This window comes from Nonomuraea composti (assembly GCF_012034275.1).
Lineage (GTDB): Bacteria > Actinomycetota > Actinomycetes > Streptosporangiales > Streptosporangiaceae > Nonomuraea > Nonomuraea composti.
In genome coordinates this window covers 1-47898 of the sequence record NZ_JAATEP010000072.1, presented here as the reverse complement: position 1 = coordinate 47898, position 47898 = coordinate 1, and the positions used below count along the sequence as shown (strand labels likewise).

48 protein-coding genes and 4 pseudogenes are annotated in these 47898 nt (G+C 69.1%); 22 read left to right on the top strand and 30 right to left on the bottom strand.

Going from position 1 to position 47898, the window contains the following annotated elements; all coding sequences use genetic code 11:
- The 6 genes and pseudogenes from HCN51_RS51480 to HCN51_RS51455 all read right to left on the bottom strand — a co-directional run.
- A pseudogene (locus HCN51_RS51480) lies at positions 1-1138 on the bottom strand (hypothetical protein); the annotation flags it as partial.
- A gap of 166 nt (positions 1139-1304) precedes the next feature.
- On the bottom strand, positions 1305-2048 hold the full coding sequence (locus HCN51_RS51475; RefSeq protein WP_168020441.1) for an enoyl-CoA hydratase-related protein: 744 nt from the start codon (positions 2046-2048) through the stop codon (positions 1305-1307).
- A gap of 99 nt (positions 2049-2147) precedes the next feature.
- Positions 2148-3581, bottom strand: a complete 1434-nt coding sequence (locus tag HCN51_RS51470; protein ID WP_168020439.1) for an FAD-dependent monooxygenase — start codon at positions 3579-3581, stop codon at positions 2148-2150.
- Positions 3578-4195: a TetR/AcrR family transcriptional regulator gene (locus tag HCN51_RS51465; RefSeq protein ID WP_168020437.1), complete on the bottom strand. Its 618-nt coding sequence runs from the start codon at positions 4193-4195 to the stop codon at positions 3578-3580. Before HCN51_RS51465 ends, HCN51_RS51470 begins: the two co-directional genes overlap by 4 nt.
- An 81-nt stretch (positions 4196-4276) precedes the next feature.
- The gene (locus tag HCN51_RS51460; protein WP_168020435.1) at positions 4277-5245 is read right to left on the bottom strand and encodes a quinone oxidoreductase family protein; all 969 of its coding nucleotides are present in this window, start codon (positions 5243-5245) and stop codon (positions 4277-4279) included.
- Positions 5242-6714, bottom strand: coding sequence for an FAD-dependent monooxygenase (locus HCN51_RS51455; protein ID WP_168020433.1), 1473 nt, complete (start codon positions 6712-6714; stop codon positions 5242-5244). The genes HCN51_RS51460 and HCN51_RS51455 overlap by 4 nt, the downstream gene beginning before the upstream one ends.
- Positions 6715-6929: 215 nt before the next feature.
- Here HCN51_RS51455 and HCN51_RS51450 point away from each other — a divergent pair, with 215 nt between their 5' ends.
- The 4 genes from HCN51_RS51450 to HCN51_RS51435 all read left to right on the top strand — a co-directional run bounded on the left by HCN51_RS51450 (position 6930) and on the right by HCN51_RS51435 (position 8796).
- Positions 6930-7475, top strand: coding sequence for a TetR/AcrR family transcriptional regulator (locus HCN51_RS51450; protein WP_168020431.1), 546 nt, complete (start codon positions 6930-6932; stop codon positions 7473-7475).
- 145 nt (positions 7476-7620) lie between these two features.
- Positions 7621-7848, top strand: a complete 228-nt coding sequence (locus tag HCN51_RS51445; protein ID WP_168020429.1) for an RNA polymerase sigma factor — start codon at positions 7621-7623, stop codon at positions 7846-7848.
- The gene (locus tag HCN51_RS62800; RefSeq protein WP_168020427.1) at positions 7811-8155 is read left to right on the top strand and encodes a sigma factor-like helix-turn-helix DNA-binding protein; all 345 of its coding nucleotides are present in this window, start codon (positions 7811-7813) and stop codon (positions 8153-8155) included. Before HCN51_RS51445 ends, HCN51_RS62800 begins: the two co-directional genes overlap by 38 nt.
- Positions 8152-8796, top strand: a complete 645-nt coding sequence (locus tag HCN51_RS51435) for a hypothetical protein (RefSeq protein ID WP_168020425.1) — start codon at positions 8152-8154, stop codon at positions 8794-8796. The genes HCN51_RS62800 and HCN51_RS51435 overlap by 4 nt, the downstream gene beginning before the upstream one ends.
- 243 nt (positions 8797-9039) lie before the next feature.
- Here HCN51_RS51435 and HCN51_RS51430 read toward each other — a convergent pair whose 3' ends face one another.
- The 6 genes and pseudogenes from HCN51_RS51430 to HCN51_RS63240 all read right to left on the bottom strand — a co-directional run.
- Positions 9040-9447 carry a RidA family protein gene (locus HCN51_RS51430; RefSeq protein WP_168020423.1) on the bottom strand — a complete coding sequence of 136 codons (408 nt, stop codon included), beginning with the start codon at positions 9445-9447 and terminating at the stop codon, positions 9040-9042.
- Positions 9448-9794: 347 nt separating this feature from the next.
- The gene (locus HCN51_RS51425; RefSeq protein ID WP_168020421.1) at positions 9795-10439 is read right to left on the bottom strand and encodes a hypothetical protein; all 645 of its coding nucleotides are present in this window, start codon (positions 10437-10439) and stop codon (positions 9795-9797) included.
- A 340-nt stretch (positions 10440-10779) separates the two neighbouring features.
- On the bottom strand, positions 10780-11733 hold the full coding sequence (locus tag HCN51_RS51420) for an NADP-dependent oxidoreductase (RefSeq protein ID WP_168020419.1): 954 nt from the start codon (positions 11731-11733) through the stop codon (positions 10780-10782).
- A gap of 636 nt (positions 11734-12369) precedes the next feature.
- A complete protein-coding gene (locus HCN51_RS51415) occupies positions 12370-13074 on the bottom strand; it encodes an alpha/beta fold hydrolase (RefSeq protein ID WP_168020417.1) in 705 nt (234 codons plus the stop codon).
- Positions 13071-13562, bottom strand: a complete 492-nt coding sequence (locus HCN51_RS60795; RefSeq protein WP_240974117.1) for a hypothetical protein — start codon at positions 13560-13562, stop codon at positions 13071-13073. Before HCN51_RS60795 ends, HCN51_RS51415 begins: the two co-directional genes overlap by 4 nt.
- Before the next feature lie 8 nt (positions 13563-13570).
- Positions 13571-13987, bottom strand: a pseudogene (locus tag HCN51_RS63240) (LLM class flavin-dependent oxidoreductase); the annotation flags it as partial.
- 337 nt (positions 13988-14324) lie between these two features.
- On the opposite strand from HCN51_RS63240, the gene HCN51_RS51405 reads away from it, so the two are divergent.
- A complete protein-coding gene (locus tag HCN51_RS51405; protein ID WP_168020415.1) occupies positions 14325-14663 on the top strand; it encodes a hypothetical protein in 339 nt (112 codons plus the stop codon).
- Positions 14664-14985: 322 nt separating this feature from the next.
- Here HCN51_RS51405 and HCN51_RS51400 read toward each other — a convergent pair whose 3' ends face one another.
- The 4 genes from HCN51_RS51400 to HCN51_RS51385 all read right to left on the bottom strand — a co-directional run bounded on the left by HCN51_RS51400 (position 14986) and on the right by HCN51_RS51385 (position 19177).
- Positions 14986-16239 (bottom strand): M24 family metallopeptidase, encoded by a 1254-nt coding sequence (locus HCN51_RS51400; protein WP_168020413.1) that lies wholly within the window; start codon positions 16237-16239, stop codon positions 14986-14988.
- A 9-nt stretch (positions 16240-16248) separates the two neighbouring features.
- A complete protein-coding gene (locus tag HCN51_RS51395) occupies positions 16249-17298 on the bottom strand; it encodes an MBL fold metallo-hydrolase (RefSeq protein WP_206068892.1) in 1050 nt (349 codons plus the stop codon).
- An 806-nt stretch (positions 17299-18104) separates the two neighbouring features.
- Positions 18105-18347 carry a RidA family protein gene (locus tag HCN51_RS58640; protein ID WP_206068891.1) on the bottom strand — a complete coding sequence of 81 codons (243 nt, stop codon included), beginning with the start codon at positions 18345-18347 and terminating at the stop codon, positions 18105-18107.
- A 77-nt stretch (positions 18348-18424) separates the two neighbouring features.
- Positions 18425-19177: an ArsR/SmtB family transcription factor gene (locus HCN51_RS51385; RefSeq protein WP_168020404.1), complete on the bottom strand. Its 753-nt coding sequence runs from the start codon at positions 19175-19177 to the stop codon at positions 18425-18427.
- Between the two features lie 67 nt (positions 19178-19244).
- On the opposite strand from HCN51_RS51385, the gene HCN51_RS51380 reads away from it, so the two are divergent.
- Together HCN51_RS51380 and HCN51_RS51375 are read left to right on the top strand one after the other, a co-directional pair.
- Positions 19245-19907 (top strand): flavin reductase family protein, encoded by a 663-nt coding sequence (locus HCN51_RS51380; protein WP_168020403.1) that lies wholly within the window; start codon positions 19245-19247, stop codon positions 19905-19907.
- Positions 19908-20024: 117 nt separating this feature from the next.
- Positions 20025-20156: pseudogene (locus HCN51_RS51375) on the top strand (transposase); the annotation flags it as partial.
- 428 nt (positions 20157-20584) lie between these two features.
- Here the strand turns inward: HCN51_RS51375 and HCN51_RS63235 are convergent.
- Positions 20585-20863: a cation diffusion facilitator family transporter gene (locus tag HCN51_RS63235; RefSeq protein WP_428981583.1), complete on the bottom strand. Its 279-nt coding sequence runs from the start codon at positions 20861-20863 to the stop codon at positions 20585-20587.
- Between the two features lie 260 nt (positions 20864-21123).
- On the opposite strand from HCN51_RS63235, the gene HCN51_RS51360 reads away from it, so the two are divergent.
- On the top strand, positions 21124-21663 hold the full coding sequence (locus HCN51_RS51360; RefSeq protein ID WP_168020401.1) for a hypothetical protein: 540 nt from the start codon (positions 21124-21126) through the stop codon (positions 21661-21663).
- 164 nt (positions 21664-21827) lie between these two features.
- On the opposite strand, the gene HCN51_RS51355 is transcribed toward HCN51_RS51360, so the two are convergent.
- On the bottom strand, positions 21828-22511 hold the full coding sequence (locus tag HCN51_RS51355; protein WP_168020399.1) for a response regulator: 684 nt from the start codon (positions 22509-22511) through the stop codon (positions 21828-21830).
- Positions 22508-23689, bottom strand: a complete 1182-nt coding sequence (locus HCN51_RS60785) for a histidine kinase (protein WP_206068889.1) — start codon at positions 23687-23689, stop codon at positions 22508-22510. The genes HCN51_RS51355 and HCN51_RS60785 overlap by 4 nt, the downstream gene beginning before the upstream one ends.
- A gap of 165 nt (positions 23690-23854) precedes the next feature.
- Between HCN51_RS60785 and HCN51_RS51345 the strand changes: the two genes are divergently transcribed.
- Complete coding sequence (locus HCN51_RS51345; RefSeq protein ID WP_206068888.1) at positions 23855-24877, top strand: SDR family oxidoreductase; 1023 nt, start codon at positions 23855-23857, stop codon at positions 24875-24877.
- A 297-nt stretch (positions 24878-25174) separates the two neighbouring features.
- Here HCN51_RS51345 and HCN51_RS51340 read toward each other — a convergent pair whose 3' ends face one another.
- Positions 25175-25849, bottom strand: a complete 675-nt coding sequence (locus HCN51_RS51340; RefSeq protein WP_240974116.1) for a helix-turn-helix domain-containing protein — start codon at positions 25847-25849, stop codon at positions 25175-25177.
- Between the two features lie 309 nt (positions 25850-26158).
- On the opposite strand from HCN51_RS51340, the gene HCN51_RS51335 reads away from it, so the two are divergent.
- Positions 26159-27316 carry a serine hydrolase domain-containing protein gene (locus tag HCN51_RS51335; protein WP_346434108.1) on the top strand — a complete coding sequence of 386 codons (1158 nt, stop codon included), beginning with the start codon at positions 26159-26161 and terminating at the stop codon, positions 27314-27316.
- A gap of 573 nt (positions 27317-27889) precedes the next feature.
- Here the strand turns inward: HCN51_RS51335 and HCN51_RS51330 are convergent.
- Entirely contained in the window at positions 27890-28438 is a 549-nt protein-coding gene (locus HCN51_RS51330; protein ID WP_168020393.1) for a nuclear transport factor 2 family protein, read from the bottom strand.
- On the opposite strand from HCN51_RS51330, the gene HCN51_RS51325 reads away from it, so the two are divergent.
- The gene (locus HCN51_RS51325) at positions 28426-29661 is read left to right on the top strand and encodes a helix-turn-helix domain-containing protein (RefSeq protein WP_168020391.1); all 1236 of its coding nucleotides are present in this window, start codon (positions 28426-28428) and stop codon (positions 29659-29661) included. The genes HCN51_RS51330 and HCN51_RS51325 overlap by 13 nt on opposite strands.
- Positions 29662-30288: 627 nt before the next feature.
- Here HCN51_RS51325 and HCN51_RS62795 read toward each other — a convergent pair.
- Both HCN51_RS62795 and HCN51_RS51315 read right to left on the bottom strand, forming a co-directional pair.
- Complete coding sequence (locus HCN51_RS62795; RefSeq protein ID WP_346434107.1) at positions 30289-30798, bottom strand: site-2 protease family protein; 510 nt, start codon at positions 30796-30798, stop codon at positions 30289-30291.
- A gap of 268 nt (positions 30799-31066) precedes the next feature.
- Positions 31067-31963 carry a LysR family transcriptional regulator gene (locus tag HCN51_RS51315; RefSeq protein ID WP_168020389.1) on the bottom strand — a complete coding sequence of 299 codons (897 nt, stop codon included), beginning with the start codon at positions 31961-31963 and terminating at the stop codon, positions 31067-31069.
- A gap of 76 nt (positions 31964-32039) precedes the next feature.
- On the opposite strand from HCN51_RS51315, the gene HCN51_RS51310 reads away from it, so the two are divergent.
- The 4 genes from HCN51_RS51310 to HCN51_RS51295 all read left to right on the top strand — a co-directional run bounded on the left by HCN51_RS51310 (position 32040) and on the right by HCN51_RS51295 (position 35344).
- Positions 32040-32684: a DUF6152 family protein gene (locus HCN51_RS51310; RefSeq protein ID WP_168020387.1), complete on the top strand. Its 645-nt coding sequence runs from the start codon at positions 32040-32042 to the stop codon at positions 32682-32684.
- Entirely contained in the window at positions 32662-33141 is a 480-nt protein-coding gene (locus HCN51_RS51305; protein ID WP_168020385.1) for a hypothetical protein, read from the top strand. Before HCN51_RS51310 ends, HCN51_RS51305 begins: the two co-directional genes overlap by 23 nt.
- Before the next feature lie 76 nt (positions 33142-33217).
- Complete coding sequence (locus HCN51_RS51300) at positions 33218-33367, top strand: hypothetical protein (RefSeq protein ID WP_168020383.1); 150 nt, start codon at positions 33218-33220, stop codon at positions 33365-33367.
- Between the two features lie 873 nt (positions 33368-34240).
- Positions 34241-35344: a serine hydrolase gene (locus HCN51_RS51295; RefSeq protein WP_168020381.1), complete on the top strand. Its 1104-nt coding sequence runs from the start codon at positions 34241-34243 to the stop codon at positions 35342-35344.
- A gap of 427 nt (positions 35345-35771) precedes the next feature.
- On the opposite strand, the gene HCN51_RS51290 is transcribed toward HCN51_RS51295, so the two are convergent.
- From HCN51_RS51290 to HCN51_RS51270, 5 genes are all read right to left on the bottom strand, one after another.
- Entirely contained in the window at positions 35772-36437 is a 666-nt protein-coding gene (locus tag HCN51_RS51290; protein ID WP_168020379.1) for a response regulator transcription factor, read from the bottom strand.
- Positions 36434-37738: a sensor histidine kinase gene (locus HCN51_RS51285; RefSeq protein ID WP_168020377.1), complete on the bottom strand. Its 1305-nt coding sequence runs from the start codon at positions 37736-37738 to the stop codon at positions 36434-36436. Before HCN51_RS51285 ends, HCN51_RS51290 begins: the two co-directional genes overlap by 4 nt.
- A gap of 37 nt (positions 37739-37775) precedes the next feature.
- Entirely contained in the window at positions 37776-38561 is a 786-nt protein-coding gene (locus HCN51_RS51280; RefSeq protein ID WP_168020362.1) for an ABC transporter permease, read from the bottom strand.
- 30 nt (positions 38562-38591) lie between these two features.
- Complete coding sequence (locus HCN51_RS51275; protein WP_168020360.1) at positions 38592-39524, bottom strand: ABC transporter ATP-binding protein; 933 nt, start codon at positions 39522-39524, stop codon at positions 38592-38594.
- A gap of 251 nt (positions 39525-39775) precedes the next feature.
- Positions 39776-40015 (bottom strand): hypothetical protein, encoded by a 240-nt coding sequence (locus HCN51_RS51270; RefSeq protein WP_168020358.1) that lies wholly within the window; start codon positions 40013-40015, stop codon positions 39776-39778.
- 256 nt (positions 40016-40271) lie between these two features.
- On the opposite strand from HCN51_RS51270, the gene HCN51_RS51265 reads away from it, so the two are divergent.
- From HCN51_RS51265 to HCN51_RS63230, 3 genes are all read left to right on the top strand, one after another.
- Positions 40272-40430: a hypothetical protein gene (locus HCN51_RS51265; protein ID WP_206068887.1), complete on the top strand. Its 159-nt coding sequence runs from the start codon at positions 40272-40274 to the stop codon at positions 40428-40430.
- A 4-nt stretch (positions 40431-40434) separates the two neighbouring features.
- Positions 40435-40632, top strand: a complete 198-nt coding sequence (locus tag HCN51_RS51260) for a hypothetical protein (RefSeq protein ID WP_168020355.1) — start codon at positions 40435-40437, stop codon at positions 40630-40632.
- Positions 40633-40743: 111 nt separating this feature from the next.
- Positions 40744-41130: an alpha/beta fold hydrolase gene (locus tag HCN51_RS63230; protein WP_168020445.1), complete on the top strand. Its 387-nt coding sequence runs from the start codon at positions 40744-40746 to the stop codon at positions 41128-41130.
- Here the strand turns inward: HCN51_RS63230 and HCN51_RS51250 are convergent.
- Positions 41042-42142, bottom strand: coding sequence for an integrase core domain-containing protein (locus tag HCN51_RS51250; protein WP_168020353.1), 1101 nt, complete (start codon positions 42140-42142; stop codon positions 41042-41044). The genes HCN51_RS63230 and HCN51_RS51250 overlap by 89 nt on opposite strands.
- A 197-nt stretch (positions 42143-42339) precedes the next feature.
- Between HCN51_RS51250 and HCN51_RS51245 the strand changes: the two genes are divergently transcribed.
- On the top strand, positions 42340-42489 hold the full coding sequence (locus tag HCN51_RS51245) for a hypothetical protein (RefSeq protein WP_168020351.1): 150 nt from the start codon (positions 42340-42342) through the stop codon (positions 42487-42489).
- A 617-nt stretch (positions 42490-43106) separates the two neighbouring features.
- On the opposite strand, the gene HCN51_RS51240 is transcribed toward HCN51_RS51245, so the two are convergent.
- Entirely contained in the window at positions 43107-44528 is a 1422-nt protein-coding gene (locus HCN51_RS51240; RefSeq protein WP_206068886.1) for an FtsW/RodA/SpoVE family cell cycle protein, read from the bottom strand.
- 747 nt (positions 44529-45275) lie between these two features.
- Between HCN51_RS51240 and HCN51_RS51235 the strand changes: the two genes are divergently transcribed.
- From HCN51_RS51235 to HCN51_RS51225, 3 genes and pseudogenes are all read left to right on the top strand, one after another.
- The gene (locus HCN51_RS51235; protein WP_168020349.1) at positions 45276-45752 is read left to right on the top strand and encodes a DUF1579 family protein; all 477 of its coding nucleotides are present in this window, start codon (positions 45276-45278) and stop codon (positions 45750-45752) included.
- Positions 45753-45773: 21 nt separating this feature from the next.
- On the top strand, positions 45774-46862 hold the full coding sequence (locus HCN51_RS51230; RefSeq protein WP_168020347.1) for an NAD(P)-dependent alcohol dehydrogenase: 1089 nt from the start codon (positions 45774-45776) through the stop codon (positions 46860-46862).
- 419 nt (positions 46863-47281) lie between these two features.
- Positions 47282-47898: pseudogene (locus tag HCN51_RS51225) on the top strand (cytochrome P450); the annotation flags it as partial.

The window sequence follows — 47898 nt, the reverse complement described above, 5'->3', positions numbered from 1 at the left end:
TCAGGATCGTCTTGCCCGCGAACCGGGACGTCGGCAGGCGGTAGAACAGGCGTTTGGTGTCGTACGGCTGGCAGTATTCCCAGCCGCAGTAGCCCAAGCCGGCGTCCGGTTTGCCGTTGAACTTCCACTGCGGGCTGGAGGCCCAGTACTTCGAGGCCATCGTCCACGCGGTCGCCTTCGGCGTGTACCACTGCGGGTCGATGAACACCGGATACACCGTTCCCGGGCCGCGCAGCACGCCCAGGTCGGGCTTCAAGGTCAGCTCGCCGCCGCCCGCGGGCACGTCCACCTCGACGGCCGCCAGTTTGCCGCTCTCGCCCGCTCCGAGCCCCCCGGCCGCCAGGCCGCCCGCGCCCGCGCCGGGCTGCCCGTCCGTACGCGGCGTCTTGGCGGGTCCGGCGCTGGAGTCCCACATGAGTGGCTGCGCCGCCTCGAACACCGTCCCGCCGGAGCCGTTGTCGGTCACCGACAGCCCGCCCGTCGCGGTCTCCTTGACGGTCATGCCGTCGGCGGCCATCCCCAGGCGCAGGCCGGCCAGCCGGGCGTCGGCCGCGGCCGCGGCGGACTTGACCACCAGGATCTGGCTGTAGCCGTCCTCCTGGGCCGTCATCCGCAGGTCCACGCCAGGCAGGACGTCGGGGTATGTCGCGGTGTCGCCCTCCAGACGCGGCTGGGGAAGCGGGTCCGGCCACGACAGCGCCAGGCGGCGGCCCGCCTGGCTCAGCTCCACCAGGGGCTTGTCGCCACCGCCGGAGAAACCGAGGCCCACCGTTGCGGCCTTGGGTGCCACCATGCCGTCGCCGGTCGCGGCCAAGGTCGTGTCGATCGGCTGCCAGGTGCCGGAGAGCCTGGTCCGGATCGGGCGCAGGTACTCGCGGGCCTCCAGTTGCCCGTCCGGGGTGACGAAGACGTCGCTGCTCTCCCCGCGCAGCGCGGCCACCTCCACGGGCACGCCCAGGTGCGCGGCCTTGACGGCGGCCTCGTCCTCGCTCGCCTCGACCGGCTCGGGCGCGGCCACGCTGGACGCGGAGGTGGAGGGAAGGGCCGATACGGGCCCGGCGGGCAAAGCGATGAGCGCGGCGACGACGGTGAGCGATAAGGCTCCGGCAGCCAGACGTGCGCGACGCGTGGTGTCCACTGACATTTCCTCGTCTCATGAAAATCAGCCACAGCGGCACGCGCGTGGCCAACAGGATCGCGGGAGGAGTGCGAGCAGGAAGGGAATCTGCCGATCGACAGCGCGCCGACGACATTTCGGAAGGAGAGGCGTCCGCCCTGCCGGAGTCCGGGGAAAGAAGGAGCGATCACCGTTGGCCGCGCAAAACGTGGAAGGCGACGCGACGGCCGGATTTCGGCCGCCACCTTATCGGGGGCACGGACGGTGCCTCCCGCGACCCGCAGGCGCACAGCCACTTGTCCTGCAGCGCCTCCACGACGGGCGCGTACAGGCGCGCCTTGATCTCGCCCAGTGCGGGGCCCGCCTGGTGATTGTGATCGCGGGCCAGGTCGACGGCGAGCTGGCGGATCGTGTCCACGTCCACGATGCGGTCCACGATCTCCGCGGCCAGAGCATCGTAACCGTCGAAGCGGCGAGCGGTGACGACGGCCTCGTGCGCGACCTGGGCGGTCAACCGTGCCCGGAGCAGCGCGGACATCCCAGCGGTCAGAGGCAGGCCGGCTCGCGCCTGGGGCAGCCACCATGAGCCCCGGTCACGACGCATCACCCGGAAGTCGTGGGCCAGCGAGATCATGGCGCCGGCCGCGAACGTGTGCCCCCGCAGGGCCGCGACGGTGACCATGGGGAAGGTCAGCAGGCGCGCCAGCAAGCTCTGAATGCCTACGACGAACTCCCGCTCATCGGGCACCGCTGCACCCGGGTACGGAAAGAATTTGTTCTCCGTGAACGTCACAAGAGATCGCGGCCCGTCACATCTCTCTATTTTGTCGAGCAAGTCGTGGACCGCATCGATCCAGTCAGGGTGCGTGCAGTCCTCGTTGTCCCCGATATCGAGAATGAAGACGTCGTCCTGTCGATCGAGCACGGGCATGACCGCTCCTCACCAAGCCGCTACTAAAGCGCCATGGTGGGTCTCGAAAACGCCGTCCCGCATCTGTCGTGTGACTGGTTGCCCGCTCACAGCTTTTCCTCAGGAGGCGGGGCCGCACCAATCGGCCAGCGGCCGGGTCAGGTCTCCGGCGCCGGCCCAGGCGAGATGGCCGTCGGGCCGGATGAGCAGGTCGCGCGTCCCCGGGGCGGCGGGAACGACGTGGGCCACCCGGTCGCTCCAGCCGGGCGGCGGGACACGCGGGGTGGCGAGCACGAACTTCCCGCCGCGCAACGCCTCGTACAACCTGCCGGGCGCCTCGCCGCCGAGCGCGAAGTCGGGCACGCGCCGTCCCACCCACGGGTGGGCGCCCTCCGGGGCGGTGTAGCGGTGGGCGAGCCCGGAGAGCATGTTGAGCGCCACGGCGCGGCGGATCGGCCTGACCCGCATGGCCGCGCCGCTGACCTGGTTGCGGGCCGCGCGCAGCAGGGGCGAGCGCAGCAACGCCAGCCGGGTGAAGATCCCGCTGGTGCGCAGAACGGTCCTGCCCACCGGGTGGCGCTCACTCTCGTAGGTGTCCAGCAGCCCGGGCCGCGCCCAGCCGCGGACCGCCGCCACGAGCTTCCAGCTCAGGTTGGCCGCGTCCTGAAGACCGGTGTTCATGCCCTGGCCGCCGGCGGGCGCGTGCACATGAGCGGCGTCACCCACGATGAACACCCGCCCGGTGCGATAGTGCACCGCCTGCCGCTCCTCGCTGTGGAAGCGCGACATCCAGCGCGGGCTGTGCATGCCGAAGTCGGTACCGTACGCCTTGCGGGTCAGCCATTTCAGCTCCTCCAGGTCGACCGGCGCCTCGTCGGGCAGGTCACCGTTGAGGTGGTTGCGGCCGATGACGCGGTACCAGCCGTCGCCGAACGGGCCGATGAACACGAACCCTTCGCGCACGCCGTTGACCGACAGCACGTCCCTGGGCTCCTCGGTCAGCCGGACGTCGGCGAGCATCACCGACCGGGCCACGGCGTGGCCGGGGAAGGCGAGGCCGGCCGCGTCGCGGACGACGCTGTGCCGGCCGTCGGCGCCCACCACGTAAAGAGCGCGCAGGGTGCGCTCCTGCCCGTCGGACGTGCGCGCCTGCACGCTCACATCGTCACCGCCCTGCCGCAGGCCGATGACCTCGTACCCGGTCAGCAGCTCGACGCCGGTGTCCAGCGCCCGCTTCAGCAGCAGCCGCTCGATCTCGTACTGCGGCGTGATGAGCATGTACGGATACCGGGTCGGCAGCTCGGCCATCCCCACCATGACCTGGTCCCAGACCAGCAGTCCTGGAACCGTGCTCCCGCCGGCGAGGGCCTGCTCGGCCAGGCCGCGCATGTCCAGCACCTCCATCGTCCGCGCGTGCACCGCGAACGCCCGCGACAGCGGCGACTCACCGGTGCGCCGCTCGACCAGCGTCACCCGGATTCCGGCCCCGGCCAGGTCTCCGGCGAGCAGCAGCCCGGTCGGCCCGGCTCCGACGACGATGACCTCCGCGTTCATGTGGTCTCCTCCGTGAAGACGATCGTCTTGAGGAACAGGGACACGCACGCATCGACATCGAAGGTCTCCACGGGCTGCTCCGTCCCGGGCGCGACCAGGAGGACCTGCGTCAACGCGTGGATCACCAGCGGTGACACCAGCATGCGCGCCGCGTTGCGCAGGTCCATGTCCTCGATCACGCCGGCGTCCCGCGCGGCCGCCAGCAGCCCTTCCGCCACCCCGAGCGCCCGATCGGGGACCGAGGAGCGGAAGGTCTCACCGACGTGCGGCAACCTCGGTGTCTCGGCGATGACGATGCGCGCCAGCTCCATGTACTCCCGGTCCATGAGCCCGGCCAGCAGTTTGTCGGCGAAATTGCGCAGCTCACGTTCCAGGTCGGTTCTGCAGGTGATGACCGTGGTGGCGACGGGCAGTTCCTCAGTGGTGGTGATGAGGTGCTCCAGCACGTCCGCCAGCACGGCCTCCTTGCTCGGATAGCGCGTGTACAGGGTCTCCTTCGACACGCCCGCTTCCTTGGCCAGCGCGGCCGTACTCACGTTGGCGAATCCGTGGCGCAGGAACAACGTCTTCGCCGCCGCCCGAATCTGCACGATCTTCACATCGTCGTGATCCATCCGACACCTCACTACGAACCGAACGGTACGGTTCGTACCGTAGTTGTGCGTGACGGTGCTTTCAAGCCGCACGCGCCCCGGTCAGGGCAGCAGGACGGTTGTTCCCACCACGTCGCGACCGGCGATGGCCCGATGCGCCTGCTCGGCTTCTTCCAGGGGGAGCATCTGCCCGATCGTGACCTCGAGCCCGCCGCCGGCCAGGAGCTGCACCAGCTTCCCGACGACCTCCGCCAGACGGGCGGGATTCTGCATCTGTCCTGGCAGCCCGTAGCCGATCACCGACTGGTTCTTGACCATCAAGGACATGCCGGTGAGGGCGGCCGGAGAACCGCCGGCCGCGCCGAAGGTCACGATCCGCCCGAACGGTGCCAGGCACTCCAGGCTCCGTGTGGAGATGTCGCCGCCCACGGAGTCGAGCACCACGTCCACGCCTTTGCCGTCGGTGGCGTCGAGCACGTGCTGCGGCCACTTCTCATCGGTGTAGTCGACAGCGACGGCGCCGAGGCCGCGGATGTGCTTGAGCTTGCCGGGCCGGCTGGCGGTGCCGATGACCGTGCTCGCACCGTGCAGGCGGGCGAACTGCACCGCCAGGTTGCCCACGCCTCCCGCCGCCGCGTGGATGAGGACGGACTCCCCCGGCTGCAGGCGGGCGGCGTCGTGCAGCGTCTGGTAGGCCGTCACGCCTTGCACCGGCAGGGCCGTCGCCTCGCGCAGATCGACCGCGTCCGGCAGCGGGACGACCGCCGAGGCCGCGGCCAGGGCATACTCGGCATAGCCGTGCTCCACCCAGGCCATCACGCGGGTGCCCGGAGCCGGCGCGCTCACCCCTGCGCCGGTCGAGGCCACCCGTCCCGCCGCGACGAGCCCCAGGCCCGCGGGAAGGGGCAGGTCGGGCCCGAATCCGCCCTGGCGCTTCATGACGTCGCCGTAGGTCACGCCGGCGGCCTCCACCTTCAGCAGGACGTGACCGGCGCCCGGCTGGGGGACGTCGATCTCGCCCAGGCGCAGCACTTCCGGGCCGCCGACCGCGTGCATCCGAATGGCTTTCATGTGTTCCTCCGTGATCCGTAGGTGGTGGTGAGATAGGCGGAAAGGTCGTGGACATCGCCGCCCAGCAGGGCCAGGTATCCGTCAGGGCGGACCAGGACGAGCCCGTCGCCCTGGATCCCGCAGCGCTCGCGCGTCCGTACGTCCGAGACGGACCGGACGTCGACCAGGTCGGCGAGATCGCCGAGCACGGCCGGCAGCGTGGGCGGTTCCGAACCGAAGACCAGCAGGGTGTGCTTCCAGGGGTGTTGCAGGCCGATCTCGGGGAACCGGTCGCCGACGGCGAGCCGGTCGTCGTTGCTGCCGCCCGAGCCGTCGCGATAGGACACATCGAGCTGGGTCAGCGCTCGCGACAGGACCTTCTGCACGACGGGAAGCGGGGTGAGGTGCGGGGCCAGGTGGCGCCGGGCCGCCGTGGTGACCGGGTTGCTCAGCAGCGTCATGCGGGTCGCCCGGCGCGTTCCCTTCACCAGCCGTTCCGCGACCGGCGAGCGCTCCGCGGCGTAGGTGTCCAGGAGGCCGGCGGGCGCTCTGCCCTGGATCACCGCGGCGAGCTTCCAGCCGAGGTTGAAGGCGTCCTGGATGCCGGTGTTCATGCCCTGGCCGCCGACGACGGAGTGCACGTGCGCGGCGTCACCGGCCAGGAAGACGCGCTCGACCGAATGGCGCGCCACCTTGCGCTGGTTGATGCGGAAGCGGCCGGACTCCAGGATCTCCACCAGGCGGGTGCCCGGCGGGGAGCAGACGGCCACGGCGGAGCGCACCTCCTCGAAGGTCACCTCACCCTGCGGTGCCCGGCCTGGCGGGTAGGCGATCGTGATGCGGTGCAGGCCGCCGGGCATCGGGAAGTAGGCCACGAACCGGCCCCTGTCGAGGAAGGCGTGGAAGACGTCATAGGGCACCGGCCAGTCGACCCGGCCGTCGGCGACGGCGAAATTCTCCTCGAACGCCTCGCCGACGAAAGGCACGCCGAGCTGGTGGCGTACCGTGCTGTGCGCGCCGTCGCAGCCGATCAGCCACGGGACGCGGGCCTGCTCCACCGAGCCGTCGCCGTGCAGCAACTCCACCTCGACGACGCCGGGCCGCTGAAGCAGGGCCGTCAGCTTGACCTCGCGCTCCACCTTGACGCCGTAGTCCAGCAGCTTCAGGTAGAGGACCTCCTCCACCTTCGGCTGCGGCGCCATCAGCAGGTACGGGTAGGGCGTGTCCAGCCGGCTCAGGCTCAGGTCGAGGAACTGCCTGCCCTCGCTGAAGACGTGGAAGTCGGGCACCGGGAGCCCCGCGGCGATCGTCGCCTCCGCCAGCTCCAGCCGCTCGAACAGCTCCAGCGTCCTCGGCTGGACTCCCAGCGCCCTGGTCTCGGTGGTCGGCGCGGGGAGGGAGTCGATGACGCGTACGTCGATGTTGCGCCTGGCCAGCTCGACCGCCATGGTCAGCCCGGTCGGCCCGGCGCCGACGATCAGCACGTCCACCCTGGTCTCCCCACATCGCCCCGGTACGCGTGTTTCATGGCCTACTCCCCTCGAACCGAACCGAACGGGACGGTTCGGATAGTACGCCGCGCCCGCCCCCTGCGCCCAGCCCTTACGCCGCTCCCGAGCCACGACCAGTCAAACGACAGATACACCGCTCCCCCGGCACGCCGTTAGCATCCGATCAGGGCACGGCTGAGGACGGATGGCCCCACATGAACGACAAGAAGCAGCCGCCCCCGAGGCCCCGCGGCAGACGGGCGGCGGTGTCCAAGCCCGCTCTCGACGAGATCCTGGAAGCGGCGCGGCAGAGCTTCGCCGAGCGCGGCTTCGCCGCCACCTCGATACGCGAGATCGCGCGCCGGGCCGGCGTGGATCCCGCGTTGCTTCTCTACTACTTCGGCGACAAGACCGATCTGTTCCGCGCCGTGGTCCGGCCGGCGTGGGAGGTGCTGCGCGGGCATACCTTCACCGATGATGGCGCGCTCGCCGCCCTGTGGCTCGCGGAGCTGTGGGAGGATCCCGCCAGGGCCCAGGCCATGCGCATCCTGTTGATGGGTGTGTGCTCGGAGGAGGAGTTGCTGGAAGCGGTTCCCGGCATCTTCGGTGACGCCTCTGCTCCGCTGCGGACCGCCGTAGTGCAGGCCTGCGTTTTCGGTTTCGCCGTGGTGCACCATGTGCTGCGGCTCGAAGCTCTGGCGTCCGCCAGCCCCGAGGACCTCATCGAGCTCGCCACTCTCCCCTTGCGGGAGGAATCCTAGAACTGTGCCTCTCGCCGGCATCCGCGAGCTCCGGCCTCTGAGTGGAGCACAAGCAACATTGAAGGGCTCGGGGTGACATCCGGCCTCGCCGCGACACCTATCGAGTAGGCAGGGCGGCCTCGCGCTGCCCGATAGGAGGCGGAGTTTGAGCGACCAGAACGGCTTCACTGGCCTGTTCGAGGAAGGTTACGAGGCGGTGCTGCGATATGCGTGGCGGCGGGTCGGGGCCGCGGACGCACCCGACATTGCCGCCGAAACGTTCCGTATCGCCTGGGAGAAGTACGACCGAGTCCCTCAACCATCCCTTACCCTGGCTCTCCACCACGGCCCGCCACGTGGTCGCGAACCACATCAGGAGCGGCATACGGCGTGACGGCCTGGTCGCCGCACTGGCCGCAGAAGGACTCCTCCGGCCTGGTGACGAGAGCGACCATGCGAGCGTCGTGACCGCCCGCCACGCCGCATTGGCGGCACTCGACGATCTGCGTGAGGACGATCGGGAGCTCGTGCTTCTCCTGGCATGGGAAGGGCTCGATCTTCACCAAGCCGCAAAGGCGCTCGGCTGCTCGTGGCCGACTGCCAGAATGCGGCTCCATCGTGCCCGGAAACGGCTAAACCGGCTGCTCACGGACGACGGTCAGGCCACAGCGACCCGCGGCTATCTGAAGGAGCTCATGTGAAAGGCGACCTTGAGCAGCTCAAGGCCATGGTCGGACAGTACGACCCGGCCAGGAACGTGACAGCCGATACCCAGGTGCGAGCGGCGACCCTGGAGACAATCATCGGCACAACCCCTCCCGCACGCGGCCCTGCGCGTCCCGGCCGCCACTGGAGGCTGACGACGGCGCTGAGCGTGTGCGCCGCAGTGGCCACCATGACCATCGGATGGCCGACGATCATCGGCTCCGACGGCCCTCGCGCGAACGCGGTGGAGCGCGACACGGACGGTTCCATCAAGATTTACGTCAGAGAGTTCAACGACGCCAAGGGTTTGGAGCAGAAGCTACGGGCCCTCGGCGTGAACGCCGTGGTGGATTTCCTGCCCGCCGGCATGCACTGCTCCGAACCCCGAGCCCGCTACGCACCCCATGATCCATATCTGATGGTGTCCGAGCCTCCCCGCAACGGTGCGAGTGGATTCATGCGGCTCCGCCCGGAGCGCATCAAGCCTGGCCAGACGCTGGTCTACGAAGTGGGCTACTTCAGCGGCCCGCAGGCCCACTACAGCTTCGACCACGCCCGGCTGGCCATGGGGGCGGTGGCAACCTGCCGCCTCGTGGCCGGTGGCGGATTTCGCGTTACGCCCAGATCTCAGGACTGACGGGGTGAGAGCACCGTAGGTGACCGGCAGGCGCAGGATCACCGTGTGCTTGTTGCTGCGAGCCCCACCGGACCGGCCGTGCTCAGCTCGCCCACACGTGTTCAGCGGACGCAACGCGTCGCCGGTCCACGCGACCATGACACCTGCCGCCTGCTCGCCGAACGGCACGGCGCCGAAGGACTCAACGCAGACAACCGATCCGGCAGAACCCCCTCGATCATAGGCAGGCCTGAGTCCACACGTTCAGTCGAGGACGGCGACGGCCTCGACCTCGACGAGAAGGTCGGGCTCACCGAGGGCAGCGACGCCCACCAACGTGCCGGGCGGCGCCAGGGTGACGCCCAGCCTCCCGGCGGCCCGGCCGATCCCCTCCACCAGCAGAGGCATCTTGCCGAGGGTGTAGTCGACGACGTAGATGGTCACCTTCGCCACATCGTCGAAGGAACCTCCGGCCGCCGCCAGCGCGGTGGCGACGTTGAGGTAGCACTGCTCGGTCTGGGCGGCGAGGTCGCCCTGCCCAACCTTGTTCCCGTCGGCGTCGCGGGCCACCTGACCGGCGACGAAGACCAGCCTCGATCCGGTGGCGATCGACAGCTGCCGGTAGGCCTCGGTCTGCGGCAGCCCTTCGGGATTGATCAGAGTGACGGCCATGTACGGGACTCCTCTGTCGCCTCAGCGTGGACAAGATCCGCACTATAGCGCCGCCGGTCGCCGGTCACGTGACGGATGCGCCATCACCCGCCGCCGGTACCGGGCCTCGGGGTGACCGGAGCGGTGCAGACGACCGACGCGACCGGCCTCCTCCGAGGCTGACGCCTGGTGGCCGCGCCGGCCGCCACCCGGACGATCGGGTGCGGCGTCCTGTGTTACGGCTTCGCGGTGGTGCTGCCCTGTTCGCGGCCACTCAAGTCAAGGATGAACGCGCCCTTCACGACGACGATGAAGCGGGATGAGAGCCTTGCCGGCAGCCCGCGTCCGCAGCGAACACGGTCGGGTTTCTATCTGTCCTGCGGGGATTCCGGCCAGTACAGGATCGCCTGCTGGGCGGCGGCCGCGATGGCCGCGCCGTCGAGTTCGACCATACTCAGCTCGATGCCGCCGACGGGCCACTCCACAGCGAGTTCGAACCTCTGCGGGGGAGGCGAAGGCCACAGCCACAGCCCCCAGGTCGTGACACCTGCGTCCTCCTCACCGCTGCGTATGGACATGCCCGGGAGCAGCAAGGACAACTGCGGGCCCGGTGGCGGATCCTGCGGGAGTTGTGTTCTGTCCAAACGTTGTCCGACGGTAGTGGCCTTGGCGCCATCGGCGAAGCGCACGCCGAAGCGCAGCAGCTGGTCCGGTAACGGCTGCCCGGCCTTCACCCCGGTGATCAGGTGCGGGAACACGGATAGTTGGAGGGCCTGGAAGTCGTCGGGGGACAGACTCTGCCGCCGGGTGACGATGTCCACGTTGATCAGGCAGCCGGTGCTGAACGCCTGGATCGTCGGTACGGTGATGGCGACATTCGAGGTGCGTGCCAGTATCAGTCCGCTGACCATCACCGCGCCCATCTCGTCCGCCGGCGGAGCGGACCAGGCCGGCCATCCAGGTTTGGGCGGGCGAGTCGATTCTTCGTGAGCTGGCGGGGGTTCGAAGAACATATTTTCACCGTACGGAAATCCTGCGGACGGCGTGGTGCGCCGATCGTGGATAGCTGTCTGGAGAAAAAAATCGTGAAGCCGCCGTGCCGATGTTCGGCTCGGTCTCGGAGCCGACATCATCGCCTGGCCGCATCCGCTGACCGAGCGCTACGGCACCACGGCCTACGCCAACCTGTCCGGCCGGCTCGTCCTGCCCGCCCGGCTCGTCCTGTCCACCATGCTCGCCGGGGCCGGCGCTCCCGCCGCCCTGGGCCGTCGCCGGAACGGCCGGATACAGATGGGCGATGGCCGCGGTCACCGTTGCCTGCCAGGTCGCGGCGGCCTCACCGACCCTCCGTCCTCACCTGTCCTCGGGGTCGGCCACCTGAAGGACGACCTTGCCGGTGGTCCGCCCCTTGGCCACCAGGTCATGGGCCGCGGCCGCCTCCTCCAGCGGGAACTCCCGCTCCACGTGCACCGCGAGGCGGCCCTCGCGATACAGCCGCGTCAGCGACTCCAGCCCGGCGGCGTCCGGCTCCACCAGGTAGGCCAGGGCGCGCACCCCCAGTTCGGCGGCCCGCTCGGTCATGCCGGGCGTCCAGGCCCCCTGCCCGCTCACCATCAGCCCGCCACGGCGCAGGCACTCCAAGGTCTGGAGCCCGGTGTCGCCGCCGAACATCTGGATGGCGACGTCGACGTCCCGCACCGCCTTCGTCACGTCCACCGCGGTGTAGTCGACGACCTCGTCGGCGCCCATCCGGCGGACGAAGTCGTGCTTGGCGGCGCTGGCCGTACCGATCACATGGGCGCCGCGGGCCTTGGCGACCTGCACGGCCAGATGTCCCACTCCCCCGGCCGCGGCGCCCACCAGCACGCGCTGCCCCGGGCCGACCCCGGCGACGTCGACCGCCATCTGCCACGCCGTCAGGCCCGCCAGCGGCAGGGCGGCCGCCTCGGTGAACGACATGCCCTCCGGCATCCGCGCCAGGTGCCGCGAGGGCGCCGTCACGTACTCGGCGTACGCGCCCGCCTCCCGCGGGAACCACGGCATGCCGAACACCCGGTCACCCTCCTTGAACCGGGTGACGCCGTAGCCCACGTCGACGACGACGCCCGCCACGTCCCAGCCGTTGACGAAGGGCAGGCTCAGCACCCGGTTGTAGGCCACGCCCATCCGGGTGTAGACGTCCACCGGGTTGATGCCCGCCGCGGCCACCTTCACCAGCACCTCGGTCGGGGCCGGCCTCGGTACCGGCACGTCGACGACCTCCAGCACCTCGGGGCCGCCCCATTCGCTTTGTTGCACCGCACGCATGTTTCTCCTCAAGTTCGGAATTTCAGCTTGTGACGCTATTACAGTGATATGTCCGGCGGAATCTGTACGACGACTGCTGTCTGGCTGACGAAACCTTCGCCAGATATCCGCATAATGGGATCTTGTAAGATCGAGGGATCATGTTTCGACCCCTCTACATGGGATCATGTGCTTTGGAGCAGAATGCCGGCCCGGATTCGGGCACGCGGGAAGGGGTGATTTCCACGCCTGACGAGAAACGTTATTCGTGACGGCCCACCGGGGCACTCCGGGCCTCATCGTTCTCTCCGAATCGGCAGCCGGAACAGGCGATGAAACCGGCGCGAGCGAGGCCGTGCACGGTCTCGATCGCATCATCGGAGACGCGGACGTGGAAGACCTCCTTCTCCACCCGGAACTCGTGGACGGTCCGCGGTCCGCGGCCGCTTCGGCGTCGAAGCCGGCCTGCAGCCCGAGCACGGCTCAGCCGGGCTGGAAGGACTCCTGTTGACGCGGCCCCAGGCCTCGCAGGCTGCGCGGCAGCGTTTGGGGCCATCAGCAGCGCGCTGATCAGCAGGGTCCAGCGGTCTCCGACGAGATCGAGCGTGCGCGCGGCCGCGCAGTACTGGTGGTGGGCCGCCTCACCACGTCATCGTTCTAATGGCCGGCCTTCTCGCCGGTGACCTGCGACGCGTGGACGTCCAGCAGCAACTGGGCCACCTCCTTCGGGTGGGTGCTCATCGCGTCGTGCGGGCCGTCCAAAGGCAGCGTGCGATATCCGACCGCCTTCCCGAACTGGTCGAACGGAAAGGTCACCGGACGGCAGTAGATCGCGGTTCCGGGGATCTGGTTGACGGCGCCGCTCAGCCGGGTCGCCTCGGTGAAGGTACGCAGCGGCTGGGGCCGCAAGCGCTGCGCCAGCAGGCGGGCCTGCTCGGGGTCGGTGACGCCGAAGCGCTCCGGCTGCGGGGCAGGCACGTGACGGCCATCGGCACTGGTGCGCGCGCTTCTGCTGATCGCGGTGACGAAGGCGTCGGGGGCCAGGCTGAACAGGCTCTCGCCGTCGCCTCCGGCCCAGCCGTCGATCATGATGAGGTGGCTGACCAGGCCGGGCCGCTGATCGGCCGCCTGGCGGACGACGAGTCCGGCGTAGCTGTGCCCGACCAGCACCACGTCGTCGCGTGCCGCCACGTCGTCCAGCGCGGCGAGGACCTCCTGGACGTGGGTGCCCAGACCGGCGTCACCCTCCAGGGTCAGGGTCGGGGTCACCGTCCGCACTCCGGCTTCGTGCAGGAGTGGGGTGACGCCGTCCCATGCCCAGGATCCGTACCAGGCACCGTGGACGAGGACGAAGGTGGTCATGCTTTTCCTTTCGTGTGCAAGAGCGGCAGAACGGTGCCGGCGAACTCCTCCAGGGCCGCACGATGGTCGTCGGCGGCCAGGCGGATCACCAGGTGGCGGGCGCCGGCTTCGATGCAGGACGTGAGCCAGTCCGCGGCCTGCTGGGCCGGGCCGGCGAACATGGCCTGGATGGCTTCGACGGCCTCCAGCGGAGCGTTGTAGGAGCGCTCGATGCTCCCGCGCAGCCGCTCGCGCGCCCGTCCGGAGTCTTCGTCCCGGCAGAGCGTCGCGTACAGGGCGGGCGTGACGGGCCGCGTTGTACTCTGCCGGCTGCTGTCCTGTTCGTGGGCGTAGGTCCGCACCTGGGGTGGGTAGGGCAGCCAGCCGTCGGCCACCCGCAGCGCGGCCTCGTCGCCGCCCGCCGGCCGGATCGGGGGCCTGGCGGGTGCACCGGTGGCGGAGCCGGGCTGCTGTCGCGGCCGGCGAGAGAGACCTCTTCGCCGCTCCACAGGCGCCGCATCGCGCCGATCGACTCCTCCATCAGGGCGATGCGCCGCTGGAACGGGACTCCGATCGCCGCGAACTGGGCCTCGGTGGCGGCGTCGGGGAACCCGCCGCCCATGCCGGCGATCAGCCGCCCGCCGCAGAGCCGGTCGAGGGTGGCGAGCTGGTGCGCCAGAAGGATCGGATGGCGCAGCGCCGGAAGCAGGACCGCGGTGCCGAGCGTGATCCGCGTGGTGGCGGCGGCCACGCCGGACACGAGGAGCAGCGGGTCGGCGCGGGGCCTGGTCAGTGGGCTATCGCCGGCCCACACCGAGTCCAGACTGAGGGCTTCGGCCTGGCGGGCCTGGTCGATGAGCTGCTTCAGATCGTGGTCACCGCGTATCGCGTGATCCCGGGTCGGCAGCAGGTGACCGACCTTCAGTGGGGCCATGGGTGCCCTCCTGTCGTTGTCGGTTCTCCATCCTAAGCAATGACTTCCTGATTTTGAAGTAGCAAGTCTGATTTTAGGAAGTTGTGTTGAGGAAGCCTGATGCTCAGGCGCCGAGCAGGGCGAAGAGGCGGTTCGCGGAGGATGCGGGATCGCCACCCTCGCCCGTGACGGCGACGGCCATGTCGCCTGCCGAGCGCGGCGCGATGGCGAACTGGGGCGGCCGCGAGGTGCCCGTGGCGCCGGCCGCCAGCACCCTCGACAGAGGGAAGCACCTCGACGCTATGCCGCATGATGGGGCTGCCAGTAAGAAGCGTGCCGTGAGCCAAAGACCTCTGTGATGTGCCTGGTCGATGCCGGGCGGTCAGGAAACGCCCGCACGCACATCGACGAGCGGGGCGACCTGCGTCGGGATCGGCTTTGCGGCATGGAAGCCGAGCAGGCGTTGCACCGCGCGAGGTCGCCCGTACCGGCTCGGACGGTGTCGCCGAGCCATGTCTACGGGTCCAGCCGGATCATCTGTCCCATCAGCCAGAGCGCCACCATCGGGCGCCTGCCCGCGCGCGTCACAGAACGCTTCACCGGCAAGCGGGAAGCCGGACATGCGTACCTCTGTGAACCGGGCCTGCGCGGCGGGCGGTGCCGCATCGATCACCGGCCGGACGCTCTGCGCTCGTAGTCTTCGTGAGCGCAGTACCGTCGTCTCCCTGCGGCGGCGAAGGCGAGATCGATTCCCGAGCAGGCACGCGGGCAGGGTCAGCGCCACCGCAACCGACCATCAGAGCTGGCCGCCAGGCGCCGCGACTTGGAGAAGAACAGCGCCATCACAGCGTCATCTCGACGGGTCTGCCTACCAGCAGGAGGCATCCGCCCTCGACACTCGGCACAGCCGCCTCGCCTCCCGCCGGGTGCTCGCCGAGGACGCGGTTGCGGCTGTCGGCGGTGCGCCAGAACAGGCCCCCGCCGGGCGTGCGGCGCAGAACCGACCTGCCCGCCCGAGTTCATCCCTCGGTCTGGAGAAGCCGTGCGGTGAACGGATTGTGCTCGACGGGCTCGTGGTCGCCGACCACGACCGTCCCGCCGAGGTTGACGGTATGGTCGCCGACAACGCAGTTGGGTTCGAGGGAGAAGCTCATGCCCGGCGCGAGCGGCACCTCGGCTCCGATGGTGGGCACCTCGGTGATCAGCCCGTATGAGACCGCTTCCGGCCGCGCCCGCATCCCGGCACCCCACCCGCAGACAGGACCGAACGGATTGAGGGCATGGATCAGCGGATGAACGTTCCATCCGCCCGCCTCGTCGAGGGGCGCCCGCATCGCCTCCACGACCTCACCGAACCTGCGGCCGGGCCGCAAGGCTTGCAGGCCGGCCTCGTACGAGGCGCGGGCCACCGTGGCGGCCCGCACGGCGTCGCGATGCACTTCCCCGATCGCGATGGCGACCTGGTGCTGGGTCTCCTTCATGCCGTAGAAGCACATGACCTCGGCCAGCACGATGTCGCCCTCGGCCAGCACCCGCGGAGCCTGCGGCCGGTACGACCAGCCGGGCATGCCCCAGGAGATGGTGCCGGGCCCGGAATTGATGATCATCGGCGCGATCATGACGCCGCGCCGAAGGGCCTCGGCCGTTCCGGCGGCACAGACTTCGGCGTCCGTGGCGCCGGGCCGGGCAACAGTGAGCATCGCGTGCGCCACGGCCTCGCCCGCTTCGGCCGCGTACGCCAGCACGGCCAGTTCCTCCGCCGATTGTGCGCTGGTCCGGGCGTAGAAGGGCCGGTAGACCCCCTTGAACGTGGCGTGCGGCAGGTGCTCGGTCATCGCGGCCCAGTAGGCGTGTGGCATGATCGGGACGAAGTGCCAGGGCGGGCACGGGTCGATCCCGAGCACGCCGATCGCGGCCTGCTCCAACCCATGCTCCCGAAGCACCTGGACGACGCCCTCCGGGTGCCGGGCGACCCGCATGTTCCCCGGGGTGATCCAGGTCGCCTCGCCCCGTCGTTGTGCTTCGATGTGGTCGCCGATCGTCATGGGGGTCCCGACCAGGACGATCGGGTCAGCGTCACGGGGGAAGACGACAATGGCGCCGGGCCTGTCATTGGTGAAGTAGGTGTCGGGCGCGTACGGGGCCGGGTAGACCATCTCATGTTCGCCGTACACCACGAGCGCCTGTACGCCCTCGTCGTCCATCAGGTCTCGCGCCAGGTTCCAGCGGCGATCCCGTTCGGCGATGGAATACCTCGGTGGTTCTTTCAACATGTCGACCTCTCACCCGTACAACGCGCGATAAGTGGCCAGCGCGTTGAGGCGGTGCAGGTTGCGGCAGATCTCCAGCATGCTTTTCTCGGCCCGGCCGGCTGGCAGGCCGTAAGCGGCGAGAGCAGCCGACAGGCTCGGGTCCAGTCCTTGATCCCAGGGGTTGGTGGTAGCCGCGATGGCCTCCTCGACCTCGAGGTCGCGTAGCTGGGCCATCTCCTCCAGAAGCCGGGAGAAGTACGTGGTGAGGAAGTCGATGGCCGCAGGGCCATCGCCCATCGGCCCGTGGCCCGGCACCACCGTGCGAAGGCCGGGCAGCGTCTGGCGCATCTTGCGCAGCGACTGCAGGTACGGCTCGGGGCCGCCCTGCAGCAGCATCGGGGCCACCCCCGCGTGGGTGATGTAGTTACCCGTCCAGGCGACTCCGACATCCGGCACATAGACCACCGTGTCGCCCGGCCCGTTACCGGGGCCGAACTGCCACAGCTGGACAATGCGCCCACCCAGGTCGATCTCGGCCCGCTCGTCGAAGGTCACATCTGGCAGTCGCCAGCTGCGCACCTCGTCCAGCAGCGCCTCCTCGCCGGGCAGGTGACCCGAGCGGATCTGCTTCTCCCTGGCCAGGTCGGTCATGTTGTCGCGGTTGGCCCGGGAGGAGACCACCGTCACCTCCTCGGGATAGGAGGCGTTTCCGAAGGTGTGATCTCCGTGGTAGGTGGTGTTGACCAGATAGCGGAGTGGAACATCGCTCAACTCGGCCACCTGCGCCTGCAGCCGACGCGCGACCTGGGGAGTAAATCCGGCATCGATGAGTAGCGCTGCCCGTGACCCGACGATCAGGCCGTTGTTGTCCTTCGGGGGCATGTTCGCCATGAGTGCGTGCACGCCGCGGGCGAAGGTGTGCGGAATGTGTTCGAGTCCGGTCGGGCTGAGACTGGGCTCCTGGTAACCGGCTGGGCGCTCGGCGCTCTCCCTCTCGGGGATCTTCGTCGACATCTCGAATCCTCTCGTCACCTGAAAAATAATCGATCGATCGATTATTTTCAAGGAGAGGGCGTACATCCCTGGCTCGCCTCCTTCACTGACCGCTCGAAACCGGTCGCCAGCAGCGCTCTGCCGCGCACAGCGAGCCCAGACGATGAAGCGTTCCCGGCTTCTCTGCCGACCCTTCTCCGCGAGCATCTGGATCGCGCTGGCCTCCCTGCCGGCAATGGCAAACCGGCCCAGGAGTTCCCACCAGCCCTCGACCGGCGGGTGCGCACCGCGTCCTGCCCAGATCCACCAGGTTCGAGCAGGCGTCCAGTGGAGGGACTTTACGACGTCGGTTCCTCTCGTACACCACTCCCGTGGACGCAACCCGAAGGTCTCCCACCTCCGCTCGAATCACAGCGCCTCACGGCGCACGCCACTGACTGGACACACCCGGTCCAGGGGCTAAGGAGGCTTATAGAGCCTCAAGCAACTCAAGGGTTATTAGTGAGATAGTGGCCTGGGTGATGTTGGCCGGCATGGTGAACTGGTACTGCCCGGGGTGCCAGTAATGCCACCACCGCGGTACGGCCGCCGCTCCGCGGGGAAGGAGCGGCATAGGCCGGGATGGCTGCGGCCGTGGGAGCAAACCGCCCACGACGGCCGCCGCGAAGGTGACGGCGAGCGTCCGGGGGACGAGAGCAGGTAGTTGTGACAAGCTGGCGCACTGGGCGTCTCGTGAGGGGGGTGAGGGCTCAGGCCGCGGCCACCACCTCGATCTCTATCAGCCAGCCGGCGGTGAGTGTCTGGGCCACGATCGCCGTCGTGGACACCCGTCGTCCACCCAACGCCGCCACTCTCGCCGCGGCGTTGGCTTCGGCGTAGGAGGGGTCGCGCAGCTAGCTCGTGAGCCGCACGATGTTGTCCACGCTCATGCCCGCTTCGGCGAGGATCGCCCGCAGGTTCGTCCAAACGAGCTCGAGCTGTTCTTCGAGCGTGGCGCCCGGGACACCCGCCGGGTCCAGTCCCATCGTCCCCGCCACGAACAGGAACCGCGACGGATCTCGTACCTCGATGGCGTGGACGAAGTCGCTGGTGGCGGCGTAGACGCCCGCGGACGGGTTGTGCACGATCATCTCCATGGCCGCCATCCTGGCCCCGCGCCGGACACGTCCCAGCCAATCCGGCGCGATTGGCGCTCAAGGGTCCGGTCGGCCGCTCAGCGGAAGGTGTGCGGCTCCAACTGTTGTGCGGGAGCGAGGACCGCGGCGGGCAGGCCGAAGTGGTCGCGGAGACCGGCGCGGCCGGCCTCGGTGAGCGTGATGATTCGGCTCGGCCCGGTCTCGGCGAGCCAGCCGGCAGTGATCATGTGGCTGTGCAGCGCCGCGCCGAGGGCTCCGGCCAGGTGGAGGCGTTGCTCAGTCCAGTCGAGGCAGGTGCGGATGTGCGGGTGCCAGCCGGGAGGCGGCGTCTCCTTCGCGATACCGGTCTCGACCAGCCAGGCGAGGCCCCGGCTGGTGAGCCTGGGGTCGTCCTGCCAGGTGAGCAGCCCGCTCGCCGTCATTCCGTCGGCGACGGCGACGGCGAGCTCACCGGCCAGGTGGTCGTAGCAGACCCGCGCGTGGGCCAGTGCGCGACGGCGGTTGGCGTCGGTCAGGGAGCGCACGGGCGTGGGACGCCGGGGAGAACGTGCGGCGAGATTCTCGATCAGTTCGGCGGTGTCGGCGCCTGCGAGGCGCAGGAACCGGTGGCGTCCCCGGCGTTCCTCGGTGAGCAACCCGCCCGCGACGAGCAGGTTGAGGTGTTCGGTGGCCGTCGAGACGGCCACGTCCGCGTAGCGGGCCAGCTCGGTGACCGTCCAGGCGTGCCCGTCCAGCAGGGCGAGGCAGAACGCCGCACGGCTGCGATCGGCCAGCAACGCGGCCAGCGCGGCGACGTCGGGATGACCGTCGGGCATGTCACGGCTGCTCATGACGCCACATCCTTTCAAGGCGAGAGTTCGGGAATGACCGAAATATTCGACATATACGTTTCCGGCCATGAGCGTAGAAGCATATGACCGCATCGGCAGCACCCCCGGAACGAGGGACGAGCACGTGGTGATCGCGCCGAGCATTCTCTACTTCGGGACGCCGGTCGCTCTGCTGGCCACCGAGAACGACGATGCGACCACGAATCTCTCGCCGATGTCGTCCGCCTGGGCTCTGGGCCAGGTGGTGGTGCTCGGGCTGCTTTCGTCGGGTCAGACCGCGCGCAACCTGATGGCCCGCCCCGAGGTGGTGATCAACCTGCCGGCGCCTCACCAGTGGCAGGCCGTCGAGCGGCTGGCCCGCCTCACCGGCCGTCATCCGGTGCCGCCCGAGAAGCAGGAGCTGGGCTACCGGTATGAGAGCGCCAAGTTCGAGGCGGCCGGCCTTCAGGCGGAGCCGTCCGACCTCGTCAGGCCGCCGCGGGTCGCCGAGTGTCCGCTGCAGTTTGAGGCGCGCGCCGAACGGGTCCGGCCTGACGCGGGCGGCAGGTTCCTCATCGTCGAGGCGCACGTGCTGAGGGTGCATGCTGCGCGGTCCATCGTCGTTCCCGGCACCGATCACGTGGATCCGGCCGCGTGGAGTCCGTTGATCTACAATTTCCGGCACTACTTCGGGCCGGGCTCCGAGCTGGGTCACAACTTTCGCTCGGAGACGGCCGGACCCGTCCGATGACGTCCCTGATGCGTACCGGAGAACGATGGGCTTGATGCTGGATCTGCGGGTGGCGGGCTGGGCGTGTGCGGGGCGGCCGCAGTCATGGTCTGTAGCCGCGCCTCCAGCTGACCGTCGCTGACCATCGGCGAGATCTCCGCGCACCCGGCCGAGGTGTGTGGGGCCGAGGTGTCCAAGCAGACCATCTCTGCCATCACCGACAACGTGCTGGAGGGGATGGCCGAGTGGCAGAACCGGCCGCTGGATCCCGGGTAGTTTCCAGTGGTGGATGCAACCTAGCTGGTCAGAGCTGGTGTAAGCCATCCTCTCATGGCCTTGGTCGGTGTTTTGTCACCGAGGACCAGACATCGAAGGGGGCCATCAGCTCGCTCTTGCGGGTGATGGGCAGGTCGGCCAGGTCTACCCTGCAGCCGGGAGGTCCCGGTACAGGTGCCGGTAGTAGGGCGAGCGGGTGCGGGCCCAGGCCATGAGCTCGGTCAAGCGGGCGTGCTGGCGGGCGATGATGGCCTGTTCGCCGCCCTTCTTGGCTCGGCGGGGCGTCGGCCAGCAGCCGCACCATCGAGGTCTTCATCGCGCCTGTCTCCATCCTGAGCGCTGGCAGCATCGCTCCTGATCATCGTGTCGATGCCGATCGTGGCCGGGGTGCCGGTCTGGCAGCAGCTGTCGGCGCAGCCCTCCTAATTCGCCATGGCGCTCTCGCTAGTGGGGGCGAGTGGGTGTGGGCAGCAGGCGTCCCCGCGCCAGGCTGCGCGGCCTTCCTTGACCGTGACAGCGGCGATGACCAGGGCGGCGATCGGGTCGACCCAGGACCAGCCGAACAGGCTGTTGAGCGCCAGCCCGACCAGCAGCACGCCGGACAGGCGGGTGCACAGCAGAGTCTGCTTGGAGTCGGCCACCGCGGAGGCGGAGCCGAGCTCGCGGCCCGCGCGGCGCTGCGACTGCGACAGGAACGGCATGATGGCGAGGCTCAGGGCGGCCATAAGCAGCCCGGGGGCGGAGTGCTCGGGCTTCGCCGGCGCCCAGCAGGGCGGGCACGGCGTCGACGGTGACGTAGGCGGCCAGCGCGAAGAACGAGATCGCCATGACGCGCAGCGCAGCCTTCTCCCGGTGTTCGTGGGGGGCAGAGCACGACGGCGCGGCCGGTTGCGGCCAGCAGTTGCTCGGCGGAGGCGAGCAAGTCCGTCAGCTCGGCCCGGGTCAGGCTGTAGAAGGACCGATGGTCATCTTCGGTTCTTGGCCTCTTCCCGCAGGTCAACGCTCCCGGTTCGCGCGCAACCGCTGCGACCCCACCGGTCCCGACGTGGGCGGTGCCGCGATCCGCGTGCTCGATCAGTACCACGACCGGCCCGTGCGGGCCGTACGGAGCTCGTTCGAGGGCGGGGTCTGTTCCAACAGCGGCGCGCTGAGCAGCATCGGGGTGTCCCGGTGGGTGACCGGCAGTGTCATGACCGGCAACCGGGCCGTCGGCCGGGGCGCCAACCCGGTCCCCGGCTGGCACCCGGACTGCGGCAGTGGTGGCGCGATTTACGCCGACGGCAACCGGTTCACCGTGCGGATCGTCGGCTCACGCATCGAGGGCAACCGGGTGCGGGAGGGCAGCGGGGCGATCCTCTTCGTCAGCAACGACCGCGCGGGCACGTTGCGCATCGAGCGGTCCATGTTGCGCCGCAATCCGAACGCCGGGTTCGCGACACGGGGTTTTCCGGCATTTTCTTCCTCGGTGCGGGAAAGCCGCAGGTGGTGTCGTCCACGCTGAAGTAGCGGACGGCCACAGCGTCCCCCCTCCCCCCGCGGAGCGCCGCCGAAGGTGAGAGCCGTGACCTCGTCGGAGCCCAGCAGGTAGCCGTACCGGGCCGTGCGTGCGCGTGCTACCGTCCGGTAGAGGCGGCAGGTGGGCGGTGCCGCCCGGTGTATCGCCAGCTAGGGAACGTGCCGGACTTCCGGGCGTCGTACGTCTGAGTGTCGTGCGGCCAGCACGGCGAGCCGGATTCGGTTGGCCGTGCCGGTCTTGCGCATGAGGCTCGCCACATACGTCTTGACCGTCGAGACCCCGAGGTGCAGCCGATCGGCGATGTTCCGGTTGGACAGCCCTTCCCCCACCATGGCCAGCACGTCCCGCTCGCGCGGGCTCAACCCGGTCAACCAGGTCAGCTCGGGCGCCGTCTCGGCTCGGGGCTCGCGACGCGCTCGTACCGCCTGCCGGACCAGCCGCTCCAGCACGACCTGGCTGAAGGGCGGCTCGCCGGCCATCGCGCGGCGCAGCGCGGCGAGCAGCGCGGCCGGCGGCGTGTCCTTCACCAGGAAGCCGAACGCGCCCGCGGCCAGCGCCGGATACAGGTGATCGTCGTCGTCGAACGTGGTCAGCGCCACGATCCGGCTTGACGGGCGGACGGCCATGATCCGCTCGGTGGCGGTGATGCCGTCCACGCCCGGCATGCGCAGGTCCATGAGGATGACGTCGGGCAGCCGCTCGGCCGCCAGCCGCACCGCCTCCCGGCCGTCGCCTGCCTCGCCGACCACTTCGACCTCGGGATCCGACTCGCACAGCATGCGCAGGCCGACGCGAACGAGCTTCTGGTCGTCGGCCAGCAGCACCCGGATCACGCCGCCGCCTCCTCTTCCGTGCACGCGCGCCGGACGGTCGCGGGCGGCAGTTCGGCGTACAGCCGCCAGCCCCGGCCCCACGGCCCTGCCTCGAACCGGCCGCCGAACAATTCGGCCCGCTCGGCCATCCCGGCCAGCCCGTGTCCGTCGCCCGGGACGCGGCGGGCGTCCGGCCGCCGGCCGCCGTCGTCCACGATCTCCAGCTTGACCACGTCCTCCTCCACCCGCGCCGTCATCCGTACGCCGGCCCGCTCCCCCGCGTGCTTGGCCGCGTTTGCCAGCCCCTCTTGCGCCAGCCGCAGCACGGTCAGCGCGCGCACCGCGTCCAGCTCCGCCACCTGCGGGCCGATCTCGCACTCTACGCCGAGTCCCGTGGCTCGCACCCGCGCCGCCGTCTCCCGCAGTGCCTGCGGCAGCGCCGCCTGGTCGACCAGCGAGAAGAACGGTGCGTCGCCTACCCGCGCGGGATCGCGCAGCACCGCGACCAGCCGCCGCAGGTCCGCCAGCGCCGCGCCGCCCGAGGCGTGCAGGTCGTCGAGCACCTGCGTGATCCGGGGGTCGGTGTCCGGCAGCACGTGGCGGGCCACGCCCACCCGCAGCACCATGGACGACACGTGGTGCGCCACCAGATCGTGCAGCTCGCGGGCGATGGCGGTGCGTTCGGCGGTGCGGGCGGCCAGAGTGCCGGCCGCCGCCCGTTCGCGCGCCTGGCGGGCGTTCTCGCGGGTGAGACGCACGTACGCACCGACCAGCAGCGGCACGCCGAGCAGAATCGACAGGCGGTAGAGGGTCGGCAGCACCTCGGCCGCGGGCGCGGACATGGCGTGCAGGGTCAGGAAGAACGCCGACACTCCCGCCCCGTACGCCACCCGCCGTCCGCGCCCCCGCAACGCCAGCTCGAACAGCGCGACCGCCACCATCGCCTTGAGCGGGACGCCCACGTTCGTGCCGATCGCGTCGCCCGCGACGAGCAACCACGACAGTGCGGCGGCCGCGGCCAGCGGCACGCGCGCGCCCGCCAGGCAGACGGCGAGCCCGCCGAGCGCCAGTGCCCAGTCGGCCGGCCGGTCCGGGCGATGCAGCAGTTGAAGGTCACCCAGAGCCAGGACCGACAGCCCCGCCAGGCGCACGGTCGCCGCCTGGTCGTCGAAGACGTGTCCCGTCCAGCGTGTGATCACGTTGGCGATCGTAGGCGGCCGCCCGGTGGCGGCGGCTCCCCCATGTGGCCTGTACGGCTCCTCCTTGTGGCCGGGCAGCCGAGACGCCTGGCGGAAGCGGCGGCCCTCGGCCACACGGGACAGTCAGTCTCGATCATTTCGACTCACTTCCCGAAAGGCAAGAACGTGGAAGACGACAAGGTGCCCGTCGACAAGGTGCAGAACGACCACGTACCGGTCGACAAGGCGCGAGACGACAGCGTGCCAGAGCGGTCGGCCGGGGTGCGGCGCGGCCGGCGGGCCTTCTTCGGCCTCGCCGCCGCCGCGGCCGGCGCGGTGGGCCTGGCCGGTGCGGTGGCGATCCCGCCCTACCTGACCGACACGCCGACGAGCGCGCCGCTCCCGGCCTCGCCGCGCGGCCGCTTCGCCGGCAAGGTCGTCCTGATCACCGGAGCCACCTCCGGCATCGGGGAGGCCACGGCCAGGGCGTTCGCGGCCGAGGGCGCGAAGGTGGGCTTCTGCGGGCGGCGCGCCGAGCTGGGCCGCCAGGTCGAGCAGGACATCCGCAAGGCAGGTGGCACCGCCCGCTACCAGCAGGCCGACGTCCGCGACCCCGACCAGTTGCGGCGCTTCGTGGACGAGACGGCCGCCGCGTTCGGACGGCTGGACATTGCCTTCAACAACGCCGGCATCACCAAGACGGCGCCCCTGCACGAGATGACCCTCGACGACTGGACCGACGTCCAGCACACCAACGCCAGAGGCGTGTTCCTGTCGATCAAGTACGAGGTGCCGCACATGCTGGAGAACGGCGGCGTCATCATCTGCACCGCCTCGGAGTCCCGACGCCCGGGCGGTGTGGCGTACACCTCCAGCAAGCAGGCGATCAAGGGCATCGTGGAGACCGCCGCCATGGACTACGGCCCCAAGGGCATCCGGATCAACGCCATCTCACCCGGAACGACCGACACCGCGCTGGTGCGCCCGGCCTCCCTGCCGGACGCGATCTGGGAGGCGTTCAAGCGGGCCTGGGGCCCGTTGAACGCCCCCGGCACGCACCGGATGGCCACGCCGGAGGAAATCGCAAGGTCGGTGGTGTCGCTGGCGAGCGCCGAGTTCGCCTACATGGCCGGATCGACCGTCCTGGTCGGCGGCGGTCCGCTCGGCGGCGGCCCGATGAACATGCCGCCCGGCTTCCCCTCCCGCTGACCGTCCGCCTTGCGCTCATCGACATGCTGAAGGACGGCTGGCGCTTCGCAGCGTCAAGGCGTCCAGCGTGCTCACACTCGCCGGAGGCCCCGGCGGCACGGGAGTTGCCGCTGAACGGGTTCCGGCACGGGACGGTGACGCAGATCGAACCGATCGCTGAGCGCATGCGTCGCATCCGCATCTCAGGCCCGCACCTGCGCGGGCTCGGCCGGGTGCCCGGCACGCACATCCGTCTGCGGGTCGGCGACCCTCGCCGGCCAGCCGCCGGTCGCCGTGCCGCCATGATCGCTCATTCTGTCATGTCAGGAGATGGCGCCAGCGGTCGGCGGACTCGATGATGTCCAGGCTGACGCGTTCCAGAAAGGTCGCTGTCTTGGCCAGACGTTGCCCGACGGGGCCGTCGAGCCCGTAGGTCTCGGCCACCGCCATCGTGGCCCGTACCGTCTCAAGGGTCTGCTGCCTGCTGATCACGACGGCGTGGTACCAGGCGCCGTCGTCGATCACGTAGATGTCGCGCCGGCGCCGCGGATCGCGCTCGCGGCGGGCGTACCCCTGCTGGAGCAGGAAGTTCACGGCCATGGAGACGGAGGCCGGGCTGACGTTCAGCCGGCGGGCCAGCTCGGCCGCGGTGCGCCTGCCGTCCTCGGACAGTGCCAGGTCGTGGTGCACGCGTGCGGCCGTCCTCGGCATCCCAGCTCTGACCGCCATCTCGATGATCTCCTGTTCCATGGCGGCGATCAGTGGTGTGGCCGCGTTCGAAGGTGCCGGCGTGCCGCGCCGGGCCCGCTGGGCGGTCGCCTGGTGTGCCTGCTGGGGCCGGTAGCCGGTGGGCCCGCCGTTGCGGGCGATCTCCCGGGCGATCGTTGAAGTCGGCCGGCCGAGTCGCCTGGCGATCTCGCGATAGGAGAGCCCCGCGGTGAGCCCGGCCGCGATGCGCTGACGGTCCTGCTGGCTCAATCGTCGTCCTGGCATGTCATCAGTGTTGCGTTAGTCGCCATTCATTGCAACAGGCTGTTGCTTTCGGATACAGCGTCATTGCTCCATTTATTGCGTGTCCAACTGGTCAAACGCTCACATTGAGATTGACGCAATTTGGAATGCAACATAGCTTTCGAGGTGCACCAAATGCGTACTATCGCGAGATGAGGATCAGTCATGAATGCATCCCCTCATAAGTTCAGGGACAACGAAGGCCGGGCGCCGAGGGTGCTGTCGCCGGTGGCGGTCACAGTGCTGGCGGCCGCACTGCTGACCGGGGCGGCCGCACCCGCCTTGGCCACCGTGGACGGCAAGGCCGTGCCGAAAGCCGCTGCCGGGCAGGACCGCCCGGACCTGCAGCAGGCCATCCAGGCGATCGTCGATGCCGGTTTCCTCGGCGTGCAAGCGCGCGTGAACGATGAGCGGGGCGAGTGGGCCGGCAGCGCCGGGCAGCGCAAGCTCGGTACGAAGGCGAAGCCGCCGGCGAACGGGCACTTCCGGATCGGCAGCAGCACCAAGCCCTTCGTCGCGACCCTGGTGCTGCAACTGGTGGCTGACGGCAAGATCAAGCTGGACGGCCCGGTGGCCGACTACCTGCCCGAGTTCAAGCTGGACCGGCGGATCACAGCGCGGATGCTGCTGCAGCACACCAGCGGGCTGTACAACTACACCGGCGAGTTCCGCTCTGACGGGTCGGTCGAGCCGGGAATCCCCGCGACGGGCAAGGAGTGGGCGGACGCCCGGTTCAAGACCTACCAGCCGGAGGAACTGGTGCGCTTCGGCCTGTCCAGGCCCGCACAGTTCGAGCCGGGCGAGAAATGGAGCTACTCCAACACCGGCTACACGCTGGCCCAGCTGCTGATCGAGAAGGTCACCGGCCACTCCATCGCCGAGGAGATGAAGCGGCGGATCCTGGCCCCGCTCAAGCTGCGCGGCACGATGCTGCCGGGCGCCTCGCCGGAGCTCCCCCAGCCGCACCCGCACGGCTACTTCCGCTACCAAGACGATGCCGGCCAGTGGAAGGTGATCGACGTCACCCGCCAGAACCCCTCCATGACAGCCGCCGCCGGTGACATGATCTCGACCACCCAGGATCTGGCCACGTTTTTCTCCGCGCTGAACAGCGGCAAGCTCCTGCCTGCCGAGCTGCTGGCCGAGATGCGCAAGACGCACCCGAAGAGCGCCGGCCCGTTCGGCGGCTACGGCCTCGGAACATACGTGCAGGACCTGGGCCCGAACTGCGGCACCGTCCTCCACCACAACGGCAGCACCGCGGGAGGCTACGTGTCGGTGCTGTACAGCACGCCCGACGGCAAGAGAACCCTGACCGCCTCGATCACCTACGGCGACGCCGCACCCGACCTGGCAGAGGCATTCCCGAAGGCGCGGGACAACCTGCTCAAGCAGGTGTTCTGCGACGGGCAGACCGAGTCGGCCAACGAGACCGAGCCGACTCGGTAGACGGGGCCGGCCCGTACACCTGAAGGTAGACGCCTTTGCGGTCGTGCACCGGGACAGCGTGAAAGGCCACGCCGAGCTCGTCGAGCGCGGCGTGGCCGGCACGAGAGGCGCGGACGCCGAGCAGAGCAGGCACAATCGGTCGGCAGATCCCTGAGCTCAGGATTTGATCTCGGAACCAGGCGTTGATGTTGCTGAAGGATGGTATGGGCAGGCGGGTGAGGGGACCGTCCGGATAGCGGCCGAGCTGCCTGGCACCTCCATGGCCGCGGGCGCCGTGGCCGGGAGCGCGGGCAAGCCGAAGATCGGTGATGTGCAGGAAGTGCTGGAGACGGTGGCGCGGACGCCTGGTGTGGTGGGCGTCATCGGCGAGGTGGACTACGCGGCAAGCGCATCGCAAGGGCGGCAGGGTTCTGTCCGATGCCCGTCACTGGATCGGCTCGCAGACCTAGCGGTAGGCAATGCGGCAGCAACCACCCCGCACGGCCTGCGCAGACCCAGTACGCCAGCGGATTCATGATCTCCCGATGGACCGGTGGGGTACGGACGCCGAGGGACCATCGCCCGCCTTCAGGCTCACGCCCCCGACACGCTTTCAGCATGACTCGCTGACTCCTTCTCAGACACCCCCAGCATGTCATCGACGGCCTCCGCCGGGCTGGAGATAGAGGGTGATAACCCTGGGTGGTGCTTCCCGTCTGCCGGGGAGGGCGATCGGAACCATGCCGCGCCGCGTTGTGTGTCCATGTACTCGCGGACTCTCTTGATCAGGCCGGCCTCCAGTTCGAAGATGAAGCAGTACTCGTTGTCGTAATGCCCACCGTGACCGAGCGTGGCCTGCAGTCGCACCTCGACGATCACCGTGTCACCGTCGGCGTAGAAGCCGCTGAACTCAAGGAACACGTTGTCGACGAAGACCGTGGAGAACTCCTCGGTCAGGAATCGCACGATCCGGTCCCGCCCGACGAGATGATGGGTCCCGTCGATGGCACGAGAGGTCGCGTTGCCGGCCGGGGCCATCCATTCCGCGTCGGGCATGAACAGCGCGCGGACCTGGTCGGCATCGCGTGTGGCGAAGACCTTCCACGCGTCGATGACGAATTGCTTGTTCGATGCCGTACTCATGGGACGACCTCCTGCAGAACGGGGATGAAACCGCATTCTTCCGGCTCGTTGGTCAACCGATCTCGTCGTATTCGGCCACCATCGACAATCGGTCCGGATCCGTCCGGTCCACCGAACCCCGCCGGTGCCACCCTGGAGGCATGAACGCTGTCGGAGCCGTCCTGACCACCGGCATCTACTGTCGCGACGCTTGCCCAGGCCGCCCTCTTCCGGTGAACACCATCCGCTACCCGTCGGCGGCCGCGGCGGAGGCAGCGGGATACCGCGCCTGCCATCGGTGCCGCCCGTATCGGCAAGAGCTCTCGCCCGTCGCGCACATGCCCCAGCTGGTATGCCAAGGCGTCCAGCTCATCGCCGACGGGGCGCTGGACGGCGCGAAGGAGAGCGGCCTCGCCCGCCGGCTCGGCGTGTCACCGCGTCATTTGCGGCGCATATTTCTTCAGCATGCCGGCGTGACACCCGATCAGCTCGCCCGCTCCCGGCGCGCGCACTTCGCCCGCCGGCTGCTCGACGACACCGATCTGCGCATCACCGACATCGCCTTCGCCGCGGGGTTCGGCAGCGTCCGGCAGCTCAACCGAGTCCTGGCCGCCGTCTTCCGCAGCACCCCGCGTGAACTACGAGCGCGGCGACGAGCCGCCGACCGCCTGCAGGCCGACGGAGGACTGGCCATCAGGCTCGTCCACGACAAGGCGCTCGACTTCCCCACTGCCCTGAACCACCTGGCCGCATGCGCGATACCCTCCGTCGAGGCGGTCGCCGATGACGTGTATCGGCGTACCATCCTGGTCGACGACGACCCAGGCATGATCGAGATCAGCCGGCGGTCCCCCACGGAGCTGCTGCTCATCGCCCATCTTCCGCGGCTCAACGGCCTCATTCACCACGTCAGCCGGGCCCGCCGAATCTTCGCCCTCGACGATCCCGCAGTGCCGTACGGCTTCTGGGATCCGTTCGAAGCCGAGGTCTACGACATCGTGCGTCGCGGAACGCCAGACGCCAAAAGCGCTCAAGCCGCCCTCGAAGACCTTGTCGGCCGGTACGGCGCGTTCGTGCCCGGCCTCGCTCCCATCGGACTGACCAGGACCTTCCCCCGGCCCGAGACCCTCGCCGAGGCCGAACTCGGCGACCTGCACCTTCCGGACGCCACCATCGAGGCCCTGCGATCGTTGGCGCGCACGATCGCCGACCGGCCACCAGCCCCATGCCGAACCCCATCGTGACCACGCCCGGCATCAGCTCGACCCAGCCGGTCACCCTGCAGGATCCGCAACACCGTCGATTCCGGGGCGTAGAAGGCCCCAGCCGCGAGCCGTCGCGGGCCGCAAGCTTGGCGTCGTCCGGACGGCCGAGCACGACGCGGGCCATCGAGTCGACCAGCCATCTTCGGCGCACCCGCAGATGGATGAGCACATCCCGGCCCTCGACCGCGGTATCGGACGGCCGACGTCCATAGTGGGCTGCGCACCCGCCGCGACGGCGTTCCACAAGCCGGGCAAGCTGCCCTACGGTGCCGGCCCTGGCCCGGATCCGCACCGTGGTCCCCGGCGGGGCTGGGACGGCGATCGCCCCCAGCCCGGGAGACGCCCTGTCGGCCCAGCAGCCGCGACTGCTGCACGGGCTCAGCGGTCGCACATCGTGGCGATGAAGGCGTCGATCAGGTGCTGCCGATTCTTGGGGACGCCTGTGGTGTAGACGGTTGCGGCACTGCGGGCCCGGTCCCGGCCGCTGATCATCGCAGCCCCCGGCATGCCGCCGGCGGCGGGGGCGGACCGCGATCGCGGGCTCCGATGTCCGGAAAACATGGGGCATGTTAAAGGGTCCGGCGCGGATCGACTGGCATAAACCGATCATTTCGTCAGTGTGAGCGGGCTGACCAAGTCGGCGTAGATCAGCAGACCCGCCATGATCATCATCGCCAGTGCCGCCGCGTACGTCAGCGGCAGCACCTTGGCGATGTCGACGTGCTTGGGCTTCGGCCGCCGCATGATCTTCGCGTAGGCCCGTTTGAGGCCCGCCCAGAGCCCACCCGCGATGTGCCCGCCGTCGAGCGGCAGCAGCGGAATCGGGTTGAACATGCCGATCGCCAGGTTGAAGCCGGCCAGCAGGTTGACGAAGGTGGCGATCTTCTCCTCGTTGGACAGGTCGGAGGCCAGGATCTCGCCACCCAAGCGGCCCGCGCCGACCATGCCCACCGGGCCCTCGGGGTCGCGCTCCTCACCGGAGAAGGCCGCGTGCCAGACGCCGACCATCTTCTCCGGCAGGTTGAAGATCGAGCCCGCCACCCTGACCGTCACCCCGCCCATGTAGCCGATCACCTGGCCAAAGCTCTGCCGCTCCATCACCTCGGCGGGCCGCACACCGAGGAAACCGACGTTCTTGTCGGTCTTCTCGGGGCGCCGCTGCTCAGCTCGGTCAACTGGGCGCTCAGTGCTGCCTGGGCACCCTGCCACTGCTCGCCGGCGACCGGCGGCGGGCCGAGGAGATCCTGGGCGCGCAGCAGCGCGTTCGCCACCGGTGCGGCAGGCGTGGCTGCAGTACTTGGCGCCCTTCCAGCCTGCCCCTCGCCTGTGGCCCGGGGACACGCGTGTCGGTGTACAGGTGCAGGTGCAGAGCCATGTACGAGCATCATGGGTGGGCAGGAGGCGTGGGCAGCAAGGAACAGAAGTTGCGGACGATCGGGTTGGGGTCGCCGGTACGCCATGCCGCGTCCAGGGTGACGACCCGAGCGGCGGGGGAAAGTGGGCGGAAGGCGACGTCGGCCCGCCGCTGCCGGGCCAGCGACGCCGGCACGATGGACACGCCGATTCCTGCCGCCACCAGGCCGATGATGGTCTGCATCTGCACGGCCTCCTGCACGATCCGGGGCTGGAATCCCGCCGCTCTGGCCAAGGCGGTTATCTCATCGTGCAACGCGGGGCCGTGCCGTCTGGGGAACATGACGAACGGCTCGGTGGCGAGAGCGGACATCGGCAGTGACGTGCGCGTGGCCTGCTGGTGATGGGCGGGCAGAGCGGCGAGAAGCAACTCGTGAGCCACGGTACGGGTGGTCAGCACCTCGGCGGCGAGTCCCGCGAGCGGCGCGTGCAGGAGCCCGACGTCAAGCAGGCCCTGACGCAACTCCTCGGCCTGCTGGGCGGTGGACAATTCGCGCAGCTCCACCTGCACGCTCGGGTAGCGGGTCCGGAAGTGGCGCAGCACTTTCGGCAACGTGAAGTAGGTCGCCGAACCGACAAACCCGAGGACCAACCGTCCTGCCTCTCCTCTGCCCACTCGCCTGGCGGCTTCGGCGGCACGGGTGGCGTGCGCCAGACTCGCACGGGCCTCTGCCACGAACGCCTCGCCCGCAGGCGTGAGGCGCACCTGCCTGGTCGTGCGTTCGAACAACCGCACGCCCAGTTCCTCCTCCAGCTTGCCGATCTGCTGGCTGAACGGCGGCTGTCGCACGCCTTCGCGCAGCGCGGCCCGGCTGAAGTTCAGCTCCTCGGCAAGAGCCACCGCATAGCGCAGCTGGTGAAGATTCATATACGTCAGATATTAATCGAGATGTTTCTACCGATGAAGCGGGCGCAAACGCCATGCAGCCGCCAGGGTTGCGGCCATGAAGTCGATGATTTTCGGGCTTGCTCTCCTCAGCACGCTCCACCACGGCTGGGAAGACTTCAGGACCGAGCGGCCGCTGTATGTGTCCGGCACGGTGAGCGAAGTGAGATGGGGCAATCCGCACCCGCAGGTGCGGCTACGCGTGGCTGCCCCGGTACGGGTGCCGTCCGGGCTGGCGGAGCGGTCCATTCCGGCGGAGTTGGAGGAGCTGGGTGGGCGGGAGGTGCTTCAGCACACCCGGGCGTTCAACGGTCGTGACGAGGAGGTGGTGCTGATTCTCGCGCCGTTGGAGCGACTGACAGCGTGGGGCATGCCGGACCGGATACGGGAGGGCGAGCGGCTGGAGGCGGTGGGATATGCGCATCGCGAGCATGCGGATGAGTTCCGGCCGGAGCTGCTGATCAGGCAGGACGGCCGGGCGATCAGGCAGCGCTCGGTGCGGCTGCCGCAGACCCCGCCGTCGACCTCGCCGAGCTCCGCAAGTGAGTCTGAAGGGTCGCATGCCGCTTCCGCCGCCTCCGATGGAGGTGCCGGTGCGGGGCCGCTGCCGTGGATTGCGGGGGCCGCCCTTCTGGCCGGCGGCGGCATGGTCGTCGCGGTACGGATGAGGAGGAGACGGCATGGAGCCTCTGACGTGGCTTGAGGGCACGTGGCCGGCCGAATTCGTCAGGGACACTCCGTGGATGTACTCCTCCTTGGAGATCGTGCACCTGCTGGGGCTGGCGCTGCTGGTCGGTCCGGCCGCTCTGTTCGACCTACGGCTGCTTGGCGCGGGGCGGGGCACGATTTCGGTGTCGGCGGCGGCGCGGCATCTGCTGCCGGTGGCCCGCGCGGGCTTCGCCGTCGCGGCGGTGTCCGGGGCGGCGATGTTCGTGGCCGGAGCCAGGGAGATCGCGAGCACCGGCGCCGCGCCGGTCAAGCTGGCGTTGCTGGGCGTGGCCGGGATGAACGTGGCCCTGTTCCATCTTGGTGTCTATCGCCGGGTCGCGGCGTGGGACCGCGACCGCCGCGCGCCCGCGGCGGCCAGGACGGCGGGCGCCGTATCGCTGATCACATGGGTGGCAGTCGTGGCCGCCGGGCGACTGATCGCCTACACCTGACCTGTGCCGAGCGCCTGCAGGTCTTCCCTGACAACAGAAAGTGTCCGATCTGGGGTGGTCGTTAGGAGATCACCAGATGGTGCTTGAGCCCCACCTTGATGACGGCCAGGTCGTTGCGCATGATCAGCAGCTCGATCTCTTCCGTGAATCGGTGCCGGTCGATCACATCGCCGGTGCGGCCGTCGAGCTTGAGGAGCGTCTGTCGGTCTCCCCGGACGTTAGGTGACCCGGCCGTTCGTCAGTACCCCGCCACGCTTTCTGTGCGCCCCTCTCAACGATGTGCGCCAGGCGACGCCGCCGTCGGTGACGCGATAGGCGATGACTTCTTTCGAGGTGTCCACCATCAGCAGGTCGTCCGAAACGCCAAGAACGGTCGCGTCATTGGTTTCCAGCCCTTTCGAGCGCGCCAGAGAATCTTCCCATCCGCGGCTCTGCGGACGATGAGCTCTCCTCCGTCACCTATGGAATCTATGGTCACCAGACGCCCCTGACCGAGGTCACAGGTGATGAACGTCATCGTGTCAGCGTGGCCAAGGTGCTGCCACTGACGTACGCGGTGGCGCTGCTGATGATGGTCATGGCGGGGCTGCTGGTCTACGCCGACCTCGTCAACCTGCTCATACTCACATGTTGAGCCCGCTGAACCTGCGCGTGCGCCGTGTGAACGCTGGAGCGCCTGCGGAAGCCCCGCCCGGGGCATCCTCCGACCGCTGCGCGGTCGGGGTCCCGAACTGGTGGGTTCGCTCGATCACCTGTCGGCGGGGTGGCCTGGTCGGGGCATTCTGTCTGGGATGTGCTGGCGGAGGGCTGCTCCGCGGGCGGGGAGCGTTGGGATGCCGAGTTGGCGGATCTGTTTGGCGAGCCACTCGGGCCGTAACAGCTGTCCGGCCCACCGCCCGAGAAGGGCCAGGACCGAAGGAGCGGCCCGCCAGTGGCCGATGCCGCCCGGTGGGTCGGGCCGGCGGGGTTTCGGTTCGCTTTCCCGATGTGCAAACCGGGAGGAAACATCGGCCGGGCTAGAACGTGATCCGTTATCCAAGGAGAGGGATCAGTCATGAGAAGTGTGTCAAGTGTCGGCCTGGTCGGATCGGTGTGCGCGGTGCTCGCGCTGGGCGTGGCGGCCCCGACGGCGGCCATCCCCAACGCGGGCGCCGCCAGCCGACCCGTCAAGCTGGGAAGCGTTCAGCGGGCGATGGAGGCGCTGGCGAAGAACGACGGGGTGGTGGGTGCCATCGGCGAGGTGTACGTCGACGGCAAGCGGGTGGGACGGGGCTCGGCGGGCTCGCGCCTGCTCGACGGCAAGGGCGGAGGCATCCCCTCCAACGCCCGCTACCGCATCGGGTCTCAGACCAAACTGATGACGGCCACGGTGGTGCTGCAACTGGTCGAGGAGGGCAAGCTCGAGCTGGACGACAAGCTCAGCGACGTCCTGCCGGAGACGGCCCGGCAGGATCTGGTCGACCGAGCCGACGAGATCACCATACGGCAGCTGATCCAGCACACCTCGGGCATCCCCGACTTCATCGCCAGCGGGAAGTTCGACGTCTTCGACTTCACCACCAAATACAGTCTGACCGACCTGGTGAAGGCCTCGCGGAGCGTGCCGCGCCCGGTGGAGGTGGGACAGTACTTCTACTCCACCACCAACTACATCCTCCTCAGCATGATCATCGAAAAGGTGACCGGCCACGACCGGGCCGCCGAGTTCGCCCGCCGCCTGTTCGTCCCCCTCGGGATGGACCACACCTACCTGGCCACCAAGGTCGGCGACGGCATCAAAGGGCCGCACGGGCACGGCTACATCCCCGACTCCGAGGGGAAGCCGCGCGATGTCGACCGGCTCAACGCCACCAGCTGGGGGGCTGAAGGGGCGATTTCGACCGCGCGCGACATCAGCGCCTTCCACCGCGCGTTCAACCAGGGCAAGCTGCTGCCGGCGAACCTGCGGAACGTCATTTCCCAACGGCCGGCGGCAGCCTCGCAACAGCAGCAGCAGCCGCCCGCCCTGTGCGGCGGCAAGCCGGAGCTGCGGCCGGTCGCCGGCAGCGTTCCCGGGGCTTTCACCGTGACCTTCAGCTCGCCTGACGGCCGTCTGCAGTTCGCCGTATCCACCACGCTGAAGATCCCGAACCACGACGCCATGACCGCCGTATCCCCGGACATCAACAAGGCGGCCGAGGCGGTGTTCTGCCCCGGCACGTAGGGGTTCCCGCCTGCGGGGACCTTGCGCTCACAGGTGGGACCGTCGGAACTGCGCCACCAGGGTCGCGACCGTCACCACGCCGATCGCGACCTACTGGCGCGCCCCTGGCGGATCGCCAGGAAGACGAACACCAGCAGCGCCACCTGCAGCGTCATCGTGTTGTTGACCGCGCCCGTATGCGGTCAGCACCCGCTGGGCGTGATTCCCCGCAGGAGAGTCCGAGCTTGACACCGATCAGAGCCGGCGACCCAGACCAGGAGCGGGCCTCGTCCCGACGCCTTTACCGCGGCTTCGACCGGATCACCAGCGCGCTGCATCCGGAACGCACCGACCCGCGCGCCCGCTCGCCCAGCACGAGGCAGACCAGCATGCCGCTGCCTGAGACGATGACCATCACGAACATCGGAGGCCCCGATCGCCCTGCGGGTCACGATTGTTCGGGCATTCGTGGGATGAGCAACCTTCGGTTGAACGCCTCGGTGACGGCGCCCGTGCGGTCATTCACCCCCAGCTTGGCGTAGATGTTCAGCAGGTGCGACTTGATGGTGGCCTCGGTGATGAACAGCCGGGCCGCCGCCTCACGGTTGGTGCTCCCGGCCGCCACGAGTTCGAGTACCTCGAGTTCCCGCTGGCTGAGCAGTTGCGGCGCGGGCGTCCTGACCCGGTTCATCAGCCGGGCCGCAACCGAAGGGGACAGCACGCTCTCGCCCCTGGCGGCGGCCCGCGCACCTCTCAGCAGGTCCTCCCGGGGAGAATCCTTGAGCAGGTAGCCGGTCGCACCCGCCTCAATCGCCGGCAGGACGTGGGAATCGGTGTCGTAAGTCGTCAGAACCAGCACGCGCGCGGTGACGCCGAGCCTGGTCAGCTCGTTGATCGCGGTCAGCCCGTCCATGCCCGGCATGCGCAGGTCCATCAGGATCACGTCGGGCCGGAGCTCTTGGGCGAGCCGTACGGCGGCGGCGCCGTCCGCGGCCTCGGCCAGCACCTCGAATCCGGGCGCGGAGGCGAACATGCTGCTCAGCCCATCCCTGACGACGGGATGGTCGTCTGCGATCACCAACCGGATCGAGGTCTCAGCCGCGTGATCGGTCATGCGTGACTCCCGGCCGGCAGGGTGGGGATGCGGGCCGAGACCCCGGTGCCGGCGCCGGGCTCGGACTCGATCTGCAAGGTGCCGGACAGTCCCTCGACGCGCTGACGCATGATGGTCAGGCCGAATCCGCCGCTGCGGGACGGGGGCCGTGACCCGCCGTCCGTGGCCGCGCCGGCTTCGAGATCTGCGGGATCGAAGCCCTTGCCATCGTCACGTACGTCCAGTGCGACCTGGCCATCCAGGTAGGAGAGTGTCACCCCGACTCTCGTCGCGTGTGCGTGCTTGGCCACGTTGGCCAGGGCCTCCTGGGCCGTGCGCAGCAGTGCCAACTCGGCCTCCGGTGCCATTGACCGCGCCGCGCCGGTCGTCGTGACGTCAACGGCGAGCCCGTGCAGCTTCGACCAGCGGTCGGCGACCTGGGCGAGTGCGCCGCTCAGGCGCGCGCCGTCCAGCGGCTCGGGCCGCAGCGCGTTGACCGAGCGCCGGGCCTCTGACAGGGTCTCCCCGGCCAGCTTCTTGGCAGCGTCGACGTGCCGGCGCCACGGTGCCGGGACCTCGTGCATCTGCTCGGCCGCCTGGAGCTGCGCGATGATCCCGGTCAGGCCCTGCGCCAAGGTGTCGTGAATCTCGCGGGCCATCCGCTGACGCTCGTCGAGGACCCCCGCCTCCCTGGCCTGGGTGAGCAGTTGGGCGTGCAGGCCGGCGTTCTCGGCGAGTGTCGCCTCCAGCAGCCGATTCGTCCGGCTCAGCTCCGCGAGGACCTGCTCGCGCTGCTCTTTCTCCCGCTCGGCGAGCCGGAGCACCCAGGCGGTGCCGCTCATGAGGACGACGTTGGCAACGATGACGGCTCCGTACAGTGTCAGGCCGAGCCCGGTCGTACTGTCCACGCTAGAAGCCTGGGCGGCACCGGCCACCACCGCCACGGCGGCCACGCCCGGCAGCCGCCATGGCCAGCCAAGGACGGTGAAGGCGTAGATGTAGGGGGCGGGGGTGAACAGCCCGAACGCGGGATCGCGTGCCACCAGGATCGCGGTGATCGCCAGGAGCCCGGTGAAGAACACCCCCATGATCCGTGGCCGCTGCCGCCAGGCGGGGCGCAGGGTGAACATGCCGAGCATCCATGTCGCGGCCAAGGCGCACAGGCCGAGATCGATGAGCAGGGAGTCGCCGGCCGAAGGCCCCTCGATCACCTTGAAGACGACAAGGGCGGCCAGCAAGGTGTACGGCACCGCGGTGGCTAGGAGGAACGGCCGCTTCTCCCACGCCGCGGCCCAGTGCTCCGGCCGCCTCCGCCTGCTCAAGATTCCCCTCCTCCACGTCAAGCCTATTCTCCGCGCTCTATTCCCAGCGGAACCAGTGGACCGCGATGAGCGCGCACCCGGCCGCGTAGGCCGCCAGAGTCAGTAGCGGGAGGGCGGACGGGAACTGCCCCAGGTACGCCTCCTGGAAGGCCCGCATACCCGCGCCGAGCGGGGTGTAGTGGCTGATGTTCTGCAGCACCGCGGGCATCTGAGTGATCGGCACCCAGAGGCCGGCGAAGAACATCATCGGAAAGAACAACACCGTGCCGATCGCCGAGGCCGAGCTGCGTCCGGGTGCCAGTGCGGTGATCAGCAGGCCGATCGAGAGCAGCGCGGCGGACGCCAGCAGCCAGGCGACGGCGAAGCCGAAGAGGTTCTGCGGCAGGTCGACGCCGAAAGCGAGCCCGGCCACCGCGAGGAACAGGACCATCGCGACGACCGCGATGGTCAAGTTGGCCACGAGCTGGGCGCCCAGCAGGCGGGCCGGGCCGACCGGCGTGGTCTGCATGCGCCGGAGCACGCCGTTCTCCCGGTAGCCCGCCAGCGTGGCCGGCAGGGCGGTCATGGCCAGGATCGCCACGTTGAACAGGATCAGTACAGGCACGTAGAGGTCGAAGTTCGTCAAGCCGCCGTTGGCCTTCTGGGGTTCTCGCAAGGCGGGGATGCTGCCCAGGATGATCAACACAATCAGTGGGCAGCCGACGCCCCAGATCGGTGCGACCTTGTCGCGGACGCACAGCTTGCTCTCGGCTTTGATGAGCCTCCATGTCGCCGAACCGCGCTTGGCGGTGACCGGACGTGCGGCGGTGTTCAGGGCTGACACGATTATGGTTTCCTCTCGCTGTATCGGGGGCTACTTCGGGTCGGCGTCCGCGACGGCGCCGAGGCGTTTGCCGGTGAGCTCGACGAACGCGTCCTCCAAACTCGCCTGCTCGACGCGCAGCCGTTCGGCCACGATCTGGTTGCGCGCCAGGACGGTGGTGACGGCGTTGAGCGCGTTGTCGTTACCGCCCACGATGACCAGCTCACCCTGGCGGGTGACACTGGAGACGTCGGGCAGGCTCGCCAGCAGGCGATCGTCCAGCGGCCGGGACGGACGGAACTGGATCCGCTGCTCGATGCGCGCCCGTTCGGTGAGGCCTGCCGGGGTGTCCACCGTGACGACGCGGCCGGCGTCGATCAGCGCCAGCCGGTCACACAGCCGCTCGGCCTCCTCCATGAAGTGGGTGACCAGCACGATCGTCACCCCGCGAGAGCGCACGCCCTCGATCAGGTCCCAGGTGTCGCGACGAGCCTGCGGGTCGAGACCGGTGGTGAGCTCGTCGAGGATCGCCACCCGAGGACTGCCCACGAGCGCCAGCGCGATCGACAGCCGCTGCTTCTGGCCGCCGGACAGCTTGGCGTACCTGGTCTTCGCCTTGTCCGCCAGGCCCAGGCCGTGCATCAGCGCGCGCCAGTCGGCCGGGCCGGGATAGAAGGAGCTGTACAGCTCCAGCGCCTCGGCGACCTGCAGCCGCTCCGGGAGCTGGCCGGCCTGCAACTGGACGCCGAGCCTCCGGGTCAGCTCGGCGCGGTCCCGGAGAGGATCGTACCCGAGCACCTTGATCGCGCCCCGATCCGGTGTGCGAAGGCCCTCGATGCATTCCACGGTCGTCGTCTTGCCGGCGCCGTTCGGGCCGAGGATCCCGAAGATCTCACCCTCCTGAACGGTGAGCGAGACATCCTCGACCGCGACCTTGTCGTCATAGCGCTTGTGGAGGTTGCGTACCTCGATCACTGGTGGCATGCGTGCGTCCTTTCCGGGGCATTGCCCAGCGGTGGTTGACTGCGTCCAGCCTGCTACGACCGGCACTTCCGCCAACACCGGCCAGTGGACGGGATTCGGCTCCCGAACGGTGGGGCCACTGGGTCAACCGACCGGTCGGGCCGATCCACCGATCGGTGGATCGACACCCGGACGAAGGGAACACGGAGACCGGCGAGACCACCGGTCGCTCCGCGCACGCATCGCAGGTTGAGACGAGCGGGCGTGCCGGGTCAGTCTTGTCCTGGTTGGGGGTGGGGGCGTTCGGAGTTGCGGGTTTGGGCGCTGAGGACGCAGGTGACGAGGATGGCGAGGGCGGCGCCGGTCCACATGGCGGCGGCGGTCGTGTCTCCGGCGGCGCTGATGGCCAGGCCACCGATGGCGCTGCCGGCCACGACGCCCCGGGTGATTACGGAGGTGTGGACGGTGTTGACCAGTCCGCCGGCTCCGGCGACTTCGACGACGCGGGCCACGAGTACGGGTTCATCGTGACGCCGACAAGGCCGACCATGAGCACGCCGGGCAGGGCGGGCCCAGGGCAGATGGGCGAATAGGGCCAGGGCCACCAGAGGGCCGGTCAGAGCCAGGTGGCCGATGCGCAGCAGGGTCAGTACTCATCAGGTGCGTTCTCCTTGATCAGGAGTTACACCAGTGACCGGCTCTGGCCCGTAATCGGTAGTGGCGCTGGGTCCTTACCTGCCAGGCGAGTTACCCCTCATCGAGGGCACCGTGACCCGGTTGAAGGCCGAGCACCTGCCCGACGACCGGGACGCCCCACCAGTCTGGCTCTGGTCCTCCAAGACCGGCGCCACCAGCGCGGACGTGGATCGCTGCTGGCAGGTATTCCTGCGCCGGCTCGACCTGGAGCACACCTACCGCTGCTACTAGGGACATGTTCAGCGGCATCTGGATAAAGGTGGCGCTTCCCGGCGCCATGTTCGCGGTGTCCGTGCCGCTTGCGCTGATCATCGAGACAGGCGTCCACCTTCTGTGGCCCAGCGTCTATCTCGCCATCGCTCTCTTCTCCATCGGCAGGAGAATCGCGACGGCCCGCTCCCAAGTGACGGCAGAAATAGCGAATGACCGATGAAGTGTTGGCAGGCGACATGAGCATTGACCAGGTCATTCTGTCGCACGGCTACATGGCATCGCCCTCCAGCCACTGGTTCGAGTGGCTCCAGGATGAACTGACACCCCAGGGATCAAGGTCGAGATTCCGGCACTGCCGAACTCGACTGCTCCCGAGCCCGAGCCTTGGATCACGGCTGCGGCAGAAGCCCTTGGCGAGCCCGACGGCCGCACCGCCGTGGTCGGGCACAGTCTCGGGTGTGTCACGGCGCTCCACGCCCTCGACCGCCTCGACGGGGACTGGAAGCTTGACACTCTGATCGCAGTCTCCGGCTTCGTCAGCCCCACGCCCGCGCTTCCAGAGCTGGACCCGTTCACTCGCGCGGTTCCGAATGTGGCACTGCGCCTGCCGAGAATTCTATCCACGCAGTTCAAGCGGCATGTGAGTACTCGTGGAGAACCCCGCCGAGCCGATCTCGCCGACGTATGTTCAGGTCGTCGATTCGCTTCGGATCGATGATCGGATCCGGGACGGTACGCAGCGGAGCTGCTTGGTTCAGGGCCTGGTGGGCTCGGTGCTCGTTGCAGAACCCTTCGTACTCGCGCAGGGCGTGCCGCAGGTGACGTTCGTTCCAGATCAGGCAGCGGTCCAGAAGCTCTCGGCGGCACGACTGCACCCACCGCTCCATGACCGAGTTCATCCGCGGCATCCGGATACCAGTGAGCATGGTCTCGATGCCGGCCTCGGACAAGATCTCGTCCATCAGGGGCGGGAACTTCGCATCCCGGTCACAGATCAGGTAACGCGCCCGGCAGCCCGCATCCTCAAGATCCATCACCAGATTCTTGACCGCCTGGATGACCCAGCTCGCGGTCGGCTGTGCTGTGGCGCCCAGCACACGCACACGCCTGCTGGCGTGCTCAATGACCGCCAGGATGTACTGGCGCTGCCCGTTCAACGTGATAGTTTCGATGAAATCGCAGGCCAGCAGGGCATCGGCTTGCGAGCGCTGGAAGTCCGCCCACGTGGTGGACGCCCGCCCAGGAGCCGGGTCAAGCCTTTCCTGCTTGAGGATCTCCCAGACCGTGCACGGCGCAACCTTGAGGCCGAGCGTGGTGAGCTCGCCGTGCACCCGCCGATATCCCCACGCCGGATTGTCGCGAACCAGGCGCAGGCTGAGGATACGGATGGAGCGCACCGTGGGCGGGCGCCCACGCCGCTTCGGTCGGCAGTTACGGGCGTGACGCCGTCGCATCAGATCGCGGTGCCAGCGCAGCGCGGTATCCGGCCGGACAAGCAGCCGTACCCGGCCCAAGGCCTCACGCGGCAGCGAGGTCAGCAGCGCGGCCAGGAAGGCCCGATCCTCGGGCGCGAACCTCGCCCTGGCATCGGCGCCGAGCTGCCGTCCAAGCACGGTGATCTGGTGGCGCAGGGCGAGTATCTCGACGTCCTTGTCCCGATCGCCCATCGGCAGCAGCCGCAGCGCGGCGAAAGCATTCGTGACGGCGAGATAGGCCAGGCGAAGGAGCACGGTCGATCATCATTCCGCATGCCTCTCCCTCTGCTGAGGCCGGAGCTCTCGCACGCCATGCAAGGCCGACATGGCCGTGAGCTGGGCGGACGCAATTATCGGCAGGCGCAATGCTCGCCCAGGTGGCGGGTGGCCTGCTCGTCGCCGTGCCACGGGGCCGCGAGGATCGCGCGGTTCTTGCTGCCTCAGGATCAGGGTTGGACGAAGTCGACGAGCGAGGAGCAGCGATCGAGGGCGAGCCCGTTGATCTCCGCGAGCGGGCCGCCATGACGTCGGTCACCATCACCTCCCTCCAGAAGCCCAGGAAGCCTCGGCAGAACGAGCCGCGTTCCACGTTCATCAGGTGAGACACGGAAAGGTTCCAGCGAGGACCTCGGTGATGACCTCGGCCGTCGGTTCCAGAGAGACCAGAGCCGAGCGGGGTAGAAGTCGCCGAGCGCGCACCACAGCCGTTCCGGCTCGACCGCGTTGACGAACCACGCCGCCTGGACGAGGGAGCCGCCACGGCGGTGGGCTCTCGGCCCGGCGCCGATCAGGCGGAGCCGTTCGTCTCTGCGTCGCGGGGATCAGGTCGTGGTCGCCTTGCCCCGGTCTTTCACCTTGGCCGCGTACGTCCCGGATCTTTGGGAATGCGGTGGTGCCGCTCATCCACAGCGGAACGGAGCAGAGGAGAGGTCCGGTCCGAGACAGGCGCAGGTAAGGCGGTGGATGACGTGGAAGTGCGTGCGGAAAGTCTCCACCTCCCCTTGGGCGTCTGCGGAAATCGATCGATCACCTCGGAGTCGGATACCTCGTGGGTTCTTACGCCAGGCAAGCTCCAGATCAGCAGCATGGGCCGCGCCCATATCACCGGACAGGCGTCGCGCCGACCGGCGGCGGCTCGGCTCCAGCGCCTTGATCATCGGCGGGCAGGCGGTGTCCTCGCCCCGGAATCACGGCCGGCCCTCCACAAAGCTCGCGCCGATCACCGCTGGAACACCTGCGTCAGCCCCTCGTTCTGGATCGCCTGCGGCGGCGGCCTCCGTGCCGCGTCCGACATGCGGACCAGGAGCGCGACGAGCATCCAGTTGGCCAGCAACGCCGAGCCGCCCTGGGACATGAACGGGGTCACCAGACCGGTCAGCGGGATGAGGTTCGTGACACCGCCGACGATGATGAACACCTGCCAGGCCACGATGAACGACAGCCCGCCCGCCAGCAGCTTCGACAACGGGTCGTGGGCCGCGAGCGCGGTACGCAAGCCCCTCTCCACCAGCAGCATGTAGAGCATGAGCAGGGCCATCAGGCCCGTCAGGCCCAACTCCTCCCCTGTCGCGGCGAAGATGAAGTCGGAGAAGGCCAGCGGAATCAGGTCAGGGCGGCCCTGACCCAGGCCGGTGCCCAGGATGCCGCCCTCACCCAGGCCGTACAGACCCTGCATGATCTGGAAGCTCTTGCCGCACATCGGATCGCCAGGCCCGCCCGGCCCGCAGATGTCCGCGCTGCCGTAGGTGATCGGGTCGGCCGGGTGGAGCCAGGCGGCGAAGCGGGCGCCCACATGATCGAAGGCCAGCCTGGCCACGCAGGCACCACCGGCGAACAGCAGCACACCGATCAGCACCCAGGAGGTGCGCTGGGTCGCGATGTACAACATGGCGACGAACGTGCCGAACAACAGCAGCGACGTCCCCAGATCCTTCTCGAAGACCAGGACGAGCAGGCTGAGCATCCAGGTGACGAGAACGGGGCCGAGGTCCCTGGCTCTGGGCAGGTCGAGGAACAGCAGCCGGCGCCCGGTCAGCGCCAGCACCTCGCGCTTGGCCACCAGGTAGCCGGCGAAGAAGACGACCAGCAGCAACTTGGCGAACTCGCCCGGCTGGATCGAGGCGACGTCGCCGAACCGGATCCAGATCTTCGCACCCTGGACCTCGCTGATGCTGCCCGGCAGCACCGCCGGCAGGGCGAGCAGGACCAGGCCGCCCGCGCCGGCGGTGTAGGTGAGCCGCTGGAGCGCGCGGTGGTCGCGCAGCACGATCAGGGTCAGCGCGAACATCGCCACTCCGACGGCCGTCCACATGATCTGGTTCGCCGCCGACGCCGGCCGCATGCCGCCGGACTCCAGCCGGTAGATCATCACCAGTCCCAGCCCGTTGATCAGCGTCACCAACGGCAGGATCAGCGGGTCCGCCCACGGGGCGAACCTCGCCAGCACCAGATAGGCGCCCAGCATCAGCCCACCGAGGCCCAGCCCATACGTCAACGTGCCCGCGGGCACCCTGCCGTCGAGGGCCAGGCCCACGTTGACGTAGGCGCCCATCACGACCAGCACCGCGAACGCGAGCATGACGAGCTGGACTCCGCGCCGCCTGGCGGGCATCGAGATGGGGGCTACCGCAACTTCGCTCATGCACCTGCTCTTTCGCCTGGGTCGCGGCGGCGGACGCCGACGGTGCTCCGACTTCGGTGCGCGGCGTGTGCGCTCATCAGGGAGGAGCACCGACCTTAGAGCGGCCCATGGCGCGGGGAATCTGTCCGATGACCGGTGGCATGCTCGGCCAGGTCGTGACATGCGCCGTGAGCGGCGTCCCTCCTGGCGCCGCCGGGTCCAGGCACCTGCCCGGGCTGCTCTGACTCCCTCGGCAGGTCCGTTCCCGGCCCAGGACGCGTGCGAGACCGCCCCTGAAGAGCGATCCGGACTGCGCCAAGCCACCCCGAGATCGCCAGGTATTCCGGCTCTTCGCCACCGGCTGACGGTGCGGAGGCGGACGGAGTGCGCTGCGGGCCGGGGTCCTGGCCCTTCCGGGCTGCTTCGTGTCCGAGGTGTTCGGCGTGCCCGACCTCCTGCCGATGGCCCCGCACGTGGCCGGGTGTTCGGGCCGGCGCCGGGCCTTCAATGCGGACGCCAAGCTCGCCCTCTCCCCCTGAGCTCCTGGGGATCCGCTCGTGCACTGCCGCGGGCACCGCCCTCGTCTCGCTCTGGGCCGGCGCGTTCCTGCTCGCCGAACCGGACATCACCAGTCGGGTGACTGATTCGAGGGAGGACGAGGCCCCATAACATCGGGAGACGACTTCGCGAGAAGGACACGTCTCGCTGTCACATCGGACGTCTCCCGCAATCTGCAAACAGAGCCTCACCACATCGGAGTGCAAGGTCTTGGATTCTCCTGTCGACGAGCTGCGACACCTGCTGTTCTTCACCGGTACGTGGGAAGGCACAGGCGCCTTCGAAGCCACGGAACTCACTCCGCCCTTCTCTCAGCCGGTCATACGCGTGGAGGGCAGCATCCGCCTTGGCGGGCAGTGGCTGGAGCAACGATTCGCGTGGATCGAGCAGCCGGATTCCGGTGGCCCGAGAATGGCCGAGGCCCTGCGGCTTTGGGGATACAGCCCTGGCCGCCGGTTGTTCGTCTCGGAATGGTTCGACAGCATGGGGCGTCGTGGCACCGTCACGTCGCCGGGCTGGCGAGGAGACGAACTCGTGGCCGACACCACGATCTCGCACGCCGGACGGCAGATTCGGGCGCGAGAGATATTTACTCGGCACGGCGACAGCAGCTGGCGTCACGCGGCCGAGATGGATTTCGGGCGTGGCTGGGTGCCGACGGATGAGCAGGTCTTCCACAAGCTGTAGCGCCGTAGAGGAAGAGGGGCCATGCACATCAAGGCGGCCGTGCTGCGGGCACATGACGCCCCCCATCGCATCGAAGACCTCGATCTCGGCGATCCGGGGATGGGAGAAGTCCGGGTCAGGATCGCCGGCGCCGGGCTGTGCCACACCGATCTCCTGCCGCGCGTGCCCGACTATCCGGCTCAGCGGCCGCTCATCCTCGGACACGAAGGCTCGGGCGTCGTCGAAGAGGTGGGCCCGGCGGTGACGGGGTTGCGTTCTGGGGACCATGTCGTGCTGTCCTACGATTCCTGCCGCTCCTGTGCCACCTGCCTGGCCGGGCACCCCGCCTACTGCGCCACGTTCTTCCCGCGTAACCTCACCGGCGGCGGAGTCGACGGGCCGAGTCCCGTACGCGATCGTGAAGGGCAGCAGGTCGCCGCGCGCTGGTTCGGGCAGTCGTCGTTCGCCACTCACGCACTCGTCGCGAGCCGCAATGTGGTGAAGGTGGCCAAGGACCTGCCGCTGGAGCTGCTCGGCCCGCTGGGCTGCGGGATCCAAACCGGTGCGGGAACAGTGCTGCTCGCGCTCCAGGTGGCCGCAGGGTCAAGTGTGATCGTTTTTGGTACGGGAGCGGTGGGCCTGAGTGCGATCATGGCCGCACATCTCGCGGGCGCCGCCACGATCGTCGCCGTCGACGTCAATCCGGCACGCCTCGATCTGGCGCGCGAACTGGGCGCGACCCACGCCTTCGACGGTGCCCACGACGGCTTGCCGGCGATGCTGGAGAAGGTGAGCGGCGGAGCCCACTACACGATCGACACCACGGGATCGCCCGCGGTCATCGCCACGGCGGTCGGCGCGCTGCGTCCGACCGGCACCTGCGGCCTGGTCGGCGCGCCGCAGGGGGACGTGGTGCTCGATTCCCGGGTCTTGATGGCCGGCCGGAACCTGAGGGGGATCTCCGAGGGCGACGCCGTCCCCCAGGTCTTCATCCCCATGCTGATCGGACTCTGGCGCCAGGGACGCTTCCCGTTCGACAAGCTGATCAAGACCTTCCCTCTGGACCGCATCAACGAAGCCGAGCGGGCCACCGTCACAGGCGAGGTCGTCAAACCCGTTCTGCTGCCCTGAACGGCAACGGGCTCGGGCCAGTCCGAGGGCGGAGGCGCCGCAGGACCTTCATTCCTGGTATCGAAGGTACTCGGACCCGAGGAGAGGCATGCCACCACCGCCCCCCACCATCCGACGGCTTCCCCGCCGGCCCAGGCGACCTGCCGCCTTGGAGCGGCGGTTCGCAGAAGAGCGGATCGATCCTTCCTGTCACCCTGCCCGGCGGTGACGTGGTCTGGCTGGTGAGCGGACACGCGAACGCGCAAGCCGTCCTGTCGAACTCGCAGACCAGCTCCGCCCATTCGCATCCCGGCTTCCGGCCGGTCATGCCGGGCTGCGGCGAGCCGTTCCGGGCAACCTTCTCTGCCGTGGGCGCGCCGCAGCACCTCGTTCACCTGCAGCTGGCCGCCGCTGAGTTCACCACCGAACGAGTCGCGGCCATGAGGCCACGTGTGCAGGACATCGTGGATGACCAGATCGAGGCCCTGCTGGAGATGGAGCGCCCTGTCGACCTCGTCCAGGAGCTCGCCCTGCCGGTGGCGACCCTGGTGATGCGCGAACTGCTCGGGGTGCCGTACGCCGGCAGGATTCGTCTCCACGGCTGGTTCCGGCAGCTGGCGAGCAGAACAGCCACCGCCGAGCGGCGGACGATCCTGATGGGCGAGCTTGAACGGCTGGCCGGGGATCTGATCGAGGCCAAGCACCGCCATCCCGCCGGCGACCTGCTGAGCCGGTGGGTGATCCGGCACCAGGAGGCGGGCCTGTACGACCGGGAAGGGCTGTCCAGGCTGGCGCTGGCCTTCCTCACCGCTGGCCACGAAACCACCGCGGGCATGATCACCCTCGGGATGCGCGGACTCCTGGAGAACCCGATCCACCTCGCGGCTCTTCGGGACGACCCCTCACTCGTCGCCGGCGCGGCGGAGGCGATGGTGCGCCTCTGCGCGCTCGCCGACACGGCCACCCTGCGACGGGCCACCGACGACATCGAGATCGGCGACGTGGTCATCCGGCGCGGTGAGAGCATCCTCATGCCCGCTGCCGCGGACACCGAGGA

What these genes read in the sequence shown, in the direction of transcription:
- HCN51_RS51305 (WP_168020385.1), top strand. Translation starts at nt 32,662, where the DNA reads ATGGAGCCTCTGACGTGGCTTGAGGGCACGTGGCCGGCCGAATTCGTC.
- HCN51_RS51415 (WP_168020417.1), bottom strand. Translation starts at nt 13,074, where the DNA reads ATGACCACCTTCGTCCTCGTCCACGGTGCCTGGTACGGATCCTGGGCA.
- HCN51_RS51475 (WP_168020441.1), bottom strand. Translation starts at nt 2,048, where the DNA reads ATGCCCGTGCTCGATCGACAGGACGACGTCTTCATTCTCGATATCGGG.
- HCN51_RS51465 (WP_168020437.1), bottom strand. Translation starts at nt 4,195, where the DNA reads ATGGATCACGACGATGTGAAGATCGTGCAGATTCGGGCGGCGGCGAAG.
- HCN51_RS51460 (WP_168020435.1), bottom strand. Translation starts at nt 5,245, where the DNA reads ATGAAAGCCATTCGGATGCACGCGGTCGGCGGCCCGGAAGTGCTGCGC.
- HCN51_RS51400 (WP_168020413.1), bottom strand. Translation starts at nt 16,239, where the DNA reads ATGTTGAAAGAACCACCGAGGTATTCCATCGCCGAACGGGATCGCCGC.
- HCN51_RS51405 (WP_168020415.1), top strand. Translation starts at nt 14,325, where the DNA reads ATGTGCCTGGTCGATGCCGGGCGGTCAGGAAACGCCCGCACGCACATC.
- HCN51_RS51360 (WP_168020401.1), top strand. Translation starts at nt 21,124, where the DNA reads ATGGTCATCTTCGGTTCTTGGCCTCTTCCCGCAGGTCAACGCTCCCGG.
- HCN51_RS51275 (WP_168020360.1), bottom strand. Translation starts at nt 39,524, where the DNA reads ATGCCACCAGTGATCGAGGTACGCAACCTCCACAAGCGCTATGACGAC.
- HCN51_RS51260 (WP_168020355.1), top strand. Translation starts at nt 40,435, where the DNA reads ATGTTCAGCGGCATCTGGATAAAGGTGGCGCTTCCCGGCGCCATGTTC.
- HCN51_RS51395 (WP_206068892.1), bottom strand. Translation starts at nt 17,298, where the DNA reads ATGTACGCCCTCTCCTTGAAAATAATCGATCGATCGATTATTTTTCAG.
- HCN51_RS51380 (WP_168020403.1), top strand. Translation starts at nt 19,245, where the DNA reads ATGAGCGTAGAAGCATATGACCGCATCGGCAGCACCCCCGGAACGAGG.
- HCN51_RS51325 (WP_168020391.1), top strand. Translation starts at nt 28,426, where the DNA reads ATGCCGTACTCATGGGACGACCTCCTGCAGAACGGGGATGAAACCGCA.
- HCN51_RS51420 (WP_168020419.1), bottom strand. Translation starts at nt 11,733, where the DNA reads ATGCGTGCGGTGCAACAAAGCGAATGGGGCGGCCCCGAGGTGCTGGAG.
- HCN51_RS51230 (WP_168020347.1), top strand. Translation starts at nt 45,774, where the DNA reads ATGCACATCAAGGCGGCCGTGCTGCGGGCACATGACGCCCCCCATCGC.
- HCN51_RS51300 (WP_168020383.1), top strand. Translation starts at nt 33,218, where the DNA reads ATGGTGCTTGAGCCCCACCTTGATGACGGCCAGGTCGTTGCGCATGAT.
- HCN51_RS58640 (WP_206068891.1), bottom strand. Translation starts at nt 18,347, where the DNA reads ATGGAGATGATCGTGCACAACCCGTCCGCGGGCGTCTACGCCGCCACC.
- HCN51_RS51330 (WP_168020393.1), bottom strand. Translation starts at nt 28,438, where the DNA reads ATGAGTACGGCATCGAACAAGCAATTCGTCATCGACGCGTGGAAGGTC.
- HCN51_RS51290 (WP_168020379.1), bottom strand. Translation starts at nt 36,437, where the DNA reads ATGACCGATCACGCGGCTGAGACCTCGATCCGGTTGGTGATCGCAGAC.
- HCN51_RS51310 (WP_168020387.1), top strand. Translation starts at nt 32,040, where the DNA reads ATGAAGTCGATGATTTTCGGGCTTGCTCTCCTCAGCACGCTCCACCAC.
- HCN51_RS51315 (WP_168020389.1), bottom strand. Translation starts at nt 31,963, where the DNA reads ATGAATCTTCACCAGCTGCGCTATGCGGTGGCTCTTGCCGAGGAGCTG.
- HCN51_RS51450 (WP_168020431.1), top strand. Translation starts at nt 6,930, where the DNA reads ATGAACGACAAGAAGCAGCCGCCCCCGAGGCCCCGCGGCAGACGGGCG.
- HCN51_RS63235 (WP_428981583.1), bottom strand. Translation starts at nt 20,863, where the DNA reads ATGCCGTTCCTGTCGCAGTCGCAGCGCCGCGCGGGCCGCGAGCTCGGC.
- HCN51_RS51470 (WP_168020439.1), bottom strand. Translation starts at nt 3,581, where the DNA reads ATGAACGCGGAGGTCATCGTCGTCGGAGCCGGGCCGACCGGGCTGCTG.
- HCN51_RS51340 (WP_240974116.1), bottom strand. Translation starts at nt 25,849, where the DNA reads ATGCCAGGACGACGATTGAGCCAGCAGGACCGTCAGCGCATCGCGGCC.
- HCN51_RS51425 (WP_168020421.1), bottom strand. Translation starts at nt 10,439, where the DNA reads ATGTTCTTCGAACCCCCGCCAGCTCACGAAGAATCGACTCGCCCGCCC.
- HCN51_RS51430 (WP_168020423.1), bottom strand. Translation starts at nt 9,447, where the DNA reads ATGGCCGTCACTCTGATCAATCCCGAAGGGCTGCCGCAGACCGAGGCC.
- HCN51_RS51240 (WP_206068886.1), bottom strand. Translation starts at nt 44,528, where the DNA reads ATGAGCGAAGTTGCGGTAGCCCCCATCTCGATGCCCGCCAGGCGGCGC.
- HCN51_RS51385 (WP_168020404.1), bottom strand. Translation starts at nt 19,177, where the DNA reads ATGAGCAGCCGTGACATGCCCGACGGTCATCCCGACGTCGCCGCGCTG.